Source organism: Mesorhizobium sp. NZP2077 (assembly GCF_013170805.1).
In the GTDB taxonomy this organism is placed as follows: Bacteria; Pseudomonadota; Alphaproteobacteria; order Rhizobiales; family Rhizobiaceae; genus Mesorhizobium.
Genome location: NZ_CP051293.1, coordinates 6,587,034 through 6,644,704, shown reverse-complemented (window position 1 = coordinate 6,644,704; position 57,671 = coordinate 6,587,034). Strand labels below are relative to the sequence as shown.

Here is a 57,671-nt window from a genome sequence, read left to right as displayed (position 1 = left end):
TTCGAATAGGTACGCCAGAACGGGGCCATCGTTCCCGTCAGCCAATGTCGCCGCTCGATCTTCGGCGCCGAACCGATATTCATCCCTTCGGCGGCGTTGGCATAGGTTATCGAGAAAGAAACGCCGCCGCTGATGTAGCTGGTGGCCAGCTCGGATCTCGTTATGGTTACGCGGCCGTCTTCCTGGGGAGCGGTGGTGAATGCGCCGTCCTCGGTTTCGGCCAGCAGGGCAACCGGCAACTGGCTGACGCGAAACACGATAGCGGGGAGGTCGATGCGTCCCCGAAGAAACTCGCGATGGCTGAACTCGGTGATTTCAAGGCCGATGCGCTCGGCAATATGCCGGATGGCGTCGATGTCGATACGCGTGTCCGACAGCGGCACACCGGCGAACAGCACCGTTTGCGCGCTCGGCCTGCCGAGATAGCCGGCAACGGCAGAGAAGCAGGCCTTGAACGCCTCCTTCGGGGAGAGGATGTTGGGTTGCTGGTTCACGATCCGCCCATAGGGACTTTCGATCGATCCTTGCCTCCGCCTACTTTTTCCTGACCGGTGCCAGGATATCGAACGGCAGGTCGTTCTTCTGTTCCGACGGCGTCCGCGCGTAGGTTTCCGTGTCGGCCGTCTCCGGTGCCGCGAACTCGGTCCGTGCGTAGGCCGCGGCCTGCTTTGGCGGGCGGATGTCCATCGTTTTCAGCAACTGTCCGGTGGCTGCCAGAAGCCGATACTGGGCAAAGAGAGAGGCGTAGGATGCCGTGTCCGCCAGCGTTGCCGTGTTGAACCGCGTATTCTGTGCATCCAGCACATCGAGCAGCGAGCGTTGCCCGACCTTGAACTGCTCACGGTAGGACGCAACCAGTTTCTCGTTGGAAGCGGCTTGCAGCTTCAGGGTCTTTGCCAGGTCGGCTTGCCGGAAGCGGCGATCCCATGACGTGCGAACGGCTTCTTCGATTTCCCGCAGCACCTGGTGCTGGGCAAGTCGCTGCTCGCTGGTGCGGCGGATCTGCTCCTGCTCATTGGCCTTGTCGATGCCGCCCCGGTACAGGTTCCACCGCAGCACCAGTCGTGCTTGCAGGTCGGACGTGTCTCCATTGTCGCCGTCGATATCGTACCCCGCCCGAGCGACGCCTTCGGCGACGATCGAGGGGCCGTATTTCGCGCGGGCCGCGTCCACCAGCGAGGCCGCCGCGGCAATATCGCTGTTGGCCATATGGACGCGCGGATTGCTCTCCCGCGCAAGCCCAATCGCATCGTCCAGAGACCTCGGCAGCGCGCCGGAAACATCGGCCGGCCTCGATGCATTGGTGAGCGGCTTCCCGACGGTCTTGAAGAACCGTATCCTTGAAGCCTCCAGCTCCTCCGAGGCTTCCTGCATGCGGGCCTTGGCCGCGAACAGACGCTCTTCGGCCTGTTGCCGGTCGGCCTCGTTCAACCCGCCGCCGGCAATGCCTTCCTGGATGTCGTGGAGAATCCCCTGATGGAAGCCGAGGTTCTTCTTGGCCTCGGTCACGATCGAAGCCTGAAGCATGTATTCGAGGTAGTCCTGGACGACCGAGAGGCCGATGAATTCGGACCTTTCCAGCACACGAAACGACGCGCCGTCGACGCGTGAGGCCTGACGGTCCAATTCGGCTCGCCTTGCGCCGCTGTCAAAGAGCGTCTGCGAAACCGTCAGATCGGTTTCTGCCGGATAGAGCGCGTCGTGCTCTATGCCGAGTGCGCGTCGCGACGAGTTGTCGAGGCGGCGAGCCCCAGCTGACGCTTCCAGGTCGACACTGGGGAGATAGAGCCCCTTGGCCTGCCGCAACTCGAACTCGATTGCTTCGCGATTTTCTATGGCCTGGCCGATCTCGGGATTGGATTCGACAGCAACCGCCATCGCTTCCTTGAGTGTAAGCGCATTCGCATTTGCACAGGTCAGCATCGTAGCTGCCATCAAGAGACCAAGGCGCATGCCTATAGTCGAGATGCTTGTCGTATTCATTTACCCCGCCCCAACGTTTCCCCACGCCCTTTTCGAGCGCTGAACCAAGCCTGAGCCCGTCTCAGGCGACTATCCAACACTTTCAAGAAATATGTGAGTGAATATTAATTTAGGTGCATCTAAATTAGATATTTTGGCCATAAGGTTGGGGAATGTAGCAAAAATGGCACAAAATTGGGTCGACCAGCTTCGTCCAAACGCCGCCTGATGTGGAAAAGTCCAAACGCACAAATGGCTCAAGGCCGGCAGGATCGTGTCACGCCCGCCGGGGCCGCGCGCGGTTGAAAATCTGATGACGTTCCGGCCAAGATCATGCCGCGGCTGCATCAAGGATCGATGCTGAATCTCGGGTTGCCGGATCAACTCCCAAGCAGGGCCGTAGTGGCGCCTTTGTGTTAAGGCTTGCGCAAGTTCTTCGCTCTATCATTGATTGCTAATGTGGAGGGCGATATGAAACGCAAGCCGATTCTGCTCTTTGTATTCCCTGCTTTTGTCCTGGCTCTTCTGACCGGAGCGCGGATCGCGACATTCTTGCTGGGTGCTTATCCGGCAAGTCCCACCATGTGGTGGATTTGGCTTGAGTTGCGCCCCTTGTCGATAACGTTCTGGCAACAGGTCGACCTCTATGCGGGCGGTTCGATGGTTTTGGATGCCGTCATCCTGCTTGCCGCTGCGATTGTCTGCTGGAACGCATGCCGTGTCAGAAGGTCAGCCGCCTTCTTCCTGACCAACCACGTCGCTCTGCTCTTCGCCGGTTTGATGATCGCTTCCAGCAGCCATTCGGAAACGGCGAGCACGATTGCCGCCCTCCCAGCACCCAGCGGTTTGTCGTTCTCGCTGATGGTCGATTTCACATGGGAGAACAGTTTGGTGCTGATCCTGGGCTTTGCCGCCTGCGCTTACTGTCATGTCGCGTTCCTTCGCGAAGCCCGGCTGCATGGTGAAACCTTGGCAGTGCGCCTTATCGCTTTGCGGCGCGACTTCTAGTCCAGCTGGCGGGGAATTCGAGAGGGCGCCAATCTCGCCCGCATTCATCCCGCCTCTTTCAATTGATCTTGCGATAGTAAACCTTGCCGTCCGGCGTTTGCGTTCGCTGGTAGCCCGGATTAGGGGCAGGGGGCGCGGCGGCAACCCTCCTCTTTGGGGGCCGGGGTGTATCGATAATTGGGGGTTCGGCCGCGACTTCGGTATCAGGAGACGCTTCCGCCACGGTACTCGTCGTGACGACGGGTTCCGGTGCGCTCGAGACGCCGGCGTCGCCGGCCAATGGAAGGTTGTGTTCCAACCGGGCTATGTTGCCGTTGACTTCGTTGAAACTGCCTTGCAGCTGGCTGTCCAGTTTTTCGAACCGGCTCTGAAAACCGTTGTTGACCGTGTCGAGCCGGGCAACGATCCGCTGCTCGAACGCACCGAGTTCCTCGAGACGTCCCTCCACGGTGCGCAGGTCGCTGATGCCGCGATAGAGATAGATGGCGGCGGTCGCGTTCAGCACGGCAAACAGCGTCAATCCGACGCCGACCACGACGGCCAGCCTCGACCGGCTCGCATCCCTGTCGAGCAGTTGCGGTTCAAGTTGCTCGGCGGTGATGGTCGGTACGTCCGGATCGCTGATCGTCGTCATTGAACCACCACCTTGGTGCCGATAGGCACGCGCTTGAAAAGATCGATCACATCCGTGTTTGTCAGGCGAAAGCAGCCCGATGTGCCATCAAAACCCACGCCCTTGGGATCGTTGGTGCCATGGATGCGATAGAGCGTGTCGCGTCCGTCCCGGAGCAGATACAGCGCCCGTGCGCCAAGTGGGTTGTACGGACCCGAGGGCACCAGCTCCGGCAGTTCCGGCTGGCGGGCGCGCATTTCCCGGGGTGGGCGCCACTGCGGCCATTCAGTCTTGGCTCCGACCTTCACGACCCCGGTCCAGCCAAATCCGTCACGTCCGACGCTGATCTGGTAGCGCAGCGCCTGGCCCTGGCGGGTCACCAGGTAAAGCGCCTTCTCGTTCTTGCGGATGATGATCGTGCCCGGCTGCTCTGTGGTTGCGAAGGCTACGGCCTTGCGCAGGCTGGGGCCCATGGCCGGCAGCGGCGGCCGGTCCGAAAGCGACCGCGCCCCGGCGAAGTCCTGAACCGAGATCGCCAGTGCCAGGCTGAGCACGGCCAGCCCGATCCGATGTCTACCGGGCAGCGTCATCAAGCCGCTCTTTGAACATCTTCTTCAAATCCTTGTTGAAGCGCGCCCGGCCATCCACTTCGGCGGGCAGGATCGCCCGGTTCAAGGCATCGGTCAGAAGGGCGTTGTCCAGCGCCACCGATTTGATGTGCGGCGCCTTGAAGATCTTCTCGAGCTCACTGCGCGAAAAATGGTTCCCGAACCATTTGCGCTTGTGCTTGTTGGCGACGAGCGTGATGCTGACCGCATTGCCGCGCAGCTCGCGGATCTTCTTGTAGAGCCGCTTGCCTTGCCGCAGCGACGCGACGTTGAGCTCGAACACGATGAAGATCTCGTCGCTGGTCGAGAGCACCGAATTGTGCCAGGGCGTTTCGATATTGGGCAGGTCGATGACGATGTCGTCGAACCGGTAGGCGACGAGGTCCAGAAGCCGGAAGACGAAATCGCTGCCTTGCGGCTCGAACGGCAGTTGCGGCCGCTCGAACGCATAGAGGGTGAGACCGGACGGGCGCGATAGCTTGATGACATCCATAAGTTCGACATCGAGCCGCTCCGGCTGGCCGATAATGCCCGTCAGGTCGAACTGGTTGAACTGGTTGATATAGGCGCCGCAATTGGCGCTCTGGAAATCGAGGTCGACCAGGCAGGTCGAAGCCGCGCGTTCGGCTGATTTCGAGGCGAGATGCTCGGCCGCCGACAGCGCCAGCGTCGTGGCGCCGGCGCCGCCGCTGGCGCTGATGAAGGTGATGATCCGGCTTTTCGTGCCCTGGTTGCCGGTATCGTGGAAGGTCACCGCGTTGAGCAGCTCCTTGCCGTCGAGTGGCTTATGCAGCCAGTCCGAAGCGTTCATGCGCACCAGAACGCGCGTCTGTTCCGACGTCAGCTCATCGGAAACCGCGATCAGCGGCACGGTCGCCCACAGCGCGCGCGCCTCGACGATGCCGGGCCTGCCAAGCAGTTCGCCATTGCCGAGATCGAGGATGACGATGCCCGGGCGCGTGTCCGCGGGCGGTCCTTTGAGAAACTCATCCGTCTCTGAAATGCGAACATCATAGATCGCCAGCGCATCGAGCCGTGTCGCCACATCGCGCTTGAAATTCGGATCCGACGAGAACAGCGCCACCTGCTTTCGCTTGGTCGGCGTAACCTTGGTGTTGATGGCGTTCATGGATAGATGCTCTTCATGTCTTCGCCCGTGACCGTGCTCAGCATGGAGGGCATGGTGATGCTTCCGAGACCAAGAAATCCGGCCAGGAAGAAGAACTGGAAAGGATGATTGACAATGCTGACGGTGATCGTTGGTACCGGCCCATTGGGGCGCGTCCAGTAGCCGAGGCCCGAAGCCTGATACTGAATCTGGATCTCGGATTTCAGAAGGGTTGGCAGGAATGTCAGCATTCCCGGCCGGTTGCTGCTACCGCTGAAGATGAAGTCGAAAGCGGCTTGGTTCACAGTGAGGTTCTGGCATGTGGCGCCTGTTCCACAGGTGCAAGATACAACTCCGGCGGCACTGGCTGTACAGATATAGCTGTAAGTGTTGATGGGAACTGCCTTTCCCACATCCAGTGAGTCGCTGGGTGTTTTTGCCTCAAGTAGAAGTCCGCTGGCGATCGGAGCGGAAATCTGCGCCAGCCTGGCGCCAGCCTGCACCGCTTTGTTACCAGCATTCCACTGGTAGAAGGCGTAGCCAAAGTCGACGAAGCCAAGCAGCAGAGTCAGCAGTAGGGGCATTGCAATGGCCGCCTCCACCATTGTCGCGCCGGATTGGTTTCTCCAGAATGTGCCGTGCGACATCACCATCCGAACACACGCTCCTGATGGGACACATTGAGCGTAAGGTTAGCAAAGCCGAGATAAGACCAGAGACCCAGGGTAGGATACGAATATGCGGTGCTGACCTGCACGACGACGACGGTGCCGGTGCTGCTGAGATAGAGTTGGGCACCGGTCGTGGGATCGATTGCCTGGAGCGATTGTGCCGGGTTGATGGTGACTTGATCCGGGGTCCACCCGGTAACCCTCTGGGTACCGCCCTGAACGGCCCCGTTGGCTGCGAGGTTTTGTGCGTACCCTTTACAAGTATTCCAGTCACTGCTGCAGCGCGCCATATAACGAGAGGCATCCTCGACGCCGGCTTCGAGAAGCAGACGCGTGTTGAAGATGTTCGAGAATTCGAAGACACCCGCCGCCAGCAGCAACACGAATGGCGTGACGATCGCTATCTCGACCAAGGCAGCGCCTTGTTCGTCATGCTGGAACCCTTGGAAGAACTGTCTCAGTTTGATGAACATGGCGCTACCGGTACAGTTGCGCTTCGTTGCGCTGCAACTTCTTCAGCGTGTTCTGACCGGCGACAGTACTGATATCCTCGATCTCGCCATAGATATCGGCGGTGGACGCCCCACCCGCCGGCTCTGTCAGAAACACACTCGCGAAAGCCTGCACGGGCAAGGTCTGTCCGCCGCCATGAACATTGTTGGCCGTACAGTCGACGATCGCTACATAAAGTAGCCGCCTGTCAGCGGTCTGCGTCGTAGCATTGCAGGCTGGCGCGGTCTGTTCGAAAGTGCTCTTAAGATCCGCTTGGTGCTGAATTTCGTACTTGTAGACACAATATCGGCTGGGGCTTGCGCCGCACGCGGCTTTCACACCGGTGCCATCGTCCTTGGGCCAGTTCGTGTCCCAATAGCCTGGACTTGTTTTGGTGCCCATGAAATTCCAGGTGCCGTCGCCGAGAGATCCAGCGTTTGAACATGTGGTGGCGAAACAATTGTCGCGGGGCAGCGCCATAAAATTCTTGGCCTGACCGGTACTGGGGGCGACATAACTGCAATTGTTCTTGCCTGCGTTTTGAACGTCCATGCCTTTTCTGACATTCGGTGCCGGCGGGTTGATGGACGGGTCGGTCTTGTAGGGGCCGCCATTTGAGAAGATGTCGAAGCGTGTGTTGATACCGTCGTTGACTGGAGGAATGTTGCCCGGTCGGGTCGTCACCCCACTCTGGTCGTAGCAGGCGGGCGGATTGGTGACAGCGAACATTTCGGTAATCGCAGCCGTATTCTTGTCGCCCTCGGGTGATGACAGGAACCCGTAATTGCCGGGACCGTATTGGGCGCTGCTGCCGCCTGTTTGCTCTTTCAGCCAGATCATCGGCTTCTTTGTTCCTGTTACGGCCGTCTGCAGATCGCTCAGGGACGTTGCGCTATTGGTGAAAGGATTGCAGATGAACATCGGCGTGAACTGGCACAACGCGTTGGTGAATCCCGCCACTGCTTGCGGCCGAACGTCCATCCTGTCCGTGCTGCCGACGACGCTGGCTGGGAAAATAGTGGCGAAGGCGCCGGCGCCGTCCGTAGCGCCCGATGCGTTCACGGTCACCTCGGCAAACTTGACAGCCTTCGGATCGGTACTGGCCCAGTTCTTGGCATTTGAGTCTACACCCGCGGCAGTCAACGTGATCTCATCGCTCGCCGGTATCCCGGTCAGATAGGTCACGGTTACGTCAGCCAGGGCGATTTGGTGATCACCCGTTGTCGAAAACAGCGTCTTGTTGGCCACAAGGTTGGTGACGGCCCGGTTGGCCCGGGTGATCGCATCCGAATTGCCGTCGAGTTCCGCAGCGGCGGCAAGCGCCATCGCGTCTATGCCCTTCTGCAGATCGTTGTGCAGGCTGTTGACCCGGCTCATGTCTATGGCCAGCAGCGAGAAGCCGATAAGTACGGGTATCATGATGGCCACCAAGATCATCGCTACGCCGCGTTGATCTTTCCAGAAGGCTCGAATGGTCCCCAACATGACCTTACTCTCTACTTTCCTGCGCAAGGGCCCCTCGCATGCCCGGCGCCCTCCGCATCCTTCCGTTCAGTTTACTGCGACGTCGTCACACCGGACCCGCCGACATTGACCGTGATCGCCGGCGGCGGCGGCGGTGGTGGTGGAAATTTGTAGTTGTGCGCAACAAGTGCGGCCCGCGTGCCGTCGCCTTCGATATGTGTGTTCCTGGAAGCCGGATTGAGCGGGTCGACCGTCTGCAGCAGCGAATTGAACTTCTGCGTGTCACCGGCGGCCAAAGTCACCGTGTCGTAATGGTTCAGATAGTCCGCGGTGCAGCCCGACAGCGCACCGGCGCACAGAATGAGGATCAAGGCGCTATTTCTTGACATAGAGCATCTTGTCCTTCGATTTGAAGTCGAGCATGTGGCCATAAGGGCCGGTGACGCCGTCGCCCGTTTCATATTTGCGGATCATGTCCTTGTTCACCTCGAGCTGGCCGAGGACGAAGAATTCCGGGTCATTGGCTGGCCGCGTCTTGTCGAACGGCGTCGCCAACTGCTCGCCGGGCTTCACCGGCCGCACGAGATGCGGCGTTACGATGACAACCAGCTCAGTCTCTTCCTTCTGGTTGCTCGAATTGCGAAACAGCGTGCCGATGACCGGCACCTGGCCGAGCCACGGCACCTGGTTCTGAAGCTTGGTGGTCTTGCTGGACAGCAGTCCGCCGACCGCGAAGCTCTGGCCGTCGCGCAGTTCGACCACGGTCGACAGTTTGCGGTTGGTGAAGATCGGGTCGCCGGCCGTGGTGAAGCCGGTCAGGTCGCTGACCTCCGGTGCCAGCTGGATGTGGATCTTGTCGTCATCAAGCACGATAGGCGTAAAATTCAGATTCACGCCGAATTGCTTGTATTCGATCTGGACCTGACCATTGGCGTCGACGCTGCGGATCGGGACCTGGCCACCTGCGTTGAAGCTGGCTGGCTCGCCGGAAAGTGTGGTGAGATTGGGGTTTGCCAGAGTGCGCACCACGCCCTTGTTTTCAAGGGCTTGGATAATTAGGTCGACCTTAATGTTGCTATCAATGACTCTGGTTATAAGTGCCGCGAATGGATTGGTGCCTGACAGGACGCCAGCGACCAGGTCTCCCGATCCCAGCACTACCTTGTCGCTGTCCACAGCCGCAGTGCCCGTCCCAACAAGGGTGGTGCCGCGGCTGTTGGTGCTCCGAATCGACACGCCGAGATCGCGTCCCGCATTTCGTTTAGCTTCCAGAACCCGGACTTCGAGATTGACCTGCTGACTGTCGTCGACGGTTACAGAGTTGATGATAGCGTCGGGACCATATTGCTGCGCAACTTGCATGATGGCAGCCAGCGTGGCGCCATCCTTGACATGGCCAGCGAGCCTGACCTTTCCGTTGATCGAGCCGATTTCGATGCGCGATCTTGGCGATACCTGCCGGATAGCCGCCGCCATATCGCTGACGTCGACGCCGACCTCGATCTGGATGACGCCGAGCGAGCGCTTTTCAGGCGAGAACAGATTGACCGTTGTGGTGCCGGCGCCCTTGCCGATGACATAGAGCGTCCGGTCGGTCATCGGCTGTGCATCGGCGATCTTCTCGTCGCCGACGACGATATCGCCCAGATTGGCATTCACCTGCAGCGTCACCGATTGCGACATCGGCAGGAAGATGCGATGGACGCTCGGGCTCGACACGTCGATAAATCTGTCTGCCGCATCGGCCGCGAGGCTCGATAGCGTTACCGCCGCCAGGCAGGACAACGCGGCCGCAGCCATCCTTACGCAAAACCCCTGCATCCCCGTCTCCCCACTGCTGCTACCGCGGCAGCCCCACTTTATTAGCCGCATCTTATCATGGTTGTCGCGGCACGTCATATGTATCGAGTTTCACGCCACGAAAGACGCCCACTGTTACGTTCTTCGGCGGCTCCGGCTGCACGTATTTTACCACTTCCTTCACGACTTCCCGCACTTCCGGGGTAGACGCCACTGCAGGAACGGGCTTGACCTTGCCCAACTCGTCAAGGCGGCTTCCAACCCGCTCCACGGCCTGGGTCAGGCCGGCTAACTTGTCGTCCGCTCGCTTACGCTCAGCCGCGGCCGCGGCATCCGCCGCCGCTTGCTTGTTCAGTTCTGCCTGCCTTTTGGCGACGTCGTCTGGCGTTTCGCCGGTCAGATCCGATAGCGTTACGCGCTCGGTCGTTTCGCCTTTGCTGGCAGCGGCCTGACGCAGCGCCAGCGACAACTGGCCGGCTCCTGCCGCCAATGTCAGCTTCTGCGCATCCTTGGTGCTGACCTCAAGCGTCACCGACTTCACGACGGTCGGGCTGTCCTTGCTCACATCGGCAACCTGGTCGACGGCGAGCACCTTCATGCTCTGCAGCAGCACGTCGACAAAACTCTTGTCAGCGCCGTCGTCGCCACGCACCGAGCGCGTCAGAAGCACGTCGACGCGGTCGCCAGGGAAGACGAAGCCGGCGACCCCAAGCACGTCGTTCACCCGGATGGACACGGCCTTCATGCCTTCGCCGAGCACCGCCGAAAGCGTTGCGCGCTGGCCTGGGCCGGTGATCTTGGTCGCCAGAACAGGCTCATTGGTGCCGATCGCCTGCAAAGCCTGCTTGGTTCCGTCGCCAGCCAGCGCTTCTTTCGTTGTCTTGAAGGCACCGGCCGGGACCGCGCCCGCCGGCCACGCGATTTCGCGCAGCTTGTCGTCGGTCAGCATGTCGCCAAATTTCAATGGCACCGCTGCCACAACGACCGTATCGCGCGGTAAATCATCCGTCCGCGCCATCGCATTGCGCTGGCTGGCCAGCCAGATATTGGCGAGCACCACCGCCAGGACGCCGAACACGCCGGCGAGAACGATCATGATAAGCGTATTGGCGCGCATTCTTCCACCCCACCATCGCCCGCCGGGCGAATCTCAGCCCCTTCAAAGTGCAAGATCCTGGGCCGAAATCGAACGATTCCGGCCCAGAGAGTTGTTAGCAAGTGCTCCCGGGAGCACCATTGGTGCCGAGCTTGGCGCAAAGGCCGGTGAACTGGCTACCAACCCATCCGCCGATGGCAATGATCGCAACAATCGATGCCGCTGCGATGATGCCGATCAGGATAGAGTATTCCACCATTGCAGCGCCGTTCTCATCGGCTTGGAACTGCCTGGCTACGTCGATAAGCCGAGTCATGGCTTGTCTCTCCAGATCAACCGGCCGGGTTGCAAGAGCTGTTGGCTGCACCATTCGTGCCAAGCTTCGTGCAGAGACCGGTGAACTGACTGCCGACCCATCCGCCAATCGCGATGATGGCGACAATGGACGCGGCGGCGATGATGCCGATCAGGATAGAGTATTCGACCATAGCAGCGCCGTTTTCGTCGTCGCGGAACTGCCGGGTCATCGTCATGAGCTTCTTCATGTCAATTTCTCCCTTTGGAGGTTTGAACCCGACGAGACAGAGCCAAGGATGAACCCCATACCCAAGCATCCCCCGTCATCTCGATCCTAGGTCCCGAGAAATTGCGAAGTCAAACGGGATTAACGATTCCTTAACTTTCCAATACATGAACTGGCGAGTTCAGCGCGCCCTGAAATTTCAGCAAGAGCTTGATTCGTCTAAATTTTCAAGCGCTCTTAACCATCCGTTCACAATTATGTCGCCTAGCTAATTTAGGTAGGTCTACTTTAGCAAAAATGCATACTCCTTTATATCTAAGGGGGTATAGCCAGTTATGGAGTGGGTGCCGATGGCTGGGCACTCAAGGGCCACGGACGCCTCCAAAGATTAGTCCGCTGCTCATGTTTGACGACGTTGGAAGACGGAAAATAAAAAAAGATATTTTCGCCGCTCGCGTCTTAACTATCTTGTAAGTATTGATCCTTCCCGAACCCGAGGGCGCTTGTCGCGCATGTGGTTAACCGTTAGTTTAGGTCTTGCGAAGTTAGAAGGGGCTAATGGGATGGGGCGGTCGATGCCTGGACGGATGGAAGGCGAAGGACGGGCATTCCCGTCCTCGTCGCTTCCGGCGGGCGACTCGACCGATCCGATGGCGGCCACATCATTTATCCGTAGGCCGTTCGGATGGACCCGATGCGCGATGGCAGAATTTGGAAACGATCGGCTTGTTGCCTTTATTTCAGCCTTGTTAGCCGGAGCTGTGGTCGCAAATCTGATTTGGTTGCCGTTCTCGACCGTGTATCTCAATAGATCTATCTGGTTCGATGTGGCGATGACCTTGCCCATGGCCTTGCTGTGGGTGCTGCTTGGAGTGATGCGCCTTCAACTTCGCAAAACGCCTTTTGGCTATCGCGACATGGTAAGTGAGTTCGCTGGCAGGATACAGGCGCTGGCTATGGCGTTGACCGTTATAACCCTGTTTTCCCTAGTGCTTCTGCTCGTTACCTATTTGACCGCCGCGACAAACCGTCCACTACTGGACAGCTATCTGGCTGCGGGCGACGCAAGCTTGGGCTTCGACTGGGTCGCCTATGTAAGGCGGCTCAATGACTACCCATCAATCGATCATGTGCTTTCGATGGCCTACAACAGTTTGAGCGTACAGCTATTGGTGCTGCCGGCCATCCTTGCGTTGACCGCCCCATCGGACCGGCTAGAGGAATTTGTAGCGCATTACGGCGTGGCCGGTTGTTTGATGTGCCTCGTCACGATGGCGGTTCCGGCGGCAGGGGCCTTTGAGTTTTACCATCCGTCGCCGGATATCTTGAGCTCCTTTGATCCCGGCGCCTCAACGCGGCACCTTGGGCAGCTTCATGCCCTGCGGACACTGAAACCATTCCTGCTGGAACATCCTGAAGGACTTGTCTCGTTCCCTTCCTTCCACTCCACCCTGGCTGTGATCTTCGCCTATTCGATGCGTGGAATCCGCTATATCTCACTTCCCGTCTACGCCCTCAACGCGATGCTGGTCCTCGCCACATTTCCCGAGGGCGGGCACTATCTCGTCGACGTGCTGGCCGGATTGGCAGTCGCGGCCGTTGCAATTCAATTTGTCCGCTGGATTGCCCAAGCCCGGCCGTCCCTGCAGTCAAATTCGGACGTCGCTCAACGCTCGCCCGACCGACAACAGGTGTCTCTGTCATGACCGTCGCTAACCAAGCAGTTATGTTTCGACACGATCCGCCGGACCTGGCTTCGTACAGTTCCGGGTCGGGGAGTGATTTCCTATCAAGTGAATTCCGGAGTTGTGCGAGATGTTAGGCCGCTTCATCAAAGGGCCGGCTGAACAGCCAAAGCCGCTGGACCAGTCGATCACGAGCGTAGTCCTCGCTGCAACGCCAATTCCGGCGATTGTCGATCTGACGCCGCAAGGCGAGGACTTCCTGACGCTAAAAGTCGAACTGCATCGCCATTTGATTGACCGGTTCAATTTATCCGCGCTTGAAACCGCATCCAAGGACGAGATCCTGAACGAGATCCGCCCGATCGTGCGCGAGTTCGTGCGCACCCACAGCGTGCCGCTGAACGCGCGCGAGCTTGACCAAATTACCAGCGAAACCGCCGACGAGATGCTCGGACTCGGCCCGATCGAACCGTTGCTCAAGGATGACACGATCACCGACATAATGATCAACACCCACAAGCGCGTCTTTATCGAGCGGCGTGGCATCGTCGAAGAGACGGCAATCCGGTTTCGCGATGAGGCGCATCTGCTGCGGGTCATCAACAAGATCGTCTCGAACATCGGCAGGCGCGTCGATGAATCGTCTCCGATGGTCGATGCCCGGCTGGATGACGGCTCACGCGTCAACATCGCCGTGCGGCCGATCTCGGTGGACGGCCCGCTGGTCTCGATCCGGAAATTCTCCAAGAATCCTTATTCGCTCGAACGTCTGGTGGTGCTCAATTCTATCCGGCCCCCGATGGTTGAGCTGTTGCGGATCGCCGTCCAGGCACGCAAATCGATCCTGGTTTCCGGCGGCACCGGCAGCGGCAAGACGACCTTGCTCAACGCGCTATCGAGCTACATCCCCTCCAGGGAGCGCCTGATTACCATCGAGGATGCGGCTGAGCTGCAACTGCAGCAGCCGCATGTTGGCCGATTGGAGACGCGCCCTCCCAATGTCGAGGGCAAGGGCGAGGTTCGCCAGCGAGAACTGCTCAAGAACGCGCTGCGTATGCGGCCCGATCGCATCATCGTCGGCGAGGTGCGCGGCGAGGAGGCCTTCGACATGCTGCAGGCCATGAACACCGGACATGAGGGCTCGATGACCACCATCCATGCCAACACGCCGCGCGATGCCATATCGCGGCTGGAGCAGATGGTCGGCATGGCGGGCATGCCGATGACCCACGACTCCATCCGGGCGCAGATCGCGTCGGCCATCGACATCATCGTGCAGACCCAGCGCCTCTCGGACGGCGGCAGGCGGGTGACGTCCATATCCGAACTGACCGGCATGGAAGGCAATGTCGTACAGCTCCAGGAGATCTACACCTTCGTGCGTCGCGAGGTGACCGCGGACGGCAAGGTCATCGGGGATTTTCGCGCCACCGGCGTGCGTCCGCGTTTTGCTCCGGAGGCAGCGACGCTCGGGCATCATTTTGCCAAGGATGCCTTCAACCCGCAGGTTCCACTCTGATGCCGACCGGCCAGGCACTGCTATACTTTATCTATATGCTGGCGGCGGCGTCGGTCATTCTCGCTGGCGAAGCTCTATATCTTTCCTTTGCCGGCCGCCGGTCTCGGATTGGCGTGATCAACCACCGGCTGAGGCGGCTGGCTGACGATGCGCCCGCGGAACAGATCCTGCAGGGATTGCTGCGCGAACGTGGACTGACGGAATCAGGCGACTTTCTATTCGGTATGATTCGGCTGAACAGGCTCTATACCCAGTCCGGCATCACCGGAAACCCAATGGTTTTCGCAGCGACGTTTCTCTGCGCTGGACTGGCGATTGCGTTGCTGATGTCGGTCCTGTTGCATTTCTCTACCCTGGTGTCGCTCATCGTTTTTCTGGCGATCGGATTCGGGCTGCCGCTTCTCGTTCTTCGCCGCGCCCGCAACAAGCGCATTCAGAAGTTTTCAAAACAGCTGCCGGATGCGCTCGACATGATCGTCCGTTCGCTGCGGGCCGGACATCCGGCTTCGGTAGCGGTCGCGCTCGTAGCGCGCGAAATGCCTGATCCGCTCGGTAGCGAATTCGGCATCGTTTCCGATGAAATCACATTTGGTCTGAGCATCGAGCAGGCAGTGCGGAAGCTGTCGCAACGCGTGGGCTTCGAAGGCCTTCATCTGTTGTCGGTGTCGCTGTCGATCCAGTCCAAGACGGGCGGCAATCTTACTGGAATCCTGTCCAATCTTTCCGTGGTGCTGCGCGACAGGCAGAAGCTCAAAATGAAAATCCGGGCGCTTTCGGGCGAGGGCCGTGTGTCCGCGTGGATCATTTCGCTGTTTCCCATTGTCATGTTCCTGATCCTTCAACTGCTTGCCCCGTCCTACTACGGCACCGTCTGGGACAGTCCGATGATCTTGCCGGTATTCACGATTTTCGGGCTGTGGGCGTTGTTGGGCGACTTTATCATGTACCGCATGGTCAATTTCGATTTCTGACGGGAGCGAAGCATAAACTTGTTTGCGATCATCCAGGATCTGGGCACTTTGATATCCGTTGCCGTCTTCATCGCGGCGGTTGCGTTGTTCCTGTTCGGCGCGCTTGTCCTCTTGCCGGCGCTGCAGACGCGGACGCTGGTCGCGCAAAGCCTGAAGACCGAGGGGTTTGCCGATCGTCGTTCGCTCGCCGGACAGGAACTGCTTGCGAAGCTTTCCGCGCAGCGGCCGGTCGACGCCTATTTCCGGTCGATGGAGAAGGAACGGGACGAACCAAATGCGCTTGAGGCGAAGCTGTTTCGAGCCGGCTTCTATCAGACCAGCGCGCCGCTCATTTACACCTTGTCACGTCTTGGTGCTGCCTGTGCTGGCTTTCTGGCTGCCTATGCGCTCTTGTCGCGAGTGCTCCCACCTCAATTGCCCGGTTTCATAGGTTTTGCCGGTTCCGCTCTTTTCGGGCTCGCATGCATCGTGGTTCCAAGCATCCTGCTCGATCGCTTCGAGAGTGCGCAGAAGGAGATCTATCGCCGCGCCTTTCCCGATTTCATGGATATGATGATCACCTGCGCGGACGCGGGCATGAGCCTGGAGGCGGCGGTGGAGCGTGTCAGCAGCGAATTGGCCGGCACCCACAAATGGCTCGGCATCCAGCTTTCGATCATGAATCTGCAGTTGCGTGCCGGCAAGCCACTGCGCGAGGCGCTGCGCGACCTCGCCGACCGAATCGGTCTTGACGAGGCGCGGGCTCTGGCAGTGCTTTTTCGGCAGTCGGAAGAACTCGGCACCAGCCTGACCGACGCTTTGCGGGTCTACAGCGAAGAGATGCGCAGCCAGAGAATTCTTCATGCCGAGGAGCGCGCCAACGCTCTGCCGGTCAAGATGATGATTCCATTGGGACTGTGCATCTTCCCGGTGGTGATGATGGTAATCATGTTGCCGGTGATCATCCGCATGAAGGGCATTTTCTTCTAAATGTTTATATGCTTTGGTTCTAAAATAGAGTCGGGGGACTCTTGGGAGACAAAATGACAGGGCCAATGCGCCTCGCAGCCGTAGCCGCAGCCAGTCTGTTGATGGCGCTTGCCGGTTGCCAAACGAACGGTGCGGACACCACCGATGGTGTCGTGCGCACCAACGAGCCTTCGAAAGGCGATGTCACGTCTTTTGGCGATGCCTTCGATGGATTGAAGACGGTCGGCAACGTCGAATATTACGCCTCGGACCAGGCCGTGGCCGAAGCCAAGAACCAGTTCCGTGCGGAAAATTACGGCAATGCTGGTGCGTTGTTCTTCAAGGCGACGCAACTCGCGCCCAATGACGGCGGCGCCTGGATGGGGCTGGCCGCCTCCTGCGATCGCATCCACCGCTTCGACCTTGCCGACCGTGCTTACGCACGGGCCTTCAAGCTTGTTGGCGCGTCGCCCGAATACTACAACAATGTCGGCTATTCCTACCTGCTGCGCGGCAAGCTGCAGGATGCACGCGCGAATTTCCTCAAGGCTTACGAACTGGCGCCCAACGATCCGACAGTAGCCAACAATCTGAAGCTGCTGTCGTCAAGCGTGCAGAACATCGAGCGCTAGCATGCTGCTTGTCGAATCGCTGCTGCTGAAGGCTCTCGCCATCCCTCTGCTCGCCAGGATTGCGTGGCTCGACTTCACGACGCAGAAGATTGCCAATCGCGATGTGCTGCTGCTGCTTTGCCTTGGGGCGGGATCGTTGTTTTTGCTGCTGCTCCGATCCGGATCCTGGTGGGAAATGGGCTTGAGCGCGGCTGCCGGCCTCGTGCTGTTTTTTGCCTTGTTCCCTTTCTGGCTCTTGCGCAAGATCGGTGCTGGCGACGTGAAGTTGATGGCGGTCGTCCCTTTCCTGACAGGTGGCAACGACCTCGTCGTGTTTTCCGTGCTGCTACTGGTTTTCGCACTCATCACTGCGGCGGCCATGAAAAATCCATTCCTGCTGCCCGCAGGCGCTTTCCGCATCTACGTTCAACATCTCGACCGCAAAGGCGTTGTGCCGTTCGGGGTGCCAATCTCTGTCGCGGCAATCTGCACGATAGCGTTCGTAATCTACAAAGCTCTGTTGATTGCGACGAGTTCAGGAATCTTGGATCAACTCAATTGAACTGAGGCAGTTCGCCCTGCTTTACGAGGCGCGGGCCATCCCGCTGCATTTACAGGCAAGGCCAACCAAAACGCAAATGTTGCGCTGTGAGGGTTAAGCGCGATCATTGTAATGGCGGAAATCAAAAATGACATCGGCGCCAGGACACGAAGCACGGGAAGAAGATTTGGCATTTAGCCACGATAGGCCGGACAGATTAATCAAAAGTTGAGACGGTATCCCCGTTAACTCTTTGCAAACCATTTTCTTGTCGGGGCGCGTAAGTGATGTTTCAATGACTGCTTAGGCTAAGGGGGGCGAAATGTTGAACGAGGATTTTTTTGGTCGTGTTGCCATCATTTTTGTCATGACGGTTTTGGCGACGTCCGGCGCGATACCTCTGTTCCTCCATCTCCGTCAGGATACATCAGAACTTTCGCTCGCAGTCGTCACTCAACTGGCATCAACCTTGTTTTTGTTGTTGCAGCTTGTGATGACAATCACACGTCTTCCGCCGAAAGGGACCGCGCAGGGAATTGCACCAAGACTAACCTCGGTAGCAGGAACATTTATGGTCCTGCTCGCATTGACCCTGACGCCGCCATTGCAAAATGAGGCGGCGCAGGTGACGGCTCTTTGCCTGGTCCTGATAGGTACAGCCAGTTCGATTTTCTGTCTTTATTGGCTGGGCCGTTCCTTCTCTCTTATGGCGACAGCTCGTCGCCTGGTTACCACTGGCCCGTACTCGATTGTCAGGCATCCGCTCTACATCTGTGAGGCGATATTCGTTATCGGAATGATTCTTTCACATTTGTCGCTGCTGATGGTGGCGCTGGGTGCGTTTCAATTTCTTTTGCAGTATAGACGCGCGAGAAATGAAGAGGCTATCCTTCGGCAAACCTTCCCAGAGTACGACGATTACGCTCGGCGCGTCCCCATGCTCTTGCCGCGGTTCCTTGGTGGCGCCATACCAGACTCTGGCGGCCAATAGCCAGGACCCGCCCTGTTGATCTGGTCCCTGCAAGTACTTCGCTTCGTTGCCGCGCTGATGGTCGTATATGTCCACGCAGCACAGACTGCCGTTAAGGTCACCGGATCCAATGGCCTGTTACCTCATGATTTTCAGGTGGTCGGCTTCGCAGGCGTCGACATCTTCTTTGTCATATCAGGGGTGATTATTGCCAGGACGGCACCTGGTCTGACTTGGCGATCTTTCGCGTGGAGACGATTCCGGCGCATTGTTCCGCTCTACCTGCTGATCAGCATCCCGTATGCAATTGTCGCCTACAAAACCGGCTTTGGCTGGCGGGACGCGGTGGCGACGCTCTTGCTGTGGCCGGCTACCGATCAAATGACCGCGCCAGCACTGCCTGCGGCATGGACGCTGTGCTTCGAAATGCTGTTCTACGTTGCCGCAGCCATCGTTCTCATCGACCGGCGACTGCTGTCGGTGCTCGTCGGTATCTTCGGCCTCGCAATGATATTTCGCTCAGCGGGTCCGGTGCTGCAGTTCCTCGGCAACCCGCTGATCATCGAGTTCGGCTTCGGCGCCGTTCTCGCCTACGTGCCTAGTTGGAAACCGGCGGTGTGGTGCCTACCGATCGGTGCCGCGGCGATGATAGCTGTCGGATTCGTTGGGATAGCGCCGCAAGGAGGGACGATCGAGTTCCTCGCCGGTGAAAACTGCTTCCAGCGCGTGCTGGTCTACGGTGTCCCGGCGGCGATGATCGTCTTCGGCACGATGCAGATCAACGCGAAGCCGAGCGGCTGGACGGTTCTTGGTGATGCCTCCTATATGCTTTATCTGATCCACACTCTGCCGATAACGCTGCTACTGATGGTGTGGACCGCTTTTCCAATTCCTCCGGACCTGATCATCGTGATCGGCACAGCGACTTCAGTTCTTTTCGCTTGGCGGATGTACATTCGCTTCGAGTTGCCGCTACGCAAATTCCTGCGCCGGCACGATCCCCATGTGAAGACTGGCTGCCATCCAACTGGCTTGGCATTACGCGACTGACGGCTATGTTTCGATGCCGTCGACTCCTATTATGTAGGCCGTTGGCGGACGCACAGCGAAGGCTTCGGTGCACCTACCGATCCTGGTCGTCAGGAGTTGCGTGAAAACTTGTTCAGGTAGCGCGTCGATGACTAAATGAACGATCACAGGGAGAAGGCATCATGGCACTTCACCTTTCGGCAGATGCCCCGGCTTCCGTCGCGGCTACGCCGCAAAAATATCTCTTTGGCCCGTTCATCGACTTCTTCATGCTTGGCGGAAGCGCGCTTGTCATCCTGCCGGTGCTGTATTTTCTGCCGCTCAGCTACGAAGCCGCCGTGACGCTGACGATGTTCCTGCTCTCGCACCTCATAAACCAGCCGCATTTCGGTCATTCCTACCAGATCTTCTACCGCAATTTCGCGCGCAAGGTGCGCGGCGACGGTTACAGCCGCAACCTCCAGATCCGCTACATCATCGCCGGCATTGTCGTCCCGTTGGCCATGACCGCCTTCTTTGCCTATGGCTCGCTGGCGGGGAACGCCCGCCTGCTGGGCAACGCAACCAACGCGATGGGCTTTTTCGTCGGCTGGCACTACGTCAAGCAAGGCTACGGCATGCTGATGGTGGACGCCGTGCTGAAGCGCAAGTTCTTCAGCGAGCAGGACAAGAAGGTGTTGCTGTTCAACGGCTACTCCGTGTGGCTGTTCGCGTGGCTGCAGACGAATGTGGTGATCACCGAAAGGCAATTCTGGGGTTTGCAGTACTACACCTTCGCGGTTCCGCCATGGCTCCTCACCATCGCCATGTCGGTCGCTGCCGCCTCTTCGGCGGCCACCGCCGTGATGTTCATCAATCGCTGGCGCAAGCATGGTGGGGCTCTGCCCTATAATGGCGTCGTCGCCTACGTCGTGTCCCTCTATGCCTGGATCCTGTTCGTGACGCTGAACCCGCTCTGGCTGCTCGTGGTGCCGGCGCTCCATTCCCTGCAGTATCTGGCGGTGGTCTGGCGCTACCAGACCAATGTCGAGCGTGATCGCGCGGATGCCGTCGAGAGGCCGGGATTGAAGGTCCTCTCTATTCTCGGACCGCGATACAGGCTGCGCGTGCTGGCCTTCATCATCGTCGGCGCAATTCTCGGAGCGCTCGGCTTCTGGCTGGTGCCGATGGCGCTGATCGACCTGGTTCCCTACGACAAGGCAGTGCTAGGCTCGTCGCTTTTCCTCTTCATCGCCTGGATCTTCATCAACGTGCACCATTACTTCCTGGACAACGTGATGTGGCGGCGCGGGAATCCGGAAGTCTCGAAATATCTGTTCCGCTGAAGCGATCGGCTGAACGCCTTCGGGCAATCCGCGACTGGCGGGAAGGCCCATTTCCGGCACGAACACGATTCATTAACCAAGATGCTGTTCATCGAAAGGACGGGGACGGATGTCCGTCTGCCTGGTCAAGCCTACCAGATCAGGCCTGCTTGTCGGGTCGAGCGCTTCGAAAAGAAGGCCCCGCATCCGGCGAAGACGTCAAATCGCCCGAAACAGAAACAATGTGCAAGGCATGACCGTGACTGAAAGAGAACAGAACGCGCCCGACGCTTCCCACCGTTGGACATGGCTGCCGGCCGTTGTGGTCGCGTTCCTTTGCCTGTGCGTCACCGCCGCGTCTGCCGAGACGCGCGCTTTGCGAATTCAACATCTCCATACGGGCGAGAAGACTGAGATCGTGTTCAAGCGCAACGGGCGTTACGACCAGGCGGGATTGAAGAAGATCAATTTCATGCTGCGCGACTGGCGCCGCAACGAGCCGACCCGAATGGATCCGCGCCTGCTCGACCTCGTCTGGCAGGCCTATCGCGCCAGCGGCTCGACAGCCTACATCCACATCGTCAGCGCCTATCGTTCGCCGGCGACCAACGCGATGCTGCGCAGCCGCTCGAAGGGCGTGGCGCGGGAAAGCCAGCACATGGTTGGCCGCGCGATGGACTTCTTCCTGCCGGATGTTCCGCTGAAGAAGCTGCGCGACATCGGCCTCAAGATGCAGGGCGGCGGAGTCGGCTACTACCCGACCTCTGGCTCGCCATTCATTCACATGGATGTCGGCAATGTGCGGCATTGGCCGGCCATCAGCCGCCAGGAACTCGCCAGGGTCTTCCCGAACGGCAACACGCTGCATGTGCCGAGCGACGGCAGGCCGCTGCCCGGCTACGAGCAAGCGTCTGCCGCTTACAAATCGCGCAAGGCCACCGGCACGCCCAACATCGACCTGGCAAGCGCTGACGCCGGCCAGCGCAAGTCGCGCGGCCTGCTGGCGACGCTCTTGGGTGGTGCAGACGAGTCCGATGACGTGGCGGAGGCGGCGCCGGCGCCACGCAAGCCGGCCAAGTCGGTTGAGCCCAGGGCGGCAGGGCAGGGCATCGCCATCGTGCCGCCGGAGGCAGCCCAGCGGGCGGACATCCAGGTGGCGTCGGCCGGTGCGGCCGAAGAACCGCTCGCTGAACAAAAGAGCAAGACGCCTGAAGCGATCGTCATGGCGATGGCGCCCGGCGCGGTGCCGCTACCGGCCTTCGCCCCGCGCGCCGAGACCACGGCCAGCATTGCGACCCCGCAAACCGCGCCCTTCACAACGGCCGGCCCGTCCGCGACGCGGGCCGAACTGCCAGTTGCCAAGCCGGCGGCAAGCAACACGGAGGTTCCCCTGGGCAAGGCGGATGCCGCTCCGGCGGCCGTCGTGCCGGAGATGGCGGCGCTCACCGTCCCCTTGCCGACCTGGCGGCCGGAAAGCCAGACAAGCCCGGCGCGTCAGCCGGATGCAGCCAGATCCGCCGATGTCGTCGCTGCCTTGCTAGCCATGCATCACCCCGATGACGGCCTCGATGGATTAGCCGGCCAGCGCGCCGCAGTCCCCGCACCGAAACCCGAAGATCGCGTCCGGACCAATCCGAAGGCCGACCGTGTCCCGCCACGTCTCGATCCCGAAATCACCGCCGCCGCGTTGAATGGCCGGCCCCTTGAGGCCGGTCGAGGCATCGCCGGCGAAACCCGGTCGACAACGGCGCCCGTCATTGCCGCCAATTTCATCCGCAGGGCGCCGGAGCAGGTCTATCTCGATGGATTCCAGCCGCGAGGACAGACGTCCGATCACCGCCGCTTCACCGGCTCCGCGGTGAAGTTCCTGCCCATCGCCAGCTTCAAATAAGGGCGGCAGGCTACGCCACCGACCAACCGCCATCGACCAGAATACTCGCCCCGGTGATCAGCGACGCCGCTGGCGAGGCGAGGAAGACCACGGTTCCCGCCACATCGATCGGGTCGCCGATGCGGCCGACGCGCATGCACGGCCAATACCGCGTGAAGCGCCGGTCACCAGCACCACCTTGCCGGCCAGGTCGAACCTTGGCGTGAAGTCCGTCATCGCAACCTCCCCTGAAAGCTTTTCGTGCCGAACCAGTCGCCAGCGTGCGCATCGGAACGGCCGCTTCTGTTGAAGACTACCTGCTCACGGCGTGAAAACCAGCCGGCATCTCCACCTCACGACAAGAACACCGTTCGTCCCGGGCCTTGCCATGCGCCGGCCATCATGATGCCATTTCCCTGGGCAAGATCGCGCCTTCGGGTTCCGGGGTGGGCGATGCGGTTTGGGCGAATAATAGTTGAAAGAGTGCGCATATGCGTGGCGTTTGCCGCGATGCTGTGCCTGTGCGCGCTGCTTTCGGCTCAAGCCGAGGAGCCCAAAGCGCTGAAAGGCGTCGCGCTGATCATCGGCCAGTCCGACTACAAGCATGTCGGCAAGTTGCCCAATCCCGAAAACGACGCCCGCGCCATCGAGGCGATGTTCGGCAAGCTCGGCTTCGAAACGACCGTCGCCACCAACCGCGACGCACGCAAATTGCGGCGTGACCTCGAAGGCTTCGTCGACGATGCCGAGGGCGCCGATGTCGCTGTCATCTATTATTCCGGTCACGGCATCGAGGCCGGCGGCGAGAATTTTCTGGTCCCTGTCGATGCCGATCTCTCGGCGCTCGACAATGCCGGCGAGAAACTGGTTCCGCTGTCGTCGATTGTGACCGAACTGAAGGCCAAGGTGCCGGTCACCATCGTCTTGCTCGACGCCTGCCGCAACGATCCGTTCCCGCCGGGCACCCTGCTGAAGCTGTCGCCAGGCGATGACGGCAAGCCCATCGGTGCCGGTGGTCTCGGTGAAACGCGCAGCGTCGTTGCGTTGAAGAGCAGCGCGCCCGCCAATGGCTCGGCCGACGACAGCCTTGGCCAGGTCATCGGCTTTGCCGCCGAGCCCGGCAAAGTGGCACTCGACGGGCCGGTCGACGGCAACAGCCCTTATGCGGCGGCGATCCTGCGCCACATCGACACGATGGGCGGCGAGGAATTCGGCACCGTGCTGCGCATGATCGGCGAGGAGGTCTATCTCAAGACCAACGGCCAGCAGCGGCCATGGTTCAATGAGAGCCTTCGCCGGCTGCTCTATTTCGGCACGCCGGCCGAGGCGCCGAAGGGCGATGAAGGCGACATCCTGACCGAGCGCCGCCGGCTGCTGCTCACCATTTCGACCCTGCCCGATCCCGAACGCCGCCAGATCGAAACCATCTCGCGCGACGGTGGCGTGCCGATGGATGCGCTCTACGCCATGCTAAAGACGCTCGGCACCGACACGCCGAAGGACCCGGCCGAACTCGACAAATTGCTGCGCGGCCAGACCGAGCGGCTGAAGCAGGTGCTGGCCGAGCAGGCGGCGCTGAAGAGCCAGGACCCGGAAATCGTCCGCCTGTCGAAACTTGCCGATCAGGCGGTGCGCGAAGGTGCGCTCGATGCCGCCAGGAAATTCCACGAGCAGGCCAAGGCGCGCGTCGGCGAACTGTCAAACACGGTCGACAAGGCCGAAGCCGATCTCAAGGCGCGCCGGCTCGAATTCGCTGAAGTTTTTGGCGACAGCGCAAAAACCTACGAAATCTCCTTCAAGTTTCAGGAGGCGGCCCAGGACTACGGCAAGGCCTATGAGCAGGCTGAGAAATGGGACGACCAGGACGCCTGGTTCTACAAGGCGGCTGAGGCCAACGCGCTCTCCCAGCAAGGCACTTTCTCCGGCGACAACGCATTTCTAGAGCAGGCCGTCGCGGCCTATGAAAAGAGCCTGACCTTCGTGTCGCCTGGAAAAAAGCCACGGCAATGGGCGGCCACCCAGAACAACCTCGCCACCACGCTGTCGACACTGGGCGAGCGCGAAGCCGGGCGTGAAAACCTCGACAAGGCGGCTGCTGCCTTCGAGCAGGCGCTGACGGTCTACACCCGCGAGGCTTATCCGGACGATTGGGCGTCCACCTCAGGCAATCTAGGTACCGTCTATTGGCGGCTCGGCCAGCGCGAGACCGGCACTGCGCTGCTCGACAAGGCGGTCGCCACCTTCCGCGCGGCGCTCGAAGTGCAGGGGTCGAAGAAGGTGCCGTTGGAATGGGCGGCGACCGAGAACAATCTCGGCATCGTGCTGTCAGAGCTTGGCGAGCGCGAGACGACCAGTGACAGTTTTCGCGCCGCCATCGAGGCGCATCGCGCCGCGTTGACGGAGTATAGCCGCGAGCGCGTGCCGCTCGACTGGGCGTTGAGCCAGGTCAATCTCGGTGCCGCTCTGTTTCGCCTTGGTGCACGCGAGAAGGACGTCGCGACGCTCGAGCAGTCCGTCGCCGCCTACCAGTCGGCGACGGAAGAAATGACTAGAGAGCGCGCGCCGGCGCAATGGGCGACGATTGAGAACAATATGAGCTCGGCGCTGGAGACAATCGGCGAGATCAATGGCGACATCCCGACGCTGCAGCATGCCCGCGAAGCGGCGGAGGCCGCGCTCACCATCTGGACGCGCGAGCATGCGCCGGCAAGCTGGGCCAACGGCCAGCTGACGCTCGGCAATGCCTTGCAGCGTCTCGGCGTGAAGCAGGGCGACACCGCGACACTGCTCAAGGCGGTGTCCGCTTATGAGGCCGCTCTGTCCGAATATCCACGTGAAAAGCTGCCGCTCGACTGGGCCTCGCTGCAGCAGAATCTGGGCTCGGCCTACGCCTCGCTCGGCGATCGCGACACGGGTACAGACTATCTGCAGAAATCGGCAACCGCGTATCGCAGCGCATCGGAAGTTTACACGGCCACGGCCGCCCCCACGGAGTTCGCTTCCATCGAGCACGGTCTCGGCAGCACGCTGTCGACCTGGGGCGATCGCGCCGGCGACAGAGCGGTGCTCGAACAGGCGGTCGCCGCCTACGACGCCGCGCTCACCGTGCGGACCAGGGACAATGCCCCGAAAGACTGGGCCAAGACGCAGTATCGACTGGGCGCTGCGCTTTCCATGCTGGGCAAATCCAGCGACGGTCCGACCGAGGCGCTTGAACGCTCGGTGACGGCCTATCGTGCGGCGCTCGAAGTGCAGACCCGCGACAGCGATCCCGACGCCTGGGCGGCGACGCAATGGGGGCTGGGTCATGTGCTCCTCGTGCTGGGAGACCGGGTGCAGGATGGCGACGATTTCAAGCAGTCAGTGACGGCGCTCGAAGCAGCCTTGCCGTTCTATGACCTTGCCAGCGTGCCGCAGGCTCACGCCCAATTGCAGAACGATCTCGGCAGCGCCTATTACTACCTCGCCGGGGCGAGCAATGACCCGTCGCTCTACCAGAAGGCAGCGACGGCGCATGAAGCAGCCCTGGCCGTCTATGCCGCGCTGCCGGACCGCGCCTTATGGGCCTCGGTCGAAAGCGATCTCGGCAATGCCCGCATGATGCAGGCGAGTGCGACTTCCGATCCGGACATTATGGCGAAGTCGGTGCAGGCCTATGAGGCGGCACTGACGGTGACGACCCCAGACAAGGATGCCGACGGCTGGACACGCAACCAGTCCAATCTGGCGAGCGCGCTGTCGTCGCTGGGCTACTGGCGCAACGACGTCGCCTCGCTGAAGCGCTCGGCCGGCATCTATCGCAGCATACAGGCAGTGCGCACCCGGGCCCGCGACCCGGAGCGCTGGGCGACCACGCAGGGCAACCTTGCCAATGTGCTGAGCATGATCGCGGCGAAGGAGCCTTCGCCTGAAGTGTTCGACGAGGCGATCGCCGTCAACCGGGCGCTGGCCGACGAGGTCGGCCGCGACCGCGACCCCGACCGCTGGGCGAGCCTGCAGAACGAGGTCGGCTATGCCCTGACGATGGCCGGCCGTTCCGAAAACAACGTCGCCCGTTTCGAGGAAGCAGTACCCATCCTGCGCGAGGCGGTCGCCGTGCAGAAGAAGATCAATTCGGTGCCGGCCGTCGCCTTCACCGAAGACAGCCTGTGCGACGTGCTGACCGATTTGGGCACGGCCCGCAAGGACAAGGCGCTGGCTGAGGAGGCGATCGCCGCTTGCCAGGAGGCGCTTGTTATCTTCAGGGATCGCAAGATGGACGATCTCACCGCTGGCTCCGAGAAGAACCTTGCCGAGGCCCAGGCCTTGCTGGCCGACTTGCACTGACACTGGAGTGCCGCGTATTCACTTGGACATGCAAAGGACGCCCCGGCAAAGGTCGGTTTCGACGTTTGTTGCTCCGGCACCCGCAATGGCGCGTGACTCCGTCTAGCGAGAAGCGTATATTGACATAAAGATATCCTTATGTGACATGGACAGACTTGTCGTCCAAAGGATAGAAAATGTCGCAGAATTCTGCATCGCTGGATGACCTGTTCGGCCCTGTCGCGGCCAAGTCCGACGGCTCGGAAGTGCTCGCGGCGCTGACCGCGGCGGCGCGCGAGCGCATTCTCATTCTTGACGGCGCCATGGGCACGCAGATCCAGGGGCTTGGCTTCGACGAAGACCATTTCCGCGGCGAGGTTTTCGCCGGCTGCGCCTGCCACCAGCAGGGCAACAACGACCTCTTGATCCTGACGCAGCCCGCAGCGATCGAGGAGATCCACTACCAATATGCCATTGCCGGCGCCGACATTTTGGAGACCAATACCTTCTCGTCGACCTCGATCGCCCAGGCCGATTACGGCATGGAGGATGCCGTCTATGCGCTGAACCGCGACGGCGCTCGGCTGGTGCGCCGGGCGGCGAAGCGGGCTGAGCAGGAAGTCGGCAAACGCCGCTTCGTCGCCGGCGCGCTCGGACCAACCAACCGCACCGCCTCGATGTCGCCTGACGTCAACAATCCCGGCTATCGCGCGGTGACCTTCGACGAGTTGCGGCTTGCCTATGGCGAGCAGTTGCGCGGCCTGATCGACGGTGGCGCCGACATCATCCTGATCGAGACCATCTTCGACACGCTGAACGCCAAGGCGGCGATCTTCGCTTGCAACGAGATCTTCATCGAGAAGGGCGTGCATCTGCCGGTTATGATTTCGGGCACCATCACCGACCTTTCCGGCCGCACACTGTCGGGCCAGACGCCGACGGCCTTCTGGCATTCGGTGCGCCATGCCAATCCCTTCACCATCGGCCTCAACTGTGCGCTCGGCGCCAACGCCATGCGCGAACACCTGGCCGAAATATCTGATGTCGCGGGCACCTTCGTCTGCGCCTATCCGAATGCCGGCCTGCCCAATGAATTCGGCAGATATGATGAGAGCCCGGCCTTCATGGCTGCGCAGATCGGGGACTTTGCACGCGAGGGCTTGGTCAATGTAGTCGGCGGCTGCTGCGGCTCGACGCCGGATCATATCAGGGCGATTGCCGAGGCGGTCAAAAAATATCCGCCGCGCGCCATTCCGCAGATCGAGCGTAAGATGCGCCTGTCCGGGCTGGAGCCGTTCACGCTGACGGACGAGATCCCCTTCGTCAATGTCGGCGAGCGCACCAATGTCACCGGCTCTGCCAAGTTCAGGAAGCTGATCACGGCGGGCGATTATGTTCCCGCGCTCGACGTGGCGCGCGATCAGGTCGCCAATGGCGCGCAGATCATCGACATCAACATGGACGAGGGTCTGATCGATTCAAAGAAGGCGATGGTCGATTATCTCAACCTGATCGCCGCCGAGCCGGACATTGCCCGTGTTCCGGTCATGGTCGACAGTTCGAAATGGGAGATCATCGAGGCGGGCTTGAAATGCGTGCAGGGCAAGCCGCTGGTCAATTCCATTTCGATGAAGGAAGGCGAGGAAGCCTTCCTGCATCATGCCAGGTTGGTGCGAGCCTATGGCGCTGCCGTGGTCGTCATGGCCTTCGACGAGGCCGGCCAGGCCGATACCAAGGCGCGCAAGGTCGAGATCTGCACCCGCGCCTACAAGCTCTTGACCGAACAGGCCGGCTTTCCGCCGGAGGATATCGTCTTCGACCCCAACGTCTTCGCGGTCGCCACCGGCATCGAGGAGCATGACAATTACGGCGTCGATTTCATCGAGGCCACCGGCGAGATCACTTCGACGCTGCCGCATGTCCACATTTCCGGCGGCGTGTCGAACCTGTCCTTCTCGTTTCGCGGCAACGAGCCGGTGCGCGAGGCCATGCACGCGGTGTTCCTCTACCACGCCATCCAGCGCGGCATGGATATGGGCATTGTCAATGCCGGTCAGTTGGCCGTCTATGACACGATCGAGCCGGAGCTACGCGAGGCCTGCGAGGATGTCGTGCTCAATCGCGCGCCGAGCGCCGGCGGCACCGCCACCGAGCGCATGCTGGAGATCGCCGAACGCTTCAAGGGCACGGCCGGCAAGGAAGCCAAGGAGCGCGATCTCGCCTGGCGCGAATGGACGGTCGAGCAGCGGATTTCGCATGCGCTGGTCAACGGCATCACCGAATTCATCGACGCCGACACCGAGGAAGCGCGGCTGGCGGCCGAGCGCCCGCTGCATGTCATCGAAGGCCCGCTGATGGCCGGCATGAATGTCGTCGGCGACCTGTTCGGCGCCGGAAAGATGTTCCTGCCGCAAGTGGTGAAGTCGGCGCGGGTGATGAAGCAGGCGGTGGCGGGTTTGCTGCCGCATATGGAGGCCGAGAAACTGGCCAACGCCGCCAACGGCATCGACAATGGCGAGCGCCAGACGGCCGGAAAGATCCTGATGGCGACGGTGAAGGGCGATGTCCACGACATCGGCAAGAACATCGTCGGCGTGGTTCTCGCCTGCAACAATTACGAGATCATCGATCTCGGTGTCATGGTGCCGGCGGCAAAAATCCTGCAGACCGCGCGCGAGCAGAATGTCGACATCATCGGCTTGTCCGGCCTGATCACCCCGTCTCTAGACGAGATGGTGCACATGGCCGCCGAGATGGAGCGCGAAGGCTTCGACATTCCCCTGCTGATCGGCGGCGCCACGACCAGCCGTGTGCATACGGCGGTGAAGATCCACGCGCGCTACGCCAGGGGGCAGACCGTCTATGTCACCGACGCCAGCCGGGCGGTCGGCGTGGTCTCGGCGCTTTTGTCGAACGAGACGAAGGGTGGCTTTGTGGACACGGTGCGGACCGAGTACAAGAAGGTCGCCGACGCGCATGCCCGCTCCGAGGCCGACAAGCAGCGGCTGCCGCTGGCCAAGGCGAGGGCCAATGCGCACAAGGTCGACTGGTCTGCCTACCAGCCGCCGAAGCCATCTTTCACCGGCGTAAAGGCGTTCGAGAACTGGGACCTGACCGAACTCTCGCACTACATCGACTGGACGCCGTTCTTCCAGACCTGGGAGCTGAAGGGGCGTTATCCCAGAATCCTGGAAGACGAGGCGCAAGGACCGGCAGCGCGCCAGCTGTTCGAGGATGCACAGGCGATGCTGAACAAGATCATCGCCGAGAAATGGTTCGCGCCGCGTTGCGTCATCGGCTTCTGGCCGGCCAATGCTGTTGGCGACGACATCAGGCTATTCACGGACGAGGGGCGCTCGCAGGAATTGGCGACTTTCTTCACGCTGCGCCAGCAACTGACCAAGCGCGACGGCAAGGCCAATGTCGCGCTGTCGGATTTCGTCGCACCAATGGACGGCGGCAAGTCCGACTACATCGGCGGCTTCATCGTCACCGCCGGCATCGAGGAAGTGGCGATATCGGAGCGTTTCGAGCGCGCCAATGACGATTACTCCTCGATCATGGTCAAGGCGCTGGCCGATCGCTTTGCCGAAGCCTTCGCCGAGCGCATGCACGAGAAGGTGCGCAAGGAATTCTGGGGCTATGCGGCCGATGAGAAGCTGGCGCCGGACGAACTGATCGGCGAGCCCTATCGCGGCATCCGCCCGGCACCAGGTTATCCTGCACAGCCAGACCATACCGAGAAGGCAACGCTGTTCAGCCTGCTCGACGGCGAGCGCAATGCGGGCGTCAGCCTGACCGAAAGCTACGCGATGTGGCCGGGCTCCTCGGTGTCCGGCATCTATCTCTCACATCCGGAAAGCTACTATTTCGGCGTCGCCAAGGTCGAGCGTGATCAGGTCGAGGACTATGCACGCCGCAAGGACATGCCGCTCGCGGAAGTCGAGCGTTGGCTCGGGCCTATCCTCAACTATGTGCCCGCGCAGTATGCCGAGGCGGCGGAGTAGGGGCAGGAGGCTCTGTCGTCACCTCCTGCCGCCATGGCAAGACACGGTGTGCCATATGGGCATTTGCACGGATTGCCCGCTCATGGTTCAAGGCGGCGATAGATACCGGGCAGCCGTCTTTGCAGTTGGAGCTTGAATGACCGTCCTTACACGCCGCAGGTTCTTGAAAACGGCCGCCATCGTTGGCGCCAGCGGGGTCGGCCTCTCGGCCATCGGCAGGCTTGGCAGTTGGGCCGCGGCCAGTCCGGAACCGGTGGTGCTGCAGACGGCGAAAATCCAGGCGAAGCTGATGGATGTCGGCCCGACCAACAATGTTTTGACCTACGGCAATGCCGGGATGCCGCCGGTGCTCAGGATGAAGAAGGGCGAGCCGTTCGCCGCGCGCCTCATCAACGCCATCGACGATCCGACGACCATACACTGGCACGGCATTCGTGTTCCAAACAAGATGGATGGCGTGCCCTTCCTGGTCCAGCCCTACGTCTACACCGGCGACCATTTCGACTACGCCTTCACCCCGCCTGACGCCGGCACCTTCTGGTATCACCCGCATTGCAACACGCTGGAGCAGATGGGCCACGGCCTGACGGGCGTGATCGTGGTCGAGAACCCGAACGATCCGAAATTCGACGCCGAATTCGTCCTCAATCTACGCGACTGGCGGCTTGGCGACGACGGCCAGTTCATCGACCAGTTCCGGCCGCGCGATGCCGCGCGAACCGGCACCTACGGCACGGTGCGCACCGCTAACTGGCTTGACCAGCCGCAATATGACGCGCCGGCCGGAGGCTTGGTGCGGTTGCGCGTCGCCATCACCGACGTCACCCGCATCTATGCCTTTCGCGTCGAGGGCGCGGAGGCGACGGTCATGGCGCTGGACGGCAATCCGGTGCCTGAGCGCTTTTCACCCGATGCCCTGCTGCTTGGGGCGGGACAGCGCATGGAACTCGCCATCCGCATGCCCGATGACGAAGGCGCGGTCGTCAGTCTGCGGGACGTCAGGGGCACCAAGCCCAAAATCCTGGCGACCGTGCGGGCGACAGGCAGTTCGCTCAAGCGGGACGTTCGCGATGTTGCACCGCTGGAAGTGAATCCGATGGCGGACGTGGACCTCACAACCGCCGAGCATATTTCGCTGGCGCTCAGCGCCACGGCGGAAAACGTCCCGAGCGACGGCATCTGCGGCTCGCTTGGCTACAGTTTCTGGGCCATCAACAAGGTGCCGTGGCCAGGCGATACATCCGATCCGACCGCGCCGCTGGCCGAATTGAAGCTCGGCAAGAGCTATGTCATCGACATGGAGAACCTGACGCCGCAATCGCATCCGATGCATCTCCATGGCATGAGCTTCAAGGTGCTGTCGTCGTCGACGCGGCCAGTGCAGCCGTTGATTTCGGACACCTATCTCATCCAGCCCAACGAGAAGGTTCAGCTCGGCTTCGTCGCCGACAATCCCGGCGACTGGCTGCTGCACTGCCACATCATCGAGCACCAGAAATCCGGCATGACGAGCTACGTCCGGGTGGTTTGAAGCCACGTTGGAGCGGTTTCGTTGGCAAAAGCGGGCGGTTCCCTGCTATGCCGCCTCCAAATCAAGAACCATGGACGTCTCCCGCATGACCAATGTCGCCCTGACCGGGCTTGCCCGCGATCTCGCCAAGCGTGCCGCCGAGGGCCGCCCGGTGCGCATCGGTGTCATCGGTTCGGGTGAAATGGGCACCGACCTCGTCACACAAGGCATGCTGATGCCTGGCATTTCGGTTTGCGCCGTTTCCACCCGACGTCCGCACACTGCGCGCGACGCCATCCGCATCGCCTATGGCGACGAGGCGATGGCGGTCGAAGCCGATACCGCGTCGAAAGTCACCGCGGCAATCGAGGCAGGAATGATCGCTATCACCTCGAACGAGATGCTGGTCACCAATCCGCTGATCGACGTCGTCATCGACGCCACCGGCAAACCGGGCGTCGCCGCCGATTTCTGCCTGTCGGCGATGGAACATGGCAAGCATCTGGTGATGATGAATGTCGAGGCCGACGTCACCATCGGCTGCTATCTGAAGCAGCAGGCCGACCGGCTTGGCGTCGTCTATTCGGTTGGTGCCGGCGATGAGCCATCGAGCTGCATGGAACTGATCGAGTTCGCTTCCGCGCTCGGCCTGACCATCGTCTCGGCTGGCAAGGGCAAGAACAACCCGCTCAACCACGACGCCATGCCCGACGACTATCGCGAGGAAGCGATCCGCCGCAACATGAACCCGCGCATGCTGGTCGAGTTCGTCGATGGCTCGAAAACCATGGTCGAGATGTGCGCCATCGCCAATGCCACCGGTCTTGTGCCCGACGTGCCCGGCATGCATGGGCCGAAAGCCGACCGCGACGACCTCGTCAAGGTGCTCATTCCGCGCGAGGACGGCGGGCTGTTGCTGAAAAAGGGTGTCGTCGACTACACCATCGGCAAGGGCGTCGCCCCCGGCGTCTTCGTCATCGTCGAGGCGACGCATCCGCGCATCATCGAGCGCATGGACGATTTGCATATCGGCCACGGTCCCTATTACAGCCTGTTCAGGCCCTATCATCTGACCTCGCTGGAGGTGCCGCTGACCGCCGCCCGCATCGTGCTCTTCGGCAAGCCCGACATGGTGCCACTGCCACGGCCGGTCGCCGAGGTCTGCGCGGTCGCCAAGCGGGACTTGGCCGCCGGCGAGACCTTCGATGCGATCGGCGAGACCTGCTACCGCTCCTGGACCATGACCGTCGGCGAAGCCCGCGCCCAGCGCGCCGTGCCGGTCGGCCTGCTCGAGGGCGGCAAGGTGCTGAGGCCGGTCAGGAAAGGCGAATTGCTGACCGCCGAGAACGCCGCGCCCGACCAGACGACGAGGCTGTTCGCGCTGCGCCGGCTGCAGGACGAGATGCTGTACGGAACGAACTGAGGTCTTACTTCCCCAACTCAATCGACCGTAGCCGCGCGGCTTCCACTGCCTGCGTCAGCAGATTGGTCAGCCGGTCCTCGCCCATCAGCACGCCAAGCGCCGCTGCCGTGGTGCCGTTGGGACTGGTCACCTGTTGGCGCAGCACGCCTGGGTCCTCGTGGCTTTCGGCGGCGAGCGAGGCAGCGCCATAGACGGTCTGCATGGCGAGCAGCCTGGCGGTCGCCGCCGGCAAGCCGGCCCTTTCGGCGGCCACGGTCAGCGCTTCGATGAAGTGGAAGATATAGGCCGGGCCTGATCCCGACACGGCGGTCACGGCATCCATCAAACCTTCGTCGCCAATGGTCGCCACTTCGCCGCTTGCCGACAGCAGGTCGGCGACAAAACGCTTTGTATCATCGGACACGAGCGGGTTGGAAAATACCACCATCATGCCCTTGCCGATGGAAGCAGGCGTGTTGGGCATGCAGCGCGCGATCGGCGCGCTGTTGCCGAGGATATCCTCGAAGGTTGAGACCGGCGTTCCCGCGGCGATGCTGACAAAGGTGGTGCGGCCGTCGCCGAAGCGCTTGTAGGCGGCGGTCACCTCGCGGATAACTTGTGGCTTCACCGCGATGACGACGAGATCAGGCACGGCGTCTGCCGGAATGTCGCTGGCGTCAGCAGCCGTGGCACAGCCGAGTGCGGCGGCGCGCTGGCGCAGACCGTCGTTTGGCTCGACCACGAAAACCGCCGACGGTGCAAGCTTGCCGGATTTCAGCCAGCCCGAGAGCATTGCGTAACCCATATTGCCGCAGCCGGCGAGAACAAGCCTGATCGTCATTGAAAGCCCTCCGAAGGAAGGTTTTGACATAGACGCTCGCGGTTCCCTGGGGAAGCCCTGTCAGGCCGGGCGGGAGGGGTTGCGCACCGCGATCGGCCGCAGCGACACTTGCCTCAGGCCAAGCACGCCCAGCACGAAGAACAGCCAGACCGGGTCGCCGCGATGGAAGAAGAAGCTTTCGAGGAAAGCATTGAGCGCGGTGAACAGCACCACCATCATGAAGAAGTCGCCGAGAAAGATGTTTTCTCGGCGCAGCGGAATGCGCATGTAGTCGCGCAGCGGCGCGATGAGGAAAGTGTAGACCGCCACGCAAAGGGCCGGGATGCCCATCAGCACGGCGATGTCGAGATAGCCGTCATGGCCATGCACGATGGTCCTGATGTCCCAGGGCCGGTCGAAGGGCTGGTCCTGGTTGAGCAGCAGTGGCGTGCCCCAGAAGCTTTCATAGCCGTAACCGGTCCAGGGTTTTTTCGCCAGCATCGAGCCGGCGAACTCCCACAGCGTGGTGCGGCCGGTATAGGTCATATCGGGGAAATAGATCGCCGCCAGATATTTCACTGGCGGCAGGAAGACGATGCCCAGCGTGCCCACCGCCGTGGCGATGATCGCCAGCGCAAACAGGATCGGCGTGCCGAGGCGCATTCCCATCAGGCTCGGCAGCACCACGATCAGGATCGAGAACGGCACCAGGCCGGCAGTCGTCTTGGAGCCGGTGTGGAGCATGAAGATCATCGCCGCGCAAAAGATGCCCGCGCCCCACCAGCGTTGCCCGCGCCGGTAGAGATAGAGGCCGGCGAAGCTGAGACAGGCCATGATCGGGCCGGCGATGTTCTTGTGGGTGAACACGCCGCGCCACAGGCCCGCATGTTCGGGCTCCTGGGAATCGGCCGTGTGCATCGCCTCGTGCGGAAAGACGATGAGGCCGAGATAGGAGAGCCCCATCACCACGACAGCGGTGAAGATGATGACTTTCGAGAAGGATTCGGCATCGCGCGGCAGCACCAGGATCGTCGCCATCGTCAGGATACCGATCATGGTGAAGGATGCGGCGCGCATCGCCGAGGGTGGGTCGGTCGCCAGCACCACCGACAGGAAGAAGAAACCCAGCATCAGCACCCAGGACGGGCTGAGCAGCGAGCGCACGATGCGCGGATCGGCAAAGGCCATCAGCGAAAAGATCGAAACGGCGCCGAGTGAGCCGAAGCCAAGCTGGTTGACGATGTCGCCGCCGTCGCCGGTGAGTTCGGCGCCGGCCGGCTGGAACGGGCGGAAGGACACCATGATCACGGTGAACAGTAGCGCGGCGATCGCGGTCGCCACGCCGTCGCGCGTGAACGCGTCGCTGAGCGGGGCGCGCTCAGTTTTTCTCGGGCTGGCGATACTGCTCATTGGCATATCCGAATTCGGCCATCACGCGGCCGAGCGCCACATGGACGGGGTAGATGGCGATCGCCGGGGATCCGGTCCGCGCCAGCCGGATCAGGCTGCGAAAAGGCGCGGCGGCCAGCAGCGCCAGGCTCTTCGCAAACACCTTGGCGCCGGCCAGCGGCGTGCCCGCGCGCTTCTTCTTTTCGACCAGTGTCGAGATCACGCCGTTGCGCAGGCTGCGGGCCCGGATCCAGTCGGCCTCGACACGCCGCGCCGGAACGGTTTCCCGCACTTGGGCCTCGGCACACCAGCCGAGCACAAAGCCCCGTTGCGCCGACCGGTTGAGAAAGTCTGAGTCGCCGCCGCCCATGAAATTGAATCTGAGGTCGAGGAAGGGCGGTCCCATGGCTGTGAGCACGTTGCGCCCGACCAGAAGATTGCCGGACGAGTAGAGCGCCGGCACGCGTCCCGTCTCCCGGTAGGGTGGTGCGAAGACGGGATGTTCGGCCCATTTGACATGGGCGGGATCGGCGAAGACGGGCACCTGCGGGCCGCCGACAATATCGGCGCCGAGCGTTTCGGCAGCCGCGCACATGCGTTCCAGCCAGTGCGGATCGGCGATCTCGTCATCGTCGATGACCAGCAGATGCCTGAAGTTCGGGAAGTGCAGGATCGCCGTCTGCCAGCCGGCATTGTAGGCGCTGCAATTGCCGCGCTCATGCGCGATGATGACCATGCCCGGTATCTCGCCGCGCTCGAACAATGGCAGCACCGCCTTGGCGCCTTCACGTGCCTCGGCTTCGTTCTCCATGACGATCACGGCAAAGCGCCTGCCGGTCTGCTGCGCGCGGAGCGACGCCAGCGTTTCCAGCACCTGTTCGGGCCGCTTGAAGGTTGGCAAGGTGACGACCGCTTCGACAGTCTCCACGTCAAGCCGGGGAGACCGTCCAGCGATCGATACCGAACCATCCGATGGCAAAGGGATCATCCGTGTCCAGCCACATCTCAGTCGCGTTCTGGTAGCACCACGGTGATAAGGTTTCGTTAATCACCTTGCACGGAGAGGCCCCTCAGGCAGGGGCTTTCGGGCGTTGAACGTGCTCGCTTAATCAAGGGTTCACCGCGCTTTGCTACCGGCTACACCACAGGATAGGTGAGATGCATCTGCTGTTCGCCACATCGATCGTGCCCGACGGTGCTCTCACCTCGGGCTACGAGATCGCCAACGCTGCGGTCATCGCCGCTTTGCGGCGCGCCGGCGCGCGCGTCACGGTGATCGGCTTCACCTGGCCCGGAAAGGACGCTGCCGACCCCGAAAACACCGTGGTGCTGGGTGCCATCGATGTCCGCACCGAAAGTGCCTCTGCGCTGCAAAAGCTCGCCTGGGTCGGCAAGGCGATGTTTTCGGGCCTCACCTTTGCATCGGTCAAGCTGCGTACGGTGTCCGACCACGATGTGCAGGTCGCTCTCGAACAGGCCGGTCCCTTCGATGGCTATGTGCTGAATTCCGTGCAGTTCGCCGGCGCCTTCGAAAAGCTCTTCGAAGACCGGCCTTCGATCTTCGTCGCCCACAATGTCGAACATCTCTCGGCACTGGAAAACGCCGCTGCCGCCGGCGGCCTCTTCCAGCGCCTGCTGTTCCGCCGCGAGGCAAGGCTGCTCAAGGTCGTGGAAGAGCGTCTCTGCCGCCGCGCGCGCTTTGTCTTCACCCTGGCCGAGGAGGACCGCGCCGCACTCGGCGTCGCCTCCGACGTCCGCTCGGCGGTGCTGCCGCTGGTAACCGGTGCCAAGGCGCCAACCCCGAAAGGCCCACGCCAGATCGACTGCGACGCCGCTTTGATCGGCACCTGGACCTGGCAGCCGAATCGCATCGGCCTCGACTGGTTCCTGGGCAAGGTGGTGCCGCATCTGCGGCCCGGTTTCCGCATCCGCATCGCGGGCCATATGCCCTCCGGCGTCAGCTCGACGCATCCGGGTGTCGAGTTTGTCGGCCGTGTCCCGGATGCCAGGGCATTCGTGTGCGGCGCTGCCGTCATCCCGTTGATCAGCACCGCCGGCAGCGGCGTGCAGCTGAAGACCATCGAGACCTTCGAGCTTGGTCTGCCTTCGGTCGCCACCAGCCGCTCGCTGCGCGGCATCGACCATCGCCCCGACAATAGCGTCGTCACCGACGATCCAGCCGATTTCGCCAGGGCACTGGAGGCTGCGGCGGCCGATATGCGGGACGTCGATGGCAGCGCATTCCATCGCCAGCAGGTGAAGGCGCTCGATACCGCCATCCGGCATGGCTTGGAAAAACTAGGCGTGGTCAAGCAGGAGGTGTTTCCATGAACATGCACACCGCCCGCGCCGCGTTCGGGCTCGACAGCTTGAAGACGATCCTTGGCATCTCGGTGCTCGCCATCCGATGGGATGATGCGATCGTCCTGCTGAACCGCCTGATTGCCGAGCGTCGCTTCACCAAGGTCAGTTTTCTCAACGCCCACAATGCCAACATCGCCCGTACCGATCCTGTCTTCGCCGAGGCGCTCGACGATTTCCTCATCCTGCCGGACGGCATCGGCGTCGATCTCGCCGCCAAGATTCTCTATGGCGCGCCATTTCCGGACAATCTCAACGGCACCGATTTCGTGCCGGCCTTCCTGCAGGCCTCGACGCGGCCGCTGACCGTCGGGCTGCTCGGCGCGACGCGTGTCAACGCCGAGGCGGCATCGGTCAAGCTGGCCGCCCTTGCCGTGCAGCACAATTTCGTGGTCATTCATGACGGCTATTTCTCCGCCGAACAGGAGCCGGAGATTATCGGCAGGATCGCGGCGCTCCGGCCGGATATGCTGCTGGTCGCCATGGGCGTGCCGCGCCAGGAACTGTGGATCGCGCGCCACATCGACGAACGCCACTGCACCATGCCGGTCGCGGTCGGCGCGCTGCTCGATTTCCTGAGCGGCTCGGTGCCGCGCGCGCCGCTATGGATGCGCCGCCTGCGCCTGGAATGGCTGTTCCGGCTGGCGGTCGAACCGGGCCGGCTCTGGCGCCGCTATGTGGTCGGCAATCCGGTCTTCCTGTGGCGGGTCGTCAAGCAGCGATGGTCGCATGGCGCCGAAACGGCCGGAGAGCTCCGTTGAACAAGCGGTTCGTTCCAGACACTCTTGCCGGCCCGGGCCTGTTGCCGAAGATGCCGACGGCGGCGGTGGTGACGGCGAGCTATGCGCCGGATTTCGAGCGTTGCCGCCTGCTGTGCGAAACCCTTGACCGGCATGTGTCCGGCGCCGCACATCACTACATCCTGGTCGAACACCGCGACGTCGCGCTTTTCCGCCAGTTGGAGACAGACCGGCGCACTGTTGTCGACGAGCGTGACCTGCTGCCGCGCTGGCTGCGTGCTTTCGACGACCCGCTCAGCCTGTTTCGCCGGCGTGTCTGGCTCAGCCTGAGGACGCAGCCGCTGCGCGGCTGGCACGTGCAGCAACTGCGCCGCATCGCCATATCAGCCCATGCCAGGGAAGACGTATTGATCTTCTGCGATTCCGACGTCGCTTTCCTCAAGCCCTTCGACTGCACCTCCTTCTGGCGCGACGGCAGGGCGCGCCTGTTTCGCCGCGACGGCGTGCTTGCGGATGAGGGTCACGACGAGCATCGCATCTGGTCGCTCAATGCGGGTTCGGCACTCGGCATCGACCCGTCCCGGACGTCGGTCCACGATTATATATCGACGCTGATCGCCTGGCGCCGCGACACGGTGCTTGCCATGTGCGGACAGATCGAGAAGGTCCATGGCCGCGACTGGGTCGAGGTTGTCGGTTCGGCGCGCAAATTCTCCGAATGCATGATCTATGGCCGCTATGTCGACAATCTTCTCGACGGAGCCGGGCACTTCCACGGTTCGGAAGAATTCTGCCGTGTCCACTGGACGGGCGAGGCGTTGTCGGACGCCGAGTTCCGCCGCTTCGTTGCCGAAATGGCGCCGGAGCAGGCGGCGATCGGCATGCAATCCTTCATCGGCACCGATATCGGCCGCATCCGACGTTTGATTGGATTGGATTAACCTGCGCAGGAATTCAGGTCAGGCCGGCCTCACCTGAATCTAGATTGCCTTCGCCTGTTTGCGCAGCACCGAATAAGTCAGCAGCATCGATGCGAGATAGAACAGCAGGAAGACGATGTTGAGCGACAGCACCAGCTTCGGCGTTCAACTTCGAAACTGTTCTTGCACCAGTTGTCAACGTTGACCAACGTGTAGTTCAACGGTGTGCCATCTTCGCGGGTAAAGCTGTTACGAGTGCATAGCGTCTGGGCTGCCGTAAAAACGTCTGGCGCGATGATTTCTTCGAGCAGCCGAACGAACTCCTATGCGAGTGGCAACCACATATCAGTCGATAAAAAATCAAGCGAACAGCCCATCTCCATCGACTGCTAACCACAAGGATTGGGCAGGGCCGCTAGCTATTTAGAGCCTAGACCAGCCTCTACCAGTCGGCGGAAAGCTTCTGATCTAGTGGGAAGGTCTGGCTGATTGCGCCGCCATTCGTCAACGCGCGCAAGCAAGTCACTTGAGAGCCGCAACTCGAAGCGCTCAGTTTTGCTTTCAATAGGATAAGGCGTGTTTGACAATGGTCGTGTCCGTAATGTACGGTATGTACGTAACTTGTGATTCGCGCTTTGCAGCCGAACGACGTGCTCGAACACGTCGCTCGGCCTGACCACAACCCAAGCTGTTTGGAGCTCGGATCATGGCTGATTCCGACAATAGCACGACTTTGCGTTCCGTCATCCGTAGGGGACTATTTCGAGCAACAACCGACCCTGCGATAGCAGCGTGGCGCGCATGGCAAGCTGCTCACGAAGAGACCGAAAGGTTCAGCGACGAGCAGCAGCGTTTGGAACGGAATCTCACAGAAACAGTCGGCTTTCCAAAAGTTATGATCCAGTTGTCCGATGGTAGGACCGTTACGCTGCACTCAGTTGAGGCACTTCGCGATGTGCTCGGCGTCGGGTCTGCCGACTTGGCGGTTGGTGCGAAGGTCGAGGCCGAATTGGCGGCTCATCAGGCGCGCTGGGATGCCTTTGATCGGGCGATTGGCTATTCAGCCACGTTGCGCGCTGAAAGTGAGGCAGCCGATCGGGCGGAAGCGTTGCTTGAAGGATTGTCGGAAACACCGGCTATCTCCCTTGCTGGTGTGGCAGCGAATCTTGATGCCATACTCAGGGAAGGGCAACCGTCGAAGGACGATCCGGAGTTTCCTTGGCCGCAGATCCGCTCGGTCCTGGAGGATATTGCTCGGATCGCTGGGCGCCCAGAGCCTACCTAACTGCACAAGGCCGTTTTCGAGCACTTTGGCAGCCCCTTTCATTCCGAAAGTTCTGCGAGCCTCGCGAGGGGAGTCTACCGCGACCAACTTTTCTACAAGGAGCGATGCAATTTGCGAAAGGCATTGGTGGTATCAACACGCGCCCGCGTCATCCGAGCAAGGCCAAAGCCCGAAACCGAGTGTAGTCCGCATTCCGCAGATCAGCACGTCGGCAGGCAGATCGCGACGGTTCGTGTCCAGTCGGACGTATCGCAAGCCGAGCTTGCCCGATCCATCGGCATCAGCTTCCAACAGCTTCAGAAATACGAGAACGCGAGGAATCGCGTGAGCGCGTCCATGCTCTACGAGATCAGCATGTCGCTTGACGTTCCTGTCAGCCGCTTCTTCGAAGGCCTACCTGGCAATGAGACCGGCCGTAGGGCTGCGCCTCTGCCGGTCGACGTGCGCATCGAGTATATTGCCAGCGCGGAAGGCCGGCATCTGATCGAGGGGCTGATGCAGCTTCCTCCACGGGTGCGGGGTCGCCTTGCAGGAGTAATCGCCGCATTGGCGGACCTCGACGCGAATAGGGACACCAAGGCGACCGACGAACCAATCCCTGATGACCGCAAGACCGGCTGATAGACGCTTGCGGCTGTCTCGTAGTAACCTGCACCGCCAATAGGCTTCGCACCGGCCGTCTACCGTCTTCTCCTCTGCGTAAAGTGAAATCCCTGAATCGTTTCGCCTAGAAGCGTGGCAGCATGTTCGAAAATTGCGGCCTGGTGGCGTCAAGGGAGAGATTCAGTGACGCCAGCTGATCGGTTTGAAAAAGAGCGCCCGCTGTCAAACGGCCCAAAACACTCCAGATCGGCATCCAATTAAAGGGCCGATTCACATTCTAACGATTTGATGTTAAAGAAAAAATTCTTAAAAATCAATATCATAGAATGGCCGTAGCGCCCATCATGGATTGGATCGACCTGCGCTAAATCGCCTTCGCCGGTTTGCGCATTGCTGAATAGGTCAGCAGCATCGAGGCGAGATAGAGCAGCAGGAAGACGATGTTGAGCGAGAGCACCAGCTTCGACGTATCGGAGATGGTGGTCAGCACGTAGATCAGCAGCAGCGCCTTCAATGCGGCGAGCAGGCCGAGATTGAGCGCCCGCACCGCCGTCTGGCCGCGCGCGAAAAGAAGCTCGGCCTGGTATTCGACCAGATTGCGCAACCCCGGAACGCAGATCGCCAGCGCCACCAGGGGTGCTGCTTCGGAGACATTCCTGCCGAGCGCGTTGGGGAAGAAATGCAGCACGATGCCAAGCGCCAGCAGCGCCAGCGTCGAAACCAGGAAGACGCCGCCCTCAATGCCGCTCTTGACCGTCAGCCGCGACAACAGGTCCGGCGCGCGCATCATGCGTTGCACCAGCATCATCGAGAAGGTGCGGATCGGGATCGCGGTCAGGTCGACCAGCCGCATGATGATGGCATAGATGCCGGCCAGATGCGGCCCGCCGATCGCCAGCACCAGCAGCTTGTCGAATTCCGATTGCAGGTAGAACAGAATTTCGGCGCCGGCCACGTAGAGGGAATCCGCCAGTCGCCTGAGGTAAAGCTCGATGCGCAGTCGCAGTCTTTGGCGCGGATAGAACCAGCCGAAAGCCAGGACCAGCGAGGCGGCATTGGCGCCGATATAGAACCATGACCAGATCCAGATGCTGTGCTGGGCCCAGAGCATGAATAGCACCGCGCCAAGCGCCCGCAGCGCCGTCGCCAGGATCGCCAGGACGGCGGCACGGCCGAACTTGCCCAGCCCGTTGTTGACGATCAGAGCCACCTCCACCGGCCGCCACAACAGCGCTTCGGCAAAGACGATCGCCGAAAACACCGACAGCGGCACCGTGCCGGCGAAGAAGATCAGGTAGACGCCGAACGAGGCCGCGGCCAGCAACGGCAGCGAGACGATGCCGAGCAGCAGGAAGCCGGCGGTGAAGGTACCGATCAGATTGGGGCGGATGGTGGCGGTGCGATAGAGCGCCGAGATGAAACCGAAGGCCAGGATCCGCGACAGCATCACGCCGGCCGCCGACGCGGTGGCGAACATGCCGAATTCGGAGATGGACAGCGTGTTGGCGAGCGCGATGAAATAGGCCAGCGAAAACACCAGTCGCCCGCCGGCGCCGCTGATCGCCGAAAAATAGTCGCGCACCAGCCCCCGTCGTTCGGCCACGAAAGTGCCGATCCGGGCAAAAGTCCGCCTTTGCGGTATCCCGCGAGCCTCGGTCATGTCTGAGAGAAGCCATAGGCGGCAAAGCTTAACGTGCCGTTTTGAGGCCTGGCTGCGCTGAAATTCCCGCCCGTGAGGTTATGAAAAGCTTACCCGCCGGCCTGCCGAAATTAACCTTTTGTTTCCTATGCTTGTTTAGCGTGACTTAACGATTGGCCGACCGCCGCTGCCAAGCGGCCAAAGAGTGAAGCTCCAAGACAATGGTCGACAGGGAGAACCGTGAAGACTGGAGGCGCGAGCGTTCCTTGCTGGCACTCGGCCAGGCCATGCGCGGTGAGGATGACGCGTCCCTGGTCTCGATAGGGGACCGGGCAGATTCGGCCTGGCGCGAGGATGCCGCCACGCGCCATCGCCTTGCCCGTTCACGGCGTGAGGCGCGGGCGAACCCAACGCCTTCCGCTGCCGCCGGAACGGAGCGGTTCCAGTCGGATGAGCAACCGGGAGCGGCTGCGCAGGACAACGCCTGGCGCTCGCAGGACGACACGGGCACCAGCGATCTGCCGCCGGCCACGCCGTACGCAGGGTCGGCCGCTGAAGAACCGTCCGGCAGCGCTCGGTCTCACGAGGCCTCCGGACCCCGCTATGAGGGCGAAGCAAATGCATCCTTTGGCGATCGCAGGGATGATCAGCAGTGGAAGCCGCTGATCGATCCGATGCAGGTGGTGCGCGGCATTGCCAGGTCGAAGCTGCTGATCATCACGACCACCTTGATCGGCGCCGGGCTCGGCATCGCCATCGCGCTGTCGACGCCGAAGAAATATGAAGCCACCGCCGAACTGATCGTCGATCCGCGCGACCTCAAGCTAACCGACCGCGACCTCACCCAGAATGTCGTCGCTTCCGACGCCACACTCGCCATCGTCGAAAACCAGGTCCGGGTGCTGACCTCGGGCACAGTTTTGAACAAGGTCGTCGACAAGCTCAACCTGAGCAATGATCCTGAGTTCAATGGTCAGGGCGCCGGCGGCCTTGGCATCAGGTCCCTCATTCGCTCAATTCTTCCGCACCAGGATGGCCCAAGCGGTGCCGACGAGGTTCGCCGCCGCGCGCTTGCCGTCGGCAACCTGGCCGAAAGCCTCTCGGTCGAGCGCGGCGGCAAGACCTTCGTCATCACCGTCAGTGCGATCACGCAGAATGGCGAGAAATCGGCCCTGATCGCCAACACGATGACGGACGTGTTCCTGCAGACTTTCGGTCAGATCCAGTCCGACACCGCCGGCCGCGCGACCGACGAACTGACGGCGAGGCTCGATGAGCTGCGCAAAGGCGTCGAGGTGGCAGAGCGCAAGGTCGAGGAGTTTAGGGCCTCGCATGATCTGGTCGATGCACAGGGCCATCTGATAAGCGACGACGAGATGCTGAAGCTCAACGAGCAGCTCTCGGTCGCCCGCGCCCGCACGCTGGAGCTCAATGCAAGGGCGGCATCGGCGCGCTCGATCGACGTCAATTCGGTTCTCTCCGGCACCTTGCCGGAAGAGATCAACTCCAACACGATGAGCGATCTGCGCTCGCAATATGCGACGCTCAAGCAGGAGGCGGACCGTGCCGCGATCCGGCTTGGCCCGCGCCATCCTGAACTCCAGGCGCTCAACGCACAGATCGCCGGCGCGCGCGACCGCATCGCTGGTGAATTGCGCCGCATCGCCTCCTCGCTGCAGGTCGACCTGAAACGCGCCGTCCAGCTCGAGCAGGATCTCTCCTCCCGCCTTGCCCAGCTCAAGGTCCGCAGCGGTGACGTCAACAACGATCTGGTGTCGATGCGCGAACTGGAGCGTGAGGCCTCTGCCAAGCGCTCCGTCTACGAACAATATCTGCTGCGTGCCAAGGAGACTGGCGAGCAGAAAGACATCAACACCGCCAATATGAACGTGATCTCCAAGGCTTTTGCGCCGCTCGAGGCGAAGGGGCCGTCGCGCGCCTTGATGGCACTTGCCGGCCTGCTGCTCGGCTTTGCCTCTGGTGTCGGCCTCGGCGCCATGCGTGGGGCCTATGAGAGCCTGCGCGAGACCGCGAACTCGCGATCGCGCCGCGAGCGCAAAGCGCCCCCTGAGGAGCAGGCATTCCGGGCAGCACCGCCGCCCGCGCCACCAATGCCGGCAGCGCCGGTGCCCCCGGCGCCTCCACCTCCGCCACCTGCATCGCCGCCGCCAGCATCACCACCGCCCGTGGCACAGGCCGAAGCCGCTCCCGCCGAAGGGCCCGGGCGTATCGCCGCGCTCATGGCGAAGCTGCGCAATGCCGTATCCCGCAAGCCGTCCACAGAGGCGGATGACGACAGCGAGTTTCCCGCCTTTGGTGGAAACACGCGGCCGGCGGATGCTGCCACGCCCTCCGGCGTCCCGAACCCGGATTCCGCCTTCATGCCTCGGCCGTCGGACTATGCGCGGCCGTCTTTCCCGCCAGGCTTCGATGCCACTTATTCCCAGCCGATGGGGCCGCCGTCGCGGTCGCCCCTGATGCCGCCGCCAATCTATCCGGCGCCGCCGCCCTATCCCCCTGCACAACAGGCGGGCTATCCGCAGATGCAGCCTTGGCAACCACAGCCGCCGGCGGGTTCCCCCTATACGCAGGCCATGTCGCCCTATGCCGGGCATGTGCCATATCCGCAGCCCGCTCCGCCGCAACCGTCGGCCTATCCAGCCCAGCCGCCGGCTGAGCCTTCGCCGGTCGATGAAAGCGCCGAACAGGCGCCGATCGAGGAAATTCGCGCCAGCCTGCGCGAATTCCGCGAGGCTGTTCGCGAACTCACCGAGAGCCGCACCCGCCGCCGCTACTTCTGAGCCACAAAATAGGTTGCCGAGGCCGAACAAAACCATCCCGGTTTTCGCGTAAACGGCATGGGACGGCGCTTTGGCGGGATTGCGTGCCGGAATTTTCGTGACAATGCCGCGCTGCATGCTGCCGATGACGCTGCGTTGTGTTGTCGAAAGCGGCGATGGGCAAAACAGTGTTGAGGATAGTTCATGGCCGAAGTGATTGACGGAAAGAGCGTTGCCGAGGATGTGGTGCGGACGGTCAAGACGCTGACTGCCGAGCTGGTCGCCAAGGGCAAGGCCAAGCCCGGTCTCGCCGTCGTCATCGTCGGCGAGGACCCGGCGAGCCAGGTCTATGTCGCTTCCAAGTCGCGCACCGCCAAGGAATGCGGCTTTCATTCGCTCCAGCACACGCTGCCGGCCGACACCTCCGAGGAGGCGCTGCTCAAGATCATCGGCGACCTCAATACCGATCCGGCCATCAACGGCATCCTGGTGCAGCTGCCGCTGCCCGCCCATGTCGATGCCGGCAAGATTATCCAGGCCATCGCGCCGGAGAAGGATGTCGACGGCTTCCATTTCATCAATGTCGGCAAGCTCGGCACCGGCGAACTCGACACGGCCTTTGTTCCCTGCACGCCCGCCGGCTCGATGCTGCTGATCGAGCGCGTGCACGGCAAGGACCTGTCCGGCCTCGCCGTGGTCGTTGTCGGCCGCTCCAACATCGTCGGCAAGCCGATAGCCAATCTGCTGCTTGCCGCCAACTGCACCGTTACCATCGCCCACAGCCGCACCAGGGACCTGCCGGCGCTTGCCCGCACGGCCGACATCCTGGTCGCCGCCGTCGGCCGGCCGGAGATGATCAAGGGGGATTGGGTGAAGCCCGGCGCCACCGTCATTGATGTCGGCATCAACCGCATTCCCGCACCCGAGAAGGGCGAGGGCAAGTCGCGCCTCGTCGGCGATGTCGCCTTTGCCGAGGTGGCCAAGGTCGCCGGCGCCATCACGCCGGTGCCTGGCGGTGTCGGGCCGATGACCATTGCCATGCTGATGGCCAATACGTTAGCTTCCGCCTACCTTGCGGCCGGATTGAAGCGGCCCTCCTTCTGAGCCCGGGTTGACCCTGAAAGCGCCAGTTTTGCCGAACCCCACCATTTCCCCGGAACGGCCGGTCACGAGTGATCCCGTTCAAGGTGGCCGGCAGTTCGCCTTCCTGCTGGTCGACAAGTTTTCCATGTTCTCGCTGGCCGCCGCCATCGACACCTTCCGTTCGGCGAACCGACTGCTCGGCCGCGATTTCTATGGTTGGACGACGGTGTCGGCCGATGGCGATCCGGTGATGGCGTCCAACGGTCTGCCGCTCAAGATCGACTATGCCGTCGCCGACCTGCCGCCGGTCGACATCCTCTTCGTCTCGGTCGGCCTGACGACGGAATTCCCCGGCAAGAGCAAGGTTCTGGCTGCTTTGCGCAGCTGGGGCCGGCGCGGCAACGCGCTCGGCGCTCTGTCGGTCGGATCCTACCTGCTGGCCGAGGCCGGCCAACTCGACGGCTACCGCTGCACCATCCATTGGGAAAACCGCGCCGGCTTCATGGAGCGCTTCCCCGACATCAATTGTACCGGCAATGTCTTCGAGATTGACCGCAAGCGCTACACTTGCGCCGGCGGCACCACCTCGATCGACCTGATGCTGGAGATCGTGCGCGGTGACTTCGGCTCCAACCTCGCCAATGGCGTCGCCAACCAGTTTCAGCACGAACGCATCCGCTCTGCCGGCGACCGCCAGCGCGTCGGGCCGGAACGCGACCTGACCGGCAAGTCTGAGAAGCTGAGGCGCATCGTCGAACTGATGGCCGACCATCTCGACGAGCCGCTGTCGGCGGTGCAGCTCGCCAAATCGGCCGGCCTTTCGGTGCGCCAGGTGGAGCGCCTGTTCCTGCGCCACCTCAACGTCACGCCTGGCCGCTATTACATGCGGTTGCGGTTGGAGCGGGCGCGCGAATTGCTGCGCCAGACCAACATGCCGATCCTCGACGTGGCGATCGCGACCGGCTTCACATCGCACTCCTATTTCGCCCAGAGCTACCGGCTGCAATTCGGCAGGCCGCCTTCGGAAGAGCGCCGCACGACCTATTGAGCCGGACTCCGGTCTGGGCTCGCGACGCCCGCTGCCCGGCACGAACGCTCTGTTCCCGCTAAGGGCGCCTGAACGAGATGGCAGCGCCTGGGCTTGTGTCCTGACGCGGCGTCAAATAGCTTCCCTGTGCGGACTAGGGGGCTAACTCAGGAGATTTCGATGGCGGTATTTGCGCGGGGCGTCGCTGCGGCGATCTTCCTGTTTTTCATGACGACGTTCGGCTTTGCCGCAAACAAGGTCATCATCATTCTCGACGCTTCCGGCTCGATGTGGGCGCAGATCGACGGCAAGCCCAAGCTCGAAATCGCCCGGGAGTCGCTGAGGACCGTGCTTCAATCGGTTCCCGCCGACGACGAGATCGGCTTCATGGCCTATGGCCATCGCGAAAAGGGCAGCTGCGAGGACATCCAGCTGATCGTGCCGCCCCAGGCGGGCTCGGCAAGCGCCATCACGGATGCTGCCGACAGTCTGAAATTCCTCGGCAAGACGCCGCTGACGGCGGCCGTCAAGCAGGCGGCCGAAGCGCTGAAATACACCGAGGACAAGGCGACCGTCGTTCTAATCACCGACGGGCTCGAAACCTGCGGCGGCGACCCCTGTGCGCTTGGCAAGGAACTCGAGGCGTCCGGCGTCGACTTCACCGCCGACGTCGTCGGCTTCGGCCTGACCGCTGACGAAGGCAAGCAGATCGCTTGCCTTGCCGACAACACCGGCGGCAAGTACATCCAGGCCTCCGACGAGAAGGCGCTGCAGGAAGCGCTGGTCGAGACCGTCGCAGCGCCCGCACCAGCCCCGGCTCCCGCGCCAGCCCCCGAACCGGCGCCTGCTCCTGCGCCCGCCCCGAAAGCAGCCGAGGTTGACTACAATCTCATCCCGCAAGCGTTCCTCAAAGAGGGCGGCGAGGCGCCGAAGACAGACGTCTACTATGAAGTCTTCAAGGACGATGCCAAGGGTGTCGGTGGAGACAATGTCAACTACGGTTACAACGCCATCAAGTTCCACATTCCGGCTGGCAACTACATTGTCGTAGCCACAAGCGGCGCCGCCAAGGCCGAGCAGAAGGTCTCACTGACGGCCGACAAGACGACGGAGGTGGCGCTCAACCTGAATGCCGCGGAGATTTCCATCCACGCCCGGCCGGCGCCCGGCGCCGATGTCGACCGCAATGCGCAGATCATCATCGCCTATCCCGGCGGCACGTCCGACAGCAACTATGGCGAGGTCAAGTACGTCGTCCCGGCCGGCGAGACCAAGATCACCGTGAAGCTGGGAGCCGGCGAGGCGAGCGAGACCATGCAGCTTGCCGCCGGCCAGGTCGTCGACAAGGACATCATCGTTGGCGTCGGCAAGGCCAAGGCCAACGCCTTCTACACCCAGGGCGGCGAGAAGGCCGAGACCGATGTGGGTTGGAAGGTCTACAAGGCGGCCAAGAAGCTCGATGGCACGCGCGATCAGGTGACCTACGCCTACGGCCCCGACAGCCAGTTCGATCTGCCTCCGGGCGATTATGTGATGGGCGTCGATGTCCAGGCCGTGTCCACCGAACAGCCTTTCAGTGTGACGGTCGGGCAGATGACCGATGTCAACGTGATACTGAACGCGGGCGTCCTGGCGGTCGACGCGCCAGGCGCGGACGGCTTCAAGATCTTTGAGGCCAAGAAGAACCTCCAGGGCGAGCGCAAGCAGATCACCTACGCCTATGGCGAAAAGATGCAGACGACGCTGGCGGCCGGCGACTATGCGCTGGTGACCACCTTCACCACCGACAAGGCCGAGAAGGAGACGCCGTTCACGGTCAAGGCCGGCGAGCGGACCGAGCTTAAAGTACAGTAGAATGCAGACGGACAAAAAGGGCGGCTCAAGGCCGCCCTTTTTTATTGAACATCCGGAAGACGATCAGGCGGTTCCGAATGCGCTGGCGCCGTGGTCGGCACGGCCGACCAGCTGTCGGAAACCGGCGAAAAGCTCGCGGCCGAAGCCGAACTCGTTGCCGATGAGATCGACTTCCGCGGTACGACGCAGCGCGAATTCCGTCCCCGGTACCAGCACTTCGAGCGTGCCGGCATCGGCGTCGAGGCGGATGATGTCGCCGTCATGGATCCGGGCGATCGGCCCGTCCTCGACCGCTTCCGGCGTCACATGGATCGCCGCCGGCACCTTGCCGGAAGCGCCTGACATGCGCCCGTCGGTGACCAGGGCCACGCGCTGGCCGCGATCCTGCAGGATGCCGAGCACGGTGGTCAGCTTGTGCAGTTCCGGCATGCCGTTGGCCTTCGGACCCTGGAAGCGGATGACGGCGATGAAATCGCCGGTCAGCGTGCCCGCCTTGAACGCTTCGTTCAGGCCCTGCTGGCTGTCGAACACCTTGGCCGGCGCCTCGATGAGGCGCCGTTCCGGCTTGACGGCCGAGGTCTTGATGACGGCATGGCCGAGATTGCCCGCCAGCACCTTCAGCCCGCCTGTCGGCTGGAACGCCTTGTGGAACGGCGCCAGCACCTTTTCGTCGCCGCTTGCCTGCGGCGAGGCCTCGCGCACCACGGAGCCGTCGGCGCCGAGCTTTGCCTCGACCGCATAGGGCCGCAGGCCTTCGCCCCACACCGTCTGCACATCCCCGTGCAGGACGCCTTCGTCCAGCAGTTCGCGGATCAGGAAGCCGAGCCCGCCGGCGGCGTGGAAATGGTTCACGTCCGCAAGGCCGTTCGGGTAGACGCGCGCCAAGAGCGGCACGGCTTCCGACAGGTCGGAAATGTCCTGCCAGGTCAGGGCGACGCCTGCTGCCGCCGCCATGGCGATCAGGTGGATGGTGTGGTTGGTCGAGCCGCCGGTGGCATGCAGGCCAACGACGCCGTTGACGAATGAGCGCTCGTCGATCATGCGCCCGACCGGGGTATAGGCGTTGCCGAGCGCGGTGATCGCCAGCGCCCGCTTCGTCGCCTCGCGCGTCAAGGCTTCGCGCAGCGGCGTGCCAGGATTGACGAAGGAGGCGCCCGGCGTGTGCAGGCCCATAATCTCCATCAGCATCTGGTTGGAGTTGGCCGTGCCGTAGAAGGTGCAGGTGCCCGGCCCATGGTAGGATTTGGACTCGGCTTCGAGCAACTCGGCGCGTCCCGCCTTGCCCTCGGCATAAAGCTGGCGAACCTTGGCTTTCTCATCGTTGGGCAGGCCGGTCGTCATCGGCCCGGCCGGGATGAACACTGCCGGCAGATGGCCGAAGGTCAGTGCCGCGATCACCAGCCCCGGCACGATCTTGTCGCAGACGCCGAGAAAGACCGCGGCGTCGAACATATTGTGCGACAGGCCGACCGCTGCCGACATGGCGATCACGTCGCGCGAAAACAGCGACAATTCCATGCCGGGCTGGCCCTGCGTGACGCCGTCGCACATTGCCGGCACGCCACCGGCCACCTGGGCGATGCCGCCGGCTTCGCGCGCGGCGTCCTTGATCAGCGCTGGGAAGGTTTCGAAGGGCTGATGCGCCGACAGCATGTCGTTGTAGGAGGTGATGATGCCGAGATTGGGCACCTTGTCGGCACCGAGCGCCAGCTTCTCCGAGGGGCTGCACACCGCAAAGCCGTGGGCGAGGTTGCCGCAGGACAGCACCGACCGGTTGGCGGTCTGGTTCGATGCCTCGGCGATACGGCCGAGATAGCGCTCACGTCCTGCCTTCGAGCGTTGGCGGATGCGCTCCGTGATGGCTTCGATGTCGCGTCTTGCGGTCATGGCGATCGGTCCTTTCAGGCGAGGTCCCGGAAACATCCTCCCGCAGTTGCCGGGACCACTAAACGTAAGATCAGGGCGCCCAGAAAACCTCTACGGGCCTGGGTGCAGCGTCGAGTACGGCACGGATCGGTTTTCGCGGTCCGGGCGCGACCGCGCCGTCAAAGGCGATGCGCTTGTCCTCGCCCTCTATGTGCAGCGCGATGAAGCCGGCATCGATGATGCGCGCCAGCGTCAGGGTCAGCCGAGGCTCGCCCGCACTGGCCGCATGAACCGGCAGGATGATCCTGTCCGAGGCCGGATCGAGGAGTTTTGCCAGATCGTCGGCATCGGGAAAGAACGAGGCGGTGTGGCCGTCCGGCCCCATGCCGAGCACCACGACATCGAGTGGCCAGGGCAGGGTTCGCAATGCGGCATCGTCGGATGCCGCTGCATCCTCGATGCCTGATGCCTCATGGTAGAGAGGCACGAAGCGCGCCGCCTTGGCTGCGTTCTGCAACAGATTGGCGGCAACCAGCCCGGCATTGGAACGCGGTGAGGAGGCCGGCACGAAACGCTCGTCGACCAGCGTCACGATCACCTTGTCCCAGGCGATCGGCGCCACTGAGAGGGCGGCGAAGAACTTTGCCGGCGTCGTGCCGCCGGACACGGCCAGCACGGCCGTGCCGCGCTCGGCGATTGCCTTGTTCAGGCGATCGGCCACGCGGCCAGCCAGCGTCGCCGCCAGTTGCGGCCGGTCGGGGAAAGCGTTCCAGTTGTAGCTGGCGCTGGTCAATTGCTCTCGTGCCATGTCCGCCCGTCACGTTCGATCAGCGCTATCGAGGCCGATGGCCCCCATGTTCCGGCCGTATAGCCCTGTGCTTCCTGCTTGGCGCCTTCCCAGGCATTCTGGATTGGGTCGATCCATTTCCACGCCGCTTCGACCTCGTCACGGCGCATGAACAGCGTCTGGTTGCCGCGGATGACATCCATGATCAGCCGTTCATAGGCATCGGGCGCACGGCCGTCGAAGGATTGCGCGAAGCTCATATCCAGCGAGATCTGGCGCAGCCGCATTCCGCCCGGACCCGGATCCTTGATCATGATGAACTGCTTGACGCCTTCGTCGGGCTGCAGCCGGATGACCAGCTGGTTGGCGAAGATCGGTCCGGCGCTGTCGCCAAAGATCGAATGCGGGATCGGCTTGAACTCGATGACGATTTCCGAAACCCGGGTCGCCAGCCGCTTGCCGGTCCTGAGGTAGAACGGCACGCCCGCCCAACGCCAGGTGCCGATCTCGGCCTTGATGGCGACGAAGGTCTCGGTGTTGCTGTCCTTGCCGAGCTCCTCGACATAGCCCTTCACCGGCCCGCCGGCAGAGGCGCCGGCGCGATACTGGCCACGCACGGTTTGCTTCGGCGCCTCGTTGCCGTTGATGCGGTTCAACGCGCGCAGCACCTTCAGCTTCTCGTCGCGCACGGCGTCGGCGTCCATCGATGACGGCGCCTCCATGGCGACGAGGCACAGCAGCTGCAGCATGTGGTTCTGCACCATGTCGCGCAGCGCGCCGGCCTTGTCGTAATAGGTGACGCGGTCTTCCAGGCCGACGGTCTCGGCGACGGTGATCTGCACGTGGTCGATATGGGCGGAGTTCCAGAGCGGCTCATAGAGCGCGTTGGCAAAGCGCAGCGCCATCAGGTTCTGCACCGTCTCCTTGCCGAGATAGTGGTCGATGCGGAAAATCTGGCTTTCGTGGAAATCGTCGCCGACCAGATCGTTGAGCGCTTGCGCCGAGGCAAGGTCGCGGCCGATCGGCTTCTCCAGCACGATGCGCGAGTTCGGCGTGATTAGCTTGTTCTCTTTGAGCTTGTGCGAGATATCGCCGAACAGCGCCGGCGCCACGGCGAGGTAGAAGGCGCGGATGCTCTGGCTCTCGCCGATCGCCTTCTTGAGCTTGTCGAAGCCGGCGCCGGTCGTCGCATCGGCGGAGACGTAGGAAAGCCGGGCCAGGAAGGTCTTCAGCTCCTTGGCGTCGATATCGGCCGGCTTGACGTGGTCGGAAATCGCCTGGCTGGCGAAGGCCTGGAATTCTTGATCGCTCATCTTCGAGCGCGACGTGCCGATGATGCGTGTCGGCTCGGAGAATTGATGGTCACGCTGGCGATAGTAGAGCGATGGCAGAAGCTTGCGTTCCGACAGGTCGCCGGTGCCGCCGAAAATGATGAAGTCGAAAGGGTCGACGGGGATGATCTGGCTGGTCATGGTCTGTCCGCTTTGACGCCGCTAGCGAGTACGCGGCTGATATATTCTAATCGATTTAAATTTTCCAGTGCCATGGTGTCACAGCGAGGACCAATCGCCGGATATTGATTGGGTCCACCTGTGCGCTTGACACTGGCGCTTGCCGGAGGCTTGTCGGTGAACGAAGACTCCGGAAGCTTTCGCAGTTGCAGCATAGAACGTGAATGTGACGAAAGCTAAGGGAGAAATAGCGCGTTGTCTGTCGCGGCATGGGCCGAGGCGGTCAGTCGCCTTATTGGCTCCGGAAAGACATCAATGAGCGGGAAAAGCATGCGTCTGGAAAACAAGGTCGCCATCATCACCGGCGCGGCATCCGGTTTCGGTGAAGGCATGGCCAAGCGTTTTGCCGAAGAGGGCGCCAGGGTGGTCGTCGCCGACCTCAACGCCAAGGGTGCGGAACGCGTCGCCGGCGAGATCGGCGAGGCTGCGATCTGGACGCAGACGGATGTTTCGCTCCGCTCCGAATTCGACGAGATGGTCTATGCCGCAAAAAGCGCCTTCGGCCGCATCGACATCATGGTCAACAATGCCGGCTTCACCCATCGCAACGGCGACATGCTGAAGGTCGACGAGGAGACGTTCGACCTGATCACCGCGGTCAACATGAAGGCGATCTATCACGCAGCCCTTGCCGTCGTGCCGATCATGGAGCGGCAAGGCGGCGGCGTCATCCTGACCACGGCGTCCACCGCTGGTCTCAGGCCACGCCCCGGCCTCACCTGGTACAATGCCTCGAAAGGCTGGGCGATCACAGCCACCAAATCGATGGCGGTGGAACTCGCGCCAAAGAACATCCGCGTCAACTGCCTCTGTCCGGTCGCGGGCGAAACCGGCATGCTGGAGAGATTCATGGGCGCCGACACGCTCGAGATTCGCGAGACATTTCGCGCCTCGATCCCGCTTGGCCGGCTGTCGACGCCGCTCGATATCGCCAATGCCGCGCTCTGGCTGGCATCGGATGAAGCCGCCTTCATCACCGGCGTGGCGCTGGAGGTCGATGGCGGCCGCTGCATCTGAAGCGCATTTGACTTGAGGTTCCCATGGCCTAGTGTTTCAGAGGCTAGAGGGCGCGATGAAGGCGAGATTGCGGAAGATTCGCGAAGAGTTGCAGCGTCGCGTCAAGGTCTACAGGGCCAGGCGCGCCCGGGCGAAAAGTAAGGCGACCTTCATCGGCGTCACTGGCAGTTCGGGAAAATCGACGGTCACGGCGCTGCTTGGGCACATATTGGCCGCCCATCGGCCGACCTATGCACGCGTGCTCGCCAACACCATCAACTCGCTGGTCAGCACGCTCTACAAGCGCATGAGGCAAGCGGGTGAGGTCGACTACGTCGTCTTCGAAGCCGGCGCCTTCGGCGTCGACACGCTGCGGCCAATGGCGGAAATGCTGCAGCCGCATGTGGCTGTCGTCACCATGGTTCGCCTTGAGCACTTTTCCAGTTTCCGAACCGTCGAGAATGTTGCCAGGGAAAAACGCGCATTGGTTGAAGCGCTGCGGCCAGACGGCCTTGCGGTCCTCAACGCCGACGATCCCCACGTGGCCGGCATGGCTGCTGGCACCGGATGCCGTGTCGTCAGCTTCGGCACGGCTGAATTGGCCGACTATCGTGTCACTGACATCCACGCCGCCTATCCGGATCGCCTGACGCTTTCGATCCACTGGCGCGGCGGCATACTTGAACTCAAGACGCCGTTTCCGGGCGAACATTTCTGGCTGCCGACCGCTGCTGCGGTCGCGACGGCGCTCGAACTGGGCGTCGCTCCGGATAAGATTGCCGCCCAGGTGGCGACTTTCCAGCCATTGGCCAATCGCTGTGCCGTGCTCGTCACCGACGATGGTCCGCACTTCATCGTCGACGCCGCCAAGGCGCCGTGGCACTCGATCAACCTTGCCTTGGACATGGTGGCGAAGGCCACTGTCGATCGCAAGCGCATCGTGCTTGGCCAGATATCGGACTATTCCGGCTCGTCCAGGAAATACGCCCAAGCCTACAAAGCTGCGCGGGAAATCGCCGATCAGGTGATCTATACCGGTGACAATGCACATCGCTCCGGGGCAGGGCAGGCTGACCGCGACAGCGGCCGGTTCGTCGAGCTTCGCACGCCGAAGGAAGTCTCCGACCATATCAGGCGCACGGCAGTGCCGGGCGAGTTGATCCTGGTCAAAAGCTCTTCAAACCTTCATTTGGAGCGCATCGCGCTCGCCTGGACGCATGACGTCAAATGCTGGATGCCTGTCTGCGGCAAGCGCGAGGGCTGCGACACTTGCGGCCTGTATGAGGTGCCGTTCGAGCAGCATGGCGACCATGTCAGGCGGCGCAGGCACGCCAGAAGAAGGCAGCGGTTCCGGCGCCTGTTCGGCGGCGGGTCGTCATAGGCCGGTCTCAGCTGCAAATGCGCCTGTGCATCAGGCGCCGGGCTTGATGTAGCTCTTGTAGATCCAGCCGTGCTTGCCGTTGTAGACGATCTCGCACCACTGCTTGCAGCCCATCAGTTGCACTGAAGTCCGGGCAGGCACAGTGCCGATGGGGGTAGCTCCCTTCTTCGGGGCACTGCGCATGGTCACAGCCCTGAGGATAAGGCCGCTGCCCGCCGCCGCTACCTTTCGCGGCTTCGCCTTGGCATTGTCGTCTTGTGCATTTGCGGGTTTTTGTTCCGGTGCTTGCGGCTGCACCTCCGGGATGGCCGCGGTCTGCGCGCCGTCCGGATTGCTGCTTGCCGCCGGTGCCGGCGCGGCAACCTTGGCAAGTTCGGCGGTGGCGTCGGTATCGGTCGCCGATTGTGCGAATGCCGCCGTGGTAGCCGGTTTGTCCGGCGCGGGCTCACCCTGGCTGGCCACTTGGCTGGAGGCTGCTGCTTGATCGGCATCAGGGGCCGCAGAAGCGGCCTTTGGCTGTGCCCCGGTCCAGCGAGGATCATTGGCCGCGAGCGCTTGTATGTTTGCTTTCGCTGCCGCCACGGTCGGTGACACCTGGTCGGACTTTCGGGC

The 57,671-nt window shown here is 62.0% G+C and carries 47 protein-coding genes and 1 pseudogene (2 of these 48 cut by a window edge); 26 read left to right on the top strand and 22 right to left on the bottom strand.

From position 1 onward, the window contains the following. Together HGP13_RS32760 and HGP13_RS32755 are read right to left on the bottom strand one after the other, a co-directional pair. Positions 1-494 carry the 5' portion of a type I secretion system permease/ATPase gene (locus tag HGP13_RS32760; protein ID WP_172233903.1) on the bottom strand. 1,639 nt of this gene lie to the left of the window's left edge, so only the first 494 of its 2,133 coding nucleotides appear in the window; its start codon is at positions 492-494; its stop codon lies off the left edge, out of view. A gap of 40 nt (positions 495-534) precedes the next feature. Further along, the gene (locus tag HGP13_RS32755) at positions 535-1,983 is read right to left on the bottom strand and encodes a TolC family protein (protein WP_172233901.1); all 1,449 of its coding nucleotides are present in this window, start codon (positions 1,981-1,983) and stop codon (positions 535-537) included. A 450-nt stretch (positions 1,984-2,433) separates the two neighbouring features. Here HGP13_RS32755 and HGP13_RS32750 point away from each other — a divergent pair, with 450 nt between their 5' ends. Beyond that, positions 2,434-2,970, top strand: coding sequence for a hypothetical protein (locus HGP13_RS32750; RefSeq protein WP_172233899.1), 537 nt, complete (start codon positions 2,434-2,436; stop codon positions 2,968-2,970). 58 nt (positions 2,971-3,028) lie between these two features. Here HGP13_RS32750 and HGP13_RS32745 read toward each other — a convergent pair whose 3' ends face one another. The 11 genes from HGP13_RS32745 to HGP13_RS32695 form a co-directional block, all read right to left on the bottom strand. Next, positions 3,029-3,604, bottom strand: coding sequence for a hypothetical protein (locus HGP13_RS32745; protein ID WP_172233897.1), 576 nt, complete (start codon positions 3,602-3,604; stop codon positions 3,029-3,031). Beyond that, positions 3,601-4,173 carry a L,D-transpeptidase gene (locus HGP13_RS32740; protein ID WP_172233895.1) on the bottom strand — a complete coding sequence of 191 codons (573 nt, stop codon included), beginning with the start codon at positions 4,171-4,173 and terminating at the stop codon, positions 3,601-3,603. Before HGP13_RS32740 ends, HGP13_RS32745 begins: the two co-directional genes overlap by 4 nt. Beyond that, positions 4,157-5,320, bottom strand: coding sequence for an AAA family ATPase (locus tag HGP13_RS32735; protein WP_172233893.1), 1,164 nt, complete (start codon positions 5,318-5,320; stop codon positions 4,157-4,159). The genes HGP13_RS32740 and HGP13_RS32735 overlap by 17 nt, the downstream gene beginning before the upstream one ends. Further along, positions 5,317-5,952: a TadE/TadG family type IV pilus assembly protein gene (locus HGP13_RS32730; protein ID WP_172233891.1), complete on the bottom strand. Its 636-nt coding sequence runs from the start codon at positions 5,950-5,952 to the stop codon at positions 5,317-5,319. Before HGP13_RS32730 ends, HGP13_RS32735 begins: the two co-directional genes overlap by 4 nt. After that, positions 5,946-6,443 carry a TadE/TadG family type IV pilus assembly protein gene (locus HGP13_RS32725; protein ID WP_172233889.1) on the bottom strand — a complete coding sequence of 166 codons (498 nt, stop codon included), beginning with the start codon at positions 6,441-6,443 and terminating at the stop codon, positions 5,946-5,948. Before HGP13_RS32725 ends, HGP13_RS32730 begins: the two co-directional genes overlap by 7 nt. 4 nt (positions 6,444-6,447) lie before the next feature. Further along, positions 6,448-7,947, bottom strand: coding sequence for a TadE/TadG family type IV pilus assembly protein (locus HGP13_RS32720; RefSeq protein ID WP_172233869.1), 1,500 nt, complete (start codon positions 7,945-7,947; stop codon positions 6,448-6,450). A gap of 71 nt (positions 7,948-8,018) precedes the next feature. Next, a complete protein-coding gene (locus tag HGP13_RS32715; RefSeq protein WP_172233866.1) occupies positions 8,019-8,315 on the bottom strand; it encodes a hypothetical protein in 297 nt (98 codons plus the stop codon). Continuing rightward, on the bottom strand, positions 8,302-9,747 hold the full coding sequence (locus HGP13_RS32710) for a type II and III secretion system protein family protein (protein ID WP_172233864.1): 1,446 nt from the start codon (positions 9,745-9,747) through the stop codon (positions 8,302-8,304). Before HGP13_RS32710 ends, HGP13_RS32715 begins: the two co-directional genes overlap by 14 nt. Before the next feature lie 55 nt (positions 9,748-9,802). Then, complete coding sequence (cpaB, locus tag HGP13_RS32705) at positions 9,803-10,843, bottom strand: Flp pilus assembly protein CpaB (RefSeq protein ID WP_172233861.1); 1,041 nt, start codon at positions 10,841-10,843, stop codon at positions 9,803-9,805. A 94-nt stretch (positions 10,844-10,937) separates the two neighbouring features. Further along, the gene (locus HGP13_RS32700) at positions 10,938-11,138 is read right to left on the bottom strand and encodes a Flp family type IVb pilin (protein WP_172233858.1); all 201 of its coding nucleotides are present in this window, start codon (positions 11,136-11,138) and stop codon (positions 10,938-10,940) included. 16 nt (positions 11,139-11,154) lie between these two features. Next, positions 11,155-11,367 (bottom strand): Flp family type IVb pilin, encoded by a 213-nt coding sequence (locus HGP13_RS32695; protein ID WP_172233855.1) that lies wholly within the window; start codon positions 11,365-11,367, stop codon positions 11,155-11,157. Positions 11,368-11,920: 553 nt separating this feature from the next. Here HGP13_RS32695 and HGP13_RS32690 point away from each other — a divergent pair. The 10 genes from HGP13_RS32690 to HGP13_RS32645 all read left to right on the top strand — a co-directional run bounded on the left by HGP13_RS32690 (position 11,921) and on the right by HGP13_RS32645 (position 22,814). After that, positions 11,921-13,051 (top strand): phosphatase PAP2 family protein, encoded by a 1,131-nt coding sequence (locus HGP13_RS32690; RefSeq protein ID WP_172233852.1) that lies wholly within the window; start codon positions 11,921-11,923, stop codon positions 13,049-13,051. A 109-nt stretch (positions 13,052-13,160) separates the two neighbouring features. Beyond that, the gene (locus tag HGP13_RS32685; RefSeq protein WP_172233849.1) at positions 13,161-14,549 is read left to right on the top strand and encodes a CpaF family protein; all 1,389 of its coding nucleotides are present in this window, start codon (positions 13,161-13,163) and stop codon (positions 14,547-14,549) included. Next, positions 14,549-15,520 carry a type II secretion system F family protein gene (locus HGP13_RS32680; protein WP_172233846.1) on the top strand — a complete coding sequence of 324 codons (972 nt, stop codon included), beginning with the start codon at positions 14,549-14,551 and terminating at the stop codon, positions 15,518-15,520. Before HGP13_RS32685 ends, HGP13_RS32680 begins: the two co-directional genes overlap by 1 nt. An 18-nt stretch (positions 15,521-15,538) precedes the next feature. Further along, positions 15,539-16,489 carry a type II secretion system F family protein gene (locus HGP13_RS32675; RefSeq protein WP_172233843.1) on the top strand — a complete coding sequence of 317 codons (951 nt, stop codon included), beginning with the start codon at positions 15,539-15,541 and terminating at the stop codon, positions 16,487-16,489. A gap of 53 nt (positions 16,490-16,542) precedes the next feature. Further along, positions 16,543-17,100 carry a tetratricopeptide repeat protein gene (locus tag HGP13_RS32670; RefSeq protein ID WP_172233840.1) on the top strand — a complete coding sequence of 186 codons (558 nt, stop codon included), beginning with the start codon at positions 16,543-16,545 and terminating at the stop codon, positions 17,098-17,100. Position 17,101: 1 nt separating this feature from the next. Continuing rightward, positions 17,102-17,641, top strand: coding sequence for a prepilin peptidase (locus HGP13_RS32665; RefSeq protein WP_172233838.1), 540 nt, complete (start codon positions 17,102-17,104; stop codon positions 17,639-17,641). Positions 17,642-17,942: 301 nt separating this feature from the next. After that, positions 17,943-18,611, top strand: coding sequence for an isoprenylcysteine carboxylmethyltransferase family protein (locus tag HGP13_RS32660; RefSeq protein ID WP_172233835.1), 669 nt, complete (start codon positions 17,943-17,945; stop codon positions 18,609-18,611). A 15-nt stretch (positions 18,612-18,626) separates the two neighbouring features. Continuing rightward, the gene (locus HGP13_RS32655; RefSeq protein ID WP_172233832.1) at positions 18,627-19,640 is read left to right on the top strand and encodes an acyltransferase; all 1,014 of its coding nucleotides are present in this window, start codon (positions 18,627-18,629) and stop codon (positions 19,638-19,640) included. A gap of 161 nt (positions 19,641-19,801) precedes the next feature. Continuing rightward, on the top strand, positions 19,802-20,944 hold the full coding sequence (locus HGP13_RS32650) for a hypothetical protein (protein ID WP_172233829.1): 1,143 nt from the start codon (positions 19,802-19,804) through the stop codon (positions 20,942-20,944). Between the two features lie 232 nt (positions 20,945-21,176). Then, positions 21,177-22,814: a DUF882 domain-containing protein gene (locus HGP13_RS32645; RefSeq protein WP_172233826.1), complete on the top strand. Its 1,638-nt coding sequence runs from the start codon at positions 21,177-21,179 to the stop codon at positions 22,812-22,814. 10 nt (positions 22,815-22,824) lie between these two features. Here HGP13_RS32645 and HGP13_RS32640 read toward each other — a convergent pair. Then, positions 22,825-22,950 (bottom strand): annotated as a pseudogene (locus HGP13_RS32640) (SDR family oxidoreductase); the annotation flags it as partial. A 338-nt stretch (positions 22,951-23,288) separates the two neighbouring features. Between HGP13_RS32640 and HGP13_RS32635 the strand changes: the two are divergent. The 4 genes from HGP13_RS32635 (at position 23,289) to HGP13_RS32620 (ending at position 34,038) form a co-directional block, all read left to right on the top strand. Further along, positions 23,289-27,119, top strand: coding sequence for a caspase family protein (locus HGP13_RS32635; RefSeq protein WP_172233823.1), 3,831 nt, complete (start codon positions 23,289-23,291; stop codon positions 27,117-27,119). Positions 27,120-27,295: 176 nt separating this feature from the next. Continuing rightward, positions 27,296-31,105, top strand: a complete 3,810-nt coding sequence (gene metH, locus HGP13_RS32630; protein WP_172233820.1) for a methionine synthase — start codon at positions 27,296-27,298, stop codon at positions 31,103-31,105. A 136-nt stretch (positions 31,106-31,241) separates the two neighbouring features. Then, entirely contained in the window at positions 31,242-32,636 is a 1,395-nt protein-coding gene (locus tag HGP13_RS32625) for a multicopper oxidase family protein (protein WP_172233817.1), read from the top strand. An 85-nt stretch (positions 32,637-32,721) separates the two neighbouring features. Next, the gene (locus HGP13_RS32620) at positions 32,722-34,038 is read left to right on the top strand and encodes an NAD(P)H-dependent oxidoreductase (RefSeq protein WP_172233814.1); all 1,317 of its coding nucleotides are present in this window, start codon (positions 32,722-32,724) and stop codon (positions 34,036-34,038) included. Between the two features lie 4 nt (positions 34,039-34,042). Here the strand turns inward: HGP13_RS32620 and proC are convergent, their stop codons facing one another. From proC to HGP13_RS32605, 3 genes are read right to left on the bottom strand one after another with little or no spacing between them, the layout of a single operon-like run. Continuing rightward, on the bottom strand, positions 34,043-34,858 hold the full coding sequence (gene proC / locus HGP13_RS32615; RefSeq protein WP_172233811.1) for a pyrroline-5-carboxylate reductase: 816 nt from the start codon (positions 34,856-34,858) through the stop codon (positions 34,043-34,045). Between the two features lie 60 nt (positions 34,859-34,918). Further along, positions 34,919-36,247: an O-antigen ligase gene (locus tag HGP13_RS32610; protein ID WP_172233808.1), complete on the bottom strand. Its 1,329-nt coding sequence runs from the start codon at positions 36,245-36,247 to the stop codon at positions 34,919-34,921. Continuing rightward, positions 36,216-37,214, bottom strand: coding sequence for a glycosyltransferase (locus HGP13_RS32605; RefSeq protein ID WP_172233806.1), 999 nt, complete (start codon positions 37,212-37,214; stop codon positions 36,216-36,218). Before HGP13_RS32605 ends, HGP13_RS32610 begins: the two co-directional genes overlap by 32 nt. A 170-nt stretch (positions 37,215-37,384) precedes the next feature. Between HGP13_RS32605 and HGP13_RS32600 the strand changes: the two genes are divergently transcribed. The 5 genes from HGP13_RS32600 (at position 37,385) to HGP13_RS38675 (ending at position 42,153) form a co-directional block, all read left to right on the top strand. Beyond that, positions 37,385-38,557, top strand: a complete 1,173-nt coding sequence (locus HGP13_RS32600) for a glycosyltransferase family 4 protein (RefSeq protein WP_172233803.1) — start codon at positions 37,385-37,387, stop codon at positions 38,555-38,557. After that, a complete protein-coding gene (locus HGP13_RS32595) occupies positions 38,554-39,348 on the top strand; it encodes a WecB/TagA/CpsF family glycosyltransferase (RefSeq protein WP_172233800.1) in 795 nt (264 codons plus the stop codon). Before HGP13_RS32600 ends, HGP13_RS32595 begins: the two co-directional genes overlap by 4 nt. Then, positions 39,345-40,268 carry a DUF6492 family protein gene (locus tag HGP13_RS32590; protein ID WP_246707202.1) on the top strand — a complete coding sequence of 308 codons (924 nt, stop codon included), beginning with the start codon at positions 39,345-39,347 and terminating at the stop codon, positions 40,266-40,268. The genes HGP13_RS32595 and HGP13_RS32590 overlap by 4 nt, the downstream gene beginning before the upstream one ends. Positions 40,269-40,953: 685 nt before the next feature. Continuing rightward, positions 40,954-41,532 (top strand): hypothetical protein, encoded by a 579-nt coding sequence (locus tag HGP13_RS32585; protein WP_172233797.1) that lies wholly within the window; start codon positions 40,954-40,956, stop codon positions 41,530-41,532. A gap of 126 nt (positions 41,533-41,658) precedes the next feature. Beyond that, complete coding sequence (locus tag HGP13_RS38675) at positions 41,659-42,153, top strand: helix-turn-helix transcriptional regulator (RefSeq protein WP_281410985.1); 495 nt, start codon at positions 41,659-41,661, stop codon at positions 42,151-42,153. Positions 42,154-42,499: 346 nt separating this feature from the next. On the opposite strand, the gene HGP13_RS32575 is transcribed toward HGP13_RS38675, so the two are convergent. Further along, positions 42,500-43,795: a lipopolysaccharide biosynthesis protein gene (locus tag HGP13_RS32575; RefSeq protein WP_172233794.1), complete on the bottom strand. Its 1,296-nt coding sequence runs from the start codon at positions 43,793-43,795 to the stop codon at positions 42,500-42,502. A gap of 200 nt (positions 43,796-43,995) precedes the next feature. Here HGP13_RS32575 and HGP13_RS32570 point away from each other — a divergent pair, with 200 nt between their 5' ends. From HGP13_RS32570 to HGP13_RS32555, 4 genes are all read left to right on the top strand, one after another. Then, positions 43,996-46,575, top strand: coding sequence for a GumC family protein (locus HGP13_RS32570; protein WP_172233791.1), 2,580 nt, complete (start codon positions 43,996-43,998; stop codon positions 46,573-46,575). Between the two features lie 183 nt (positions 46,576-46,758). Further along, positions 46,759-47,658 carry a bifunctional methylenetetrahydrofolate dehydrogenase/methenyltetrahydrofolate cyclohydrolase FolD gene (folD, locus tag HGP13_RS32565; protein WP_172233788.1) on the top strand — a complete coding sequence of 300 codons (900 nt, stop codon included), beginning with the start codon at positions 46,759-46,761 and terminating at the stop codon, positions 47,656-47,658. Between the two features lie 28 nt (positions 47,659-47,686). Beyond that, entirely contained in the window at positions 47,687-48,685 is a 999-nt protein-coding gene (locus tag HGP13_RS32560; RefSeq protein WP_032938715.1) for a GlxA family transcriptional regulator, read from the top strand. Between the two features lie 159 nt (positions 48,686-48,844). Beyond that, positions 48,845-50,518 (top strand): VWA domain-containing protein, encoded by a 1,674-nt coding sequence (locus HGP13_RS32555; RefSeq protein ID WP_172233785.1) that lies wholly within the window; start codon positions 48,845-48,847, stop codon positions 50,516-50,518. A 63-nt stretch (positions 50,519-50,581) separates the two neighbouring features. Here HGP13_RS32555 and edd read toward each other — a convergent pair whose 3' ends face one another. From edd to zwf, 3 genes are all read right to left on the bottom strand, one after another. Then, entirely contained in the window at positions 50,582-52,405 is a 1,824-nt protein-coding gene (gene edd / locus HGP13_RS32550) for a phosphogluconate dehydratase (RefSeq protein WP_172233782.1), read from the bottom strand. Between the two features lie 70 nt (positions 52,406-52,475). Beyond that, a complete protein-coding gene (gene pgl / locus HGP13_RS32545) occupies positions 52,476-53,192 on the bottom strand; it encodes a 6-phosphogluconolactonase (RefSeq protein ID WP_172233779.1) in 717 nt (238 codons plus the stop codon). Continuing rightward, positions 53,174-54,643 carry a glucose-6-phosphate dehydrogenase gene (zwf, locus tag HGP13_RS32540; protein ID WP_172233776.1) on the bottom strand — a complete coding sequence of 490 codons (1,470 nt, stop codon included), beginning with the start codon at positions 54,641-54,643 and terminating at the stop codon, positions 53,174-53,176. The genes pgl and zwf overlap by 19 nt, the downstream gene beginning before the upstream one ends. 309 nt (positions 54,644-54,952) lie before the next feature. On the opposite strand from zwf, the gene HGP13_RS32535 reads away from it, so the two are divergent. Both HGP13_RS32535 and HGP13_RS32530 read left to right on the top strand, forming a co-directional pair. Beyond that, entirely contained in the window at positions 54,953-55,699 is a 747-nt protein-coding gene (locus HGP13_RS32535; protein ID WP_172234953.1) for an SDR family oxidoreductase, read from the top strand. 67 nt (positions 55,700-55,766) lie between these two features. Beyond that, positions 55,767-57,059 carry a Mur ligase family protein gene (locus HGP13_RS32530; protein WP_246707201.1) on the top strand — a complete coding sequence of 431 codons (1,293 nt, stop codon included), beginning with the start codon at positions 55,767-55,769 and terminating at the stop codon, positions 57,057-57,059. A 30-nt stretch (positions 57,060-57,089) separates the two neighbouring features. On the opposite strand, the gene HGP13_RS32525 is transcribed toward HGP13_RS32530, so the two are convergent. After that, positions 57,090-57,671 carry the 3' portion of an SH3 domain-containing protein gene (locus HGP13_RS32525; RefSeq protein ID WP_246707200.1) on the bottom strand. The gene runs 297 nt beyond the window's last position, so only the last 582 of its 879 coding nucleotides appear in the window; its start codon lies beyond the right edge, outside the window — the gene reads right to left on this strand; the stop codon is at positions 57,090-57,092.

Excerpts from the sequence above, each read along its gene's own strand:
- HGP13_RS32755 (WP_172233901.1), bottom strand. The coding sequence starts at position 1,983 with ATGAATACGACAAGCATCTCGACTATAGGCATGCGCCTTGGTCTCTTG.
- HGP13_RS32750 (WP_172233899.1), top strand. The coding sequence starts at position 2,434 with ATGAAACGCAAGCCGATTCTGCTCTTTGTATTCCCTGCTTTTGTCCTG.
- HGP13_RS32745 (WP_172233897.1), bottom strand. The coding sequence starts at position 3,604 with ATGACGACGATCAGCGATCCGGACGTACCGACCATCACCGCCGAGCAA.
- HGP13_RS32740 (WP_172233895.1), bottom strand. The coding sequence starts at position 4,173 with ATGACGCTGCCCGGTAGACATCGGATCGGGCTGGCCGTGCTCAGCCTG.
- HGP13_RS32735 (WP_172233893.1), bottom strand. The coding sequence starts at position 5,320 with ATGAACGCCATCAACACCAAGGTTACGCCGACCAAGCGAAAGCAGGTG.
- HGP13_RS32730 (WP_172233891.1), bottom strand. The coding sequence starts at position 5,952 with ATGGTGATGTCGCACGGCACATTCTGGAGAAACCAATCCGGCGCGACA.
- HGP13_RS32725 (WP_172233889.1), bottom strand. The coding sequence starts at position 6,443 with ATGTTCATCAAACTGAGACAGTTCTTCCAAGGGTTCCAGCATGACGAA.
- HGP13_RS32720 (WP_172233869.1), bottom strand. The coding sequence starts at position 7,947 with ATGTTGGGGACCATTCGAGCCTTCTGGAAAGATCAACGCGGCGTAGCG.
- HGP13_RS32715 (WP_172233866.1), bottom strand. The coding sequence starts at position 8,315 with ATGTCAAGAAATAGCGCCTTGATCCTCATTCTGTGCGCCGGTGCGCTG.
- HGP13_RS32710 (WP_172233864.1), bottom strand. The coding sequence starts at position 9,747 with ATGCAGGGGTTTTGCGTAAGGATGGCTGCGGCCGCGTTGTCCTGCCTG.
- cpaB (WP_172233861.1), bottom strand. The coding sequence starts at position 10,843 with ATGCGCGCCAATACGCTTATCATGATCGTTCTCGCCGGCGTGTTCGGC.
- HGP13_RS32700 (WP_172233858.1), bottom strand. The coding sequence starts at position 11,138 with ATGACTCGGCTTATCGACGTAGCCAGGCAGTTCCAAGCCGATGAGAAC.
- HGP13_RS32695 (WP_172233855.1), bottom strand. The coding sequence starts at position 11,367 with ATGAAGAAGCTCATGACGATGACCCGGCAGTTCCGCGACGACGAAAAC.
- HGP13_RS32690 (WP_172233852.1), top strand. The coding sequence starts at position 11,921 with ATGCCTGGACGGATGGAAGGCGAAGGACGGGCATTCCCGTCCTCGTCG.
- HGP13_RS32685 (WP_172233849.1), top strand. The coding sequence starts at position 13,161 with ATGTTAGGCCGCTTCATCAAAGGGCCGGCTGAACAGCCAAAGCCGCTG.
- HGP13_RS32680 (WP_172233846.1), top strand. The coding sequence starts at position 14,549 with ATGCCGACCGGCCAGGCACTGCTATACTTTATCTATATGCTGGCGGCG.
- HGP13_RS32670 (WP_172233840.1), top strand. The coding sequence starts at position 16,543 with ATGACAGGGCCAATGCGCCTCGCAGCCGTAGCCGCAGCCAGTCTGTTG.
- HGP13_RS32665 (WP_172233838.1), top strand. The coding sequence starts at position 17,102 with ATGCTGCTTGTCGAATCGCTGCTGCTGAAGGCTCTCGCCATCCCTCTG.
- HGP13_RS32660 (WP_172233835.1), top strand. The coding sequence starts at position 17,943 with ATGTTGAACGAGGATTTTTTTGGTCGTGTTGCCATCATTTTTGTCATG.
- HGP13_RS32650 (WP_172233829.1), top strand. The coding sequence starts at position 19,802 with ATGGCACTTCACCTTTCGGCAGATGCCCCGGCTTCCGTCGCGGCTACG.
- HGP13_RS32645 (WP_172233826.1), top strand. The coding sequence starts at position 21,177 with ATGACCGTGACTGAAAGAGAACAGAACGCGCCCGACGCTTCCCACCGT.
- metH (WP_172233820.1), top strand. The coding sequence starts at position 27,296 with ATGTCGCAGAATTCTGCATCGCTGGATGACCTGTTCGGCCCTGTCGCG.
- HGP13_RS32625 (WP_172233817.1), top strand. The coding sequence starts at position 31,242 with ATGACCGTCCTTACACGCCGCAGGTTCTTGAAAACGGCCGCCATCGTT.
- HGP13_RS32620 (WP_172233814.1), top strand. The coding sequence starts at position 32,722 with ATGACCAATGTCGCCCTGACCGGGCTTGCCCGCGATCTCGCCAAGCGT.
- proC (WP_172233811.1), bottom strand. The coding sequence starts at position 34,858 with ATGACGATCAGGCTTGTTCTCGCCGGCTGCGGCAATATGGGTTACGCA.
- HGP13_RS32610 (WP_172233808.1), bottom strand. The coding sequence starts at position 36,247 with ATGAGCAGTATCGCCAGCCCGAGAAAAACTGAGCGCGCCCCGCTCAGC.
- HGP13_RS32605 (WP_172233806.1), bottom strand. The coding sequence starts at position 37,214 with ATGATCCCTTTGCCATCGGATGGTTCGGTATCGATCGCTGGACGGTCT.
- HGP13_RS32600 (WP_172233803.1), top strand. The coding sequence starts at position 37,385 with ATGCATCTGCTGTTCGCCACATCGATCGTGCCCGACGGTGCTCTCACC.
- HGP13_RS32595 (WP_172233800.1), top strand. The coding sequence starts at position 38,554 with ATGAACATGCACACCGCCCGCGCCGCGTTCGGGCTCGACAGCTTGAAG.
- HGP13_RS32585 (WP_172233797.1), top strand. The coding sequence starts at position 40,954 with ATGGCTGATTCCGACAATAGCACGACTTTGCGTTCCGTCATCCGTAGG.
- HGP13_RS32575 (WP_172233794.1), bottom strand. The coding sequence starts at position 43,795 with ATGACCGAGGCTCGCGGGATACCGCAAAGGCGGACTTTTGCCCGGATC.
- HGP13_RS32570 (WP_172233791.1), top strand. The coding sequence starts at position 43,996 with ATGGTCGACAGGGAGAACCGTGAAGACTGGAGGCGCGAGCGTTCCTTG.
- folD (WP_172233788.1), top strand. The coding sequence starts at position 46,759 with ATGGCCGAAGTGATTGACGGAAAGAGCGTTGCCGAGGATGTGGTGCGG.
- HGP13_RS32555 (WP_172233785.1), top strand. The coding sequence starts at position 48,845 with ATGGCGGTATTTGCGCGGGGCGTCGCTGCGGCGATCTTCCTGTTTTTC.
- edd (WP_172233782.1), bottom strand. The coding sequence starts at position 52,405 with ATGACCGCAAGACGCGACATCGAAGCCATCACGGAGCGCATCCGCCAA.
- pgl (WP_172233779.1), bottom strand. The coding sequence starts at position 53,192 with ATGGCACGAGAGCAATTGACCAGCGCCAGCTACAACTGGAACGCTTTC.
- zwf (WP_172233776.1), bottom strand. The coding sequence starts at position 54,643 with ATGACCAGCCAGATCATCCCCGTCGACCCTTTCGACTTCATCATTTTC.
- HGP13_RS32535 (WP_172234953.1), top strand. The coding sequence starts at position 54,953 with ATGCGTCTGGAAAACAAGGTCGCCATCATCACCGGCGCGGCATCCGGT.